The 56760-nt window shown below is 63.7% G+C and carries 55 protein-coding genes (2 of these 55 running past the window's edge); 17 read left to right on the top strand and 38 right to left on the bottom strand.

The window, feature by feature from the left end; genetic code table 11:
• The 16 genes from DU490_RS06370 to DU490_RS06295 all read right to left on the bottom strand — a co-directional run.
• On the bottom strand, positions 1–231 hold the beginning of the coding sequence (locus tag DU490_RS06370; RefSeq protein ID WP_114573493.1) for a TatD family hydrolase. The gene continues 630 nt to the left of window position 1, outside the view; 231 of the gene's 861 nt are visible here — the first part of the coding sequence; it begins with the start codon at positions 229–231; its stop codon lies off the left edge, out of view.
• Between the two features lie 74 nt (positions 232–305).
• Positions 306–641, bottom strand: a complete 336-nt coding sequence (locus DU490_RS06365; RefSeq protein WP_114573492.1) for a PilZ domain-containing protein — start codon at positions 639–641, stop codon at positions 306–308.
• A gap of 25 nt (positions 642–666) precedes the next feature.
• Positions 667–1683 carry a DNA polymerase III subunit delta' gene (locus DU490_RS06360; RefSeq protein WP_114573491.1) on the bottom strand — a complete coding sequence of 339 codons (1017 nt, stop codon included), beginning with the start codon at positions 1681–1683 and terminating at the stop codon, positions 667–669.
• The gene (gene tmk, locus DU490_RS06355) at positions 1674–2357 is read right to left on the bottom strand and encodes a dTMP kinase (protein ID WP_114573490.1); all 684 of its coding nucleotides are present in this window, start codon (positions 2355–2357) and stop codon (positions 1674–1676) included. Before tmk ends, DU490_RS06360 begins: the two co-directional genes overlap by 10 nt.
• Positions 2358–2368: 11 nt before the next feature.
• Positions 2369–3373: an endolytic transglycosylase MltG gene (gene mltG / locus DU490_RS06350; protein ID WP_114573489.1), complete on the bottom strand. Its 1005-nt coding sequence runs from the start codon at positions 3371–3373 to the stop codon at positions 2369–2371.
• 13 nt (positions 3374–3386) lie between these two features.
• Complete coding sequence (gene pabC, locus DU490_RS06345) at positions 3387–4214, bottom strand: aminodeoxychorismate lyase (protein ID WP_114573488.1); 828 nt, start codon at positions 4212–4214, stop codon at positions 3387–3389.
• Positions 4214–5452 carry a beta-ketoacyl-ACP synthase II gene (fabF, locus tag DU490_RS06340; RefSeq protein WP_404872835.1) on the bottom strand — a complete coding sequence of 413 codons (1239 nt, stop codon included), beginning with the start codon at positions 5450–5452 and terminating at the stop codon, positions 4214–4216. The genes pabC and fabF overlap by 1 nt, the downstream gene beginning before the upstream one ends.
• A 194-nt stretch (positions 5453–5646) precedes the next feature.
• Positions 5647–5880: an acyl carrier protein gene (gene acpP, locus DU490_RS06335; protein WP_008956801.1), complete on the bottom strand. Its 234-nt coding sequence runs from the start codon at positions 5878–5880 to the stop codon at positions 5647–5649.
• Positions 5881–6003: 123 nt separating this feature from the next.
• Complete coding sequence (fabG, locus tag DU490_RS06330; protein ID WP_114573486.1) at positions 6004–6747, bottom strand: 3-oxoacyl-ACP reductase FabG; 744 nt, start codon at positions 6745–6747, stop codon at positions 6004–6006.
• Positions 6748–6824: 77 nt separating this feature from the next.
• Entirely contained in the window at positions 6825–7778 is a 954-nt protein-coding gene (fabD, locus tag DU490_RS06325) for an ACP S-malonyltransferase (RefSeq protein WP_114573485.1), read from the bottom strand.
• An 18-nt stretch (positions 7779–7796) separates the two neighbouring features.
• Complete coding sequence (plsX, locus tag DU490_RS06320; protein ID WP_114573505.1) at positions 7797–8822, bottom strand: phosphate acyltransferase PlsX; 1026 nt, start codon at positions 8820–8822, stop codon at positions 7797–7799.
• A gap of 35 nt (positions 8823–8857) precedes the next feature.
• On the bottom strand, positions 8858–9028 hold the full coding sequence (gene rpmF, locus DU490_RS06315; protein ID WP_114479932.1) for a 50S ribosomal protein L32: 171 nt from the start codon (positions 9026–9028) through the stop codon (positions 8858–8860).
• A gap of 33 nt (positions 9029–9061) precedes the next feature.
• Positions 9062–9589: a YceD family protein gene (locus DU490_RS06310; RefSeq protein WP_114573484.1), complete on the bottom strand. Its 528-nt coding sequence runs from the start codon at positions 9587–9589 to the stop codon at positions 9062–9064.
• 204 nt (positions 9590–9793) lie between these two features.
• Positions 9794–10897: a signal peptide peptidase SppA gene (gene sppA / locus DU490_RS06305; RefSeq protein WP_114573483.1), complete on the bottom strand. Its 1104-nt coding sequence runs from the start codon at positions 10895–10897 to the stop codon at positions 9794–9796.
• Positions 10898–10919: 22 nt separating this feature from the next.
• Positions 10920–11570: an HAD family hydrolase gene (locus DU490_RS06300; RefSeq protein ID WP_114573482.1), complete on the bottom strand. Its 651-nt coding sequence runs from the start codon at positions 11568–11570 to the stop codon at positions 10920–10922.
• A 49-nt stretch (positions 11571–11619) separates the two neighbouring features.
• Positions 11620–12567 carry an RluA family pseudouridine synthase gene (locus DU490_RS06295; protein ID WP_114573481.1) on the bottom strand — a complete coding sequence of 316 codons (948 nt, stop codon included), beginning with the start codon at positions 12565–12567 and terminating at the stop codon, positions 11620–11622.
• A gap of 716 nt (positions 12568–13283) precedes the next feature.
• Between DU490_RS06295 and rne the strand changes: the two genes are divergently transcribed.
• Positions 13284–16466: a ribonuclease E gene (gene rne / locus DU490_RS06290; RefSeq protein WP_114573480.1), complete on the top strand. Its 3183-nt coding sequence runs from the start codon at positions 13284–13286 to the stop codon at positions 16464–16466.
• Positions 16467–16592: 126 nt separating this feature from the next.
• Here the strand turns inward: rne and murB are convergent, their stop codons facing one another.
• From murB to DU490_RS06245, 9 genes are read right to left on the bottom strand one after another with little or no spacing between them, the layout of a single operon-like run.
• Positions 16593–17603, bottom strand: a complete 1011-nt coding sequence (gene murB / locus DU490_RS06285; RefSeq protein WP_114573479.1) for a UDP-N-acetylmuramate dehydrogenase — start codon at positions 17601–17603, stop codon at positions 16593–16595.
• A complete protein-coding gene (locus tag DU490_RS06280) occupies positions 17600–18079 on the bottom strand; it encodes a low molecular weight protein-tyrosine-phosphatase (protein WP_114573478.1) in 480 nt (159 codons plus the stop codon). The genes murB and DU490_RS06280 overlap by 4 nt, the downstream gene beginning before the upstream one ends.
• 10 nt (positions 18080–18089) lie before the next feature.
• Positions 18090–18866, bottom strand: a complete 777-nt coding sequence (kdsB, locus tag DU490_RS06275) for a 3-deoxy-manno-octulosonate cytidylyltransferase (RefSeq protein ID WP_114573477.1) — start codon at positions 18864–18866, stop codon at positions 18090–18092.
• The gene (locus DU490_RS06270; RefSeq protein ID WP_114573476.1) at positions 18853–19074 is read right to left on the bottom strand and encodes a Trm112 family protein; all 222 of its coding nucleotides are present in this window, start codon (positions 19072–19074) and stop codon (positions 18853–18855) included. Before DU490_RS06270 ends, kdsB begins: the two co-directional genes overlap by 14 nt.
• Positions 19075–19134: 60 nt before the next feature.
• Entirely contained in the window at positions 19135–20136 is a 1002-nt protein-coding gene (gene lpxK, locus DU490_RS06265; protein WP_114573475.1) for a tetraacyldisaccharide 4'-kinase, read from the bottom strand.
• Positions 20133–21890, bottom strand: a complete 1758-nt coding sequence (gene msbA / locus DU490_RS06260; protein WP_114573474.1) for a lipid A export permease/ATP-binding protein MsbA — start codon at positions 21888–21890, stop codon at positions 20133–20135. The genes lpxK and msbA overlap by 4 nt, the downstream gene beginning before the upstream one ends.
• Positions 21887–22315: a biopolymer transporter ExbD gene (locus DU490_RS06255; RefSeq protein ID WP_114573473.1), complete on the bottom strand. Its 429-nt coding sequence runs from the start codon at positions 22313–22315 to the stop codon at positions 21887–21889. Before DU490_RS06255 ends, msbA begins: the two co-directional genes overlap by 4 nt.
• Positions 22312–22998 carry a MotA/TolQ/ExbB proton channel family protein gene (locus tag DU490_RS06250; RefSeq protein WP_181869983.1) on the bottom strand — a complete coding sequence of 229 codons (687 nt, stop codon included), beginning with the start codon at positions 22996–22998 and terminating at the stop codon, positions 22312–22314. Before DU490_RS06250 ends, DU490_RS06255 begins: the two co-directional genes overlap by 4 nt.
• Positions 22999–23033: 35 nt before the next feature.
• Entirely contained in the window at positions 23034–25313 is a 2280-nt protein-coding gene (locus DU490_RS06245) for a DNA internalization-related competence protein ComEC/Rec2 (protein WP_114573472.1), read from the bottom strand.
• A gap of 199 nt (positions 25314–25512) precedes the next feature.
• Between DU490_RS06245 and DU490_RS06240 the strand changes: the two genes are divergently transcribed.
• On the top strand, positions 25513–26052 hold the full coding sequence (locus DU490_RS06240; protein ID WP_114573471.1) for a DUF2062 domain-containing protein: 540 nt from the start codon (positions 25513–25515) through the stop codon (positions 26050–26052).
• A gap of 31 nt (positions 26053–26083) precedes the next feature.
• On the opposite strand, the gene DU490_RS06235 is transcribed toward DU490_RS06240, so the two are convergent.
• Together DU490_RS06235 and DU490_RS06230 are read right to left on the bottom strand one after the other, a co-directional pair.
• Positions 26084–26797, bottom strand: coding sequence for an ABC transporter ATP-binding protein (locus DU490_RS06235; protein ID WP_258801390.1), 714 nt, complete (start codon positions 26795–26797; stop codon positions 26084–26086).
• Positions 26798–26822: 25 nt separating this feature from the next.
• Entirely contained in the window at positions 26823–28064 is a 1242-nt protein-coding gene (locus DU490_RS06230) for a lipoprotein-releasing ABC transporter permease subunit (RefSeq protein ID WP_114573469.1), read from the bottom strand.
• A gap of 168 nt (positions 28065–28232) precedes the next feature.
• Here DU490_RS06230 and DU490_RS06225 point away from each other — a divergent pair, with 168 nt between their 5' ends.
• Positions 28233–29276: an agmatine/peptidylarginine deiminase gene (locus DU490_RS06225; RefSeq protein WP_114573468.1), complete on the top strand. Its 1044-nt coding sequence runs from the start codon at positions 28233–28235 to the stop codon at positions 29274–29276.
• 224 nt (positions 29277–29500) lie between these two features.
• Complete coding sequence (locus DU490_RS06220; RefSeq protein WP_114573467.1) at positions 29501–30403, top strand: carbon-nitrogen hydrolase; 903 nt, start codon at positions 29501–29503, stop codon at positions 30401–30403.
• 550 nt (positions 30404–30953) lie between these two features.
• Here DU490_RS06220 and DU490_RS06215 read toward each other — a convergent pair.
• The 4 genes from DU490_RS06215 to DU490_RS06200 form a co-directional block, all read right to left on the bottom strand.
• Complete coding sequence (locus DU490_RS06215) at positions 30954–31901, bottom strand: Nudix family hydrolase (RefSeq protein ID WP_114573466.1); 948 nt, start codon at positions 31899–31901, stop codon at positions 30954–30956.
• A gap of 76 nt (positions 31902–31977) precedes the next feature.
• Entirely contained in the window at positions 31978–33207 is a 1230-nt protein-coding gene (gene argJ / locus DU490_RS06210) for a bifunctional glutamate N-acetyltransferase/amino-acid acetyltransferase ArgJ (protein ID WP_114573465.1), read from the bottom strand.
• A 233-nt stretch (positions 33208–33440) separates the two neighbouring features.
• Positions 33441–36182 carry a preprotein translocase subunit SecA gene (gene secA, locus DU490_RS06205; protein WP_114573464.1) on the bottom strand — a complete coding sequence of 914 codons (2742 nt, stop codon included), beginning with the start codon at positions 36180–36182 and terminating at the stop codon, positions 33441–33443.
• 92 nt (positions 36183–36274) lie between these two features.
• Positions 36275–36652 (bottom strand): hypothetical protein, encoded by a 378-nt coding sequence (locus tag DU490_RS06200; RefSeq protein WP_258801382.1) that lies wholly within the window; start codon positions 36650–36652, stop codon positions 36275–36277.
• Positions 36653–36772: 120 nt separating this feature from the next.
• Here DU490_RS06200 and DU490_RS06195 point away from each other — a divergent pair, with 120 nt between their 5' ends.
• From DU490_RS06195 to DU490_RS06180, 4 genes are all read left to right on the top strand, one after another.
• A complete protein-coding gene (locus DU490_RS06195; RefSeq protein ID WP_181869981.1) occupies positions 36773–37234 on the top strand; it encodes a DUF721 domain-containing protein in 462 nt (153 codons plus the stop codon).
• Positions 37235–37512: 278 nt separating this feature from the next.
• Positions 37513–37815, top strand: coding sequence for a helix-turn-helix domain-containing protein (locus tag DU490_RS06190; RefSeq protein ID WP_114573462.1), 303 nt, complete (start codon positions 37513–37515; stop codon positions 37813–37815).
• A 5-nt stretch (positions 37816–37820) separates the two neighbouring features.
• Positions 37821–38873, top strand: a complete 1053-nt coding sequence (locus tag DU490_RS06185; protein ID WP_258801379.1) for an alpha/beta hydrolase — start codon at positions 37821–37823, stop codon at positions 38871–38873.
• A gap of 635 nt (positions 38874–39508) precedes the next feature.
• Entirely contained in the window at positions 39509–40756 is a 1248-nt protein-coding gene (locus tag DU490_RS06180; RefSeq protein ID WP_404872834.1) for an acetyl-CoA carboxylase biotin carboxylase subunit family protein, read from the top strand.
• Between the two features lie 177 nt (positions 40757–40933).
• On the opposite strand, the gene DU490_RS06175 is transcribed toward DU490_RS06180, so the two are convergent.
• From DU490_RS06175 to DU490_RS06155, 5 genes are all read right to left on the bottom strand, one after another.
• Complete coding sequence (locus DU490_RS06175) at positions 40934–42745, bottom strand: acyl-CoA dehydrogenase C-terminal domain-containing protein (RefSeq protein ID WP_114573460.1); 1812 nt, start codon at positions 42743–42745, stop codon at positions 40934–40936.
• Positions 42746–43036: 291 nt separating this feature from the next.
• Positions 43037–43489, bottom strand: coding sequence for a MarR family winged helix-turn-helix transcriptional regulator (locus tag DU490_RS06170; RefSeq protein ID WP_114573459.1), 453 nt, complete (start codon positions 43487–43489; stop codon positions 43037–43039).
• 90 nt (positions 43490–43579) lie between these two features.
• Positions 43580–44347 carry an SDR family NAD(P)-dependent oxidoreductase gene (locus tag DU490_RS06165; protein WP_114573458.1) on the bottom strand — a complete coding sequence of 256 codons (768 nt, stop codon included), beginning with the start codon at positions 44345–44347 and terminating at the stop codon, positions 43580–43582.
• Positions 44348–44530: 183 nt separating this feature from the next.
• Positions 44531–46189 (bottom strand): AMP-binding protein, encoded by a 1659-nt coding sequence (locus DU490_RS06160; RefSeq protein WP_114573457.1) that lies wholly within the window; start codon positions 46187–46189, stop codon positions 44531–44533.
• A 340-nt stretch (positions 46190–46529) separates the two neighbouring features.
• Complete coding sequence (locus tag DU490_RS06155; protein WP_114573456.1) at positions 46530–47135, bottom strand: TetR/AcrR family transcriptional regulator; 606 nt, start codon at positions 47133–47135, stop codon at positions 46530–46532.
• A gap of 146 nt (positions 47136–47281) precedes the next feature.
• On the opposite strand from DU490_RS06155, the gene DU490_RS06150 reads away from it, so the two are divergent.
• Positions 47282–48469 (top strand): acetyl-CoA C-acyltransferase, encoded by a 1188-nt coding sequence (locus DU490_RS06150; protein WP_114573455.1) that lies wholly within the window; start codon positions 47282–47284, stop codon positions 48467–48469.
• Between the two features lie 65 nt (positions 48470–48534).
• Here DU490_RS06150 and DU490_RS06145 read toward each other — a convergent pair whose 3' ends face one another.
• Complete coding sequence (locus DU490_RS06145; RefSeq protein WP_114573454.1) at positions 48535–49338, bottom strand: ABC transporter permease; 804 nt, start codon at positions 49336–49338, stop codon at positions 48535–48537.
• A complete protein-coding gene (locus DU490_RS06140) occupies positions 49329–49946 on the bottom strand; it encodes an ATP-binding cassette domain-containing protein (protein WP_258801377.1) in 618 nt (205 codons plus the stop codon). The genes DU490_RS06145 and DU490_RS06140 overlap by 10 nt, the downstream gene beginning before the upstream one ends.
• 92 nt (positions 49947–50038) lie before the next feature.
• Here DU490_RS06140 and DU490_RS06135 point away from each other — a divergent pair, with 92 nt between their 5' ends.
• The 8 genes from DU490_RS06135 to DU490_RS06100 form a co-directional block, all read left to right on the top strand.
• Positions 50039–50689: an NADPH-dependent FMN reductase gene (locus DU490_RS06135; RefSeq protein WP_114573452.1), complete on the top strand. Its 651-nt coding sequence runs from the start codon at positions 50039–50041 to the stop codon at positions 50687–50689.
• A gap of 159 nt (positions 50690–50848) precedes the next feature.
• A complete protein-coding gene (locus DU490_RS06130) occupies positions 50849–51343 on the top strand; it encodes an arsenate reductase ArsC (protein WP_114573451.1) in 495 nt (164 codons plus the stop codon).
• An 88-nt stretch (positions 51344–51431) separates the two neighbouring features.
• The gene (gene arsB, locus DU490_RS06125) at positions 51432–52532 is read left to right on the top strand and encodes an ACR3 family arsenite efflux transporter (RefSeq protein WP_114573450.1); all 1101 of its coding nucleotides are present in this window, start codon (positions 51432–51434) and stop codon (positions 52530–52532) included.
• 3 nt (positions 52533–52535) lie between these two features.
• A complete protein-coding gene (locus tag DU490_RS06120; protein ID WP_147270449.1) occupies positions 52536–52835 on the top strand; it encodes a CC/Se motif family (seleno)protein in 300 nt (99 codons plus the stop codon).
• Positions 52835–53194: an arsenite efflux transporter metallochaperone ArsD gene (gene arsD / locus DU490_RS06115; protein WP_114573448.1), complete on the top strand. Its 360-nt coding sequence runs from the start codon at positions 52835–52837 to the stop codon at positions 53192–53194. The genes DU490_RS06120 and arsD overlap by 1 nt, the downstream gene beginning before the upstream one ends.
• A 24-nt stretch (positions 53195–53218) precedes the next feature.
• The gene (arsA, locus tag DU490_RS06110; protein ID WP_114573447.1) at positions 53219–55045 is read left to right on the top strand and encodes an arsenical pump-driving ATPase; all 1827 of its coding nucleotides are present in this window, start codon (positions 53219–53221) and stop codon (positions 55043–55045) included.
• Between the two features lie 72 nt (positions 55046–55117).
• On the top strand, positions 55118–55915 hold the full coding sequence (locus DU490_RS06105; protein ID WP_114573446.1) for a universal stress protein: 798 nt from the start codon (positions 55118–55120) through the stop codon (positions 55913–55915).
• Positions 55916–56012: 97 nt separating this feature from the next.
• Positions 56013–56760 carry the 5' portion of an MFS transporter gene (locus DU490_RS06100; protein WP_114573445.1) on the top strand. 491 nt of this gene lie beyond the right edge of the window, so only the first 748 of its 1239 coding nucleotides appear in the window; it begins with the start codon at positions 56013–56015; the stop codon falls past the right edge of the window.

Raw genomic sequence — 56760 nt, 5'->3', positions numbered from 1 at the left:
GACATCGGGCTCGACCTCCACGCGATGCAGGGGATGGACACCGGCGGAGATCACCACGTCGGCATGCTCGCGACTGATCCTGGCCAGTTCGGGCACCCCTTCCAGCGTGACCGCGATGGCCAGGAACTGGCGCACATGGCGGGCACGGGCAGCGTCCAGGGTCGCGGCAATATCGCCCCCGTGTGTTCGGGGGTCGAGGCGATCAAGATGGCAATGGGAATCGACGAACATACAAAAAACGACTCATCTGGTGAGGGGCGACGGGATAGCAGCGGACGCTACCGCTCAGTGCGTAGGGCTACCGCTTAGAGGGTATAGGTCGGTGCACCCTTGTCGAGCTGGCCGGCAAGCAGGGTTTCGATCCGGTCCCGCACCGGTTGGTCTTCAGGACTGAAGTGGATGCCAATTCCCGGTACGCGGCGCCCGGCAACGCCATCCGGCGAGACCCAGACCACGTGGCCGGTCACCGGCATTCGTTCACTGTCGCCGGGCAGGGTCAGCAGCAAGTAGACCTCCTGTCCCAGTTCATAGCGCTCGCGGGTGGGCACGAAGATGCCGCCCCGCTCCAATAGCGGCATGTAGGCGGAAAGCAGCGTCTGCGTATCCTGAATGGCCAGCGAAAGGGCTTTCTGTGGTGCCATGCGATCTCCTCCCTTCACCCCGGCGTCAGGAACGCAGCAGGGCCGACCAGCGAACCAGCCAGGCCTCGAGAACCAGCTGGGGGTTGGGGTTGCCGCCGGCGGACAGCAGCCGGCGCTGTTCTCGAGCATAGTCCAGCAGCCGAAACCAGTCGCGAACCCGGGCATTCTTGACGGCTTGGCGATAGAGTGGCAGCAAGTCGGGATTGCGTATCTGGGCAGCATTCCCGGAAAGCCCTAGCCGAATCAGATCCTCGAGCCAGGCAATACCGTACCACAGGATCGACTCGGTGGACTGGCGGTCCAGGCGTGCGGCCTCAGCTACTGGCTCCGCTCCACGCACCAGCGCATCGAAGGTTTCGTGAAGCTGCTGCCGCAAGGCGCGTGCCGTAGGCGCCGCCAGCTCGAATGCCAGCAACGGCAACCCACCGGACACCTGCCACCAGAATGCCGCCTCCTCCTGGCCGCCGAGCTGTTCGGCCAGCCATGCCCGGCTCTGTTGCGCTTCGGGCACCGGCAGGCTCCAATGCTGACAGCGCGAGCGGATGGTGGCGAGCAGCCGCGAGGGAACATCGGAGAGCAGAATGAACTGGGTGCGCTGCCCCGGCTCCTCCAGGCTCTTGAGCAAGGCGTTGGAGGCCGCCACGTTCATCGCCTCGGCCGGGCTGAGGACAATGACGCGGTGGCCGCCTTGCTGGGCGGTCTGGGCGACGAAGCCGTTTACCTCGCGAATGGGATCGATGCGGATCTGTCGCTTGCCCTCTTCCGGTGAGACACGCAGCAGATCGGGGTGATAGCCCGAAGCCAGCATATGGCAACCATGGCACTGGCCACAGGCGGCCTCTCCCGACGTGACGCACAGCAGGCGGGCGATCAGCGCCTCGGCAAACTGCTGCTTTCCGACCCCGTGGGGGCCGGAAAGCAACAGCGCATGGGGCAGCCGCCCGCTCTCGTACTGCGACAGGAACTGCCGCCACCGCTCACTCTGCCAGGGCAGCGCCTGGGCAATACCCGCGGCATGCTCCGCCGCGTTGCCTATAGCCATGGTGTCACCCGGGCTTTCAGGCAGGCGGCGAGGCGCGCCTGCACGACCTCCAGGGGCGCATCGGCATCGATGACCGTCATGCGCTGTGGTGAGCCGGACGCGCGTTCCAGGTAGGCGCTGCGCACCGCTTCGAAAAAGGCGCTGCGCTCCTGCTCGAAGCGGTCGCGCACCTCTCCGCTGGCACTCAGGCGCCCCTGCAAGCGTCGCTGGGCCGAGGACACCGGCATGTCGAGCAGCAGCGTCAGGTCAGGCTGAAGATCGCGCTGGACGAATCGCTCGAGCTCGGCAATACGCGCCGCGGGGATGCCGCGCCCACCGCCTTGATAGGCAAAGGTGGCATCGGTGAAACGGTCGCACAGCACCCAGGCGCCCCGCTCGAGCGCCGGGCGAATCTGCTGCGCCAGGTGCTGGGCGCGAGCGGCGAAGACCAGCAGCAGTTCGGCATCCGCATCGAGGGGTTCGTCGCCGGAAGGGTCCAGCAGCAGTTCACGTATGGCCTCGGCCCGCGGGGTGCCGCCCGGCTCGCGGGTACGGACCACCTCGACGCCCCGTGCCGTCAGCCAGTGGGCCACCCAGGCGAGGTTGGTCGACTTGCCGACTCCTTCACCACCTTCAAGGGTGATAAAGCGACCTTTTCCTTGATTGCCATTCCGCTCGGGATCTTTATGGTACATGCCTGCTCCCGTCAGCGATTGCGGATATACCGATTCACGGCATTGTTGTGTTCGCGCAGGGTGCGCGAGAAGTGGTGCGTCCCATCACCCCGGGAGACGAAGTAGAGCGTCTCGCCGGGCAGGGGATCCACCGCCGCCTCCAGTGAGGCGCGCCCCGGCATGGCGATCGGCGTGGGCGGCATGCCGTCGATGACATAGGTATTGTAAGGGGTGGCCTCGCGCAGGTCGTCGCGGGTGATGCGTCCCTCATAGCGCTCCCCCATCCCGTAGATCACCGTCGGGTCGGTCTGCAGGCGCATCCCGGTCTCCATACGTCGCTTGAACACACCGGCAATCTCGCGCCGTTCCTCCGGAGCGCCGGTTTCACGCTCGATCAACGAGGCCATGATCAACGCTTCGTAGGGCGTCTCGATGGTCAGGTCATCACTGCGCCCTTCCCACACCTCGTCGAGCACCCGCTCCATGCGCAGCATCGCCTGACGCAGGATATCCAGATCGCTCATGCCCTTGTGGTAGCGATAGGTATCGGGGAAGAACCAGCCCTCAGGAAAGCGATCTTCACGCTCTAGCAGGGCCATGACCTCCTCATCGGAAAACCCTTCTATACGGCTCTCCAACTTGGGCGCCGCATCGAGATGAGCCCGCATCTGCCGGAAGGTCCAGCCCTCGGGAATCGTCAGCGGATAGGTCACCACCCGGTCGCTGCCCAGCAGCTCGATCAGGTCACGGCCGCTCATGCCCGGCTCGAGCATATACTCCCCGGCACGCAGCCGCGGAATTGCCTCGGGTTCGAGACGGGTCAACAGACGAAAGGCCCAGACGTCCTCGATCACGCCACGTTCCGCCAGATCCGACACCGCGCGATTGAAACCCGCCCCCCGCGGCACTTCGTAGAGGGTCTCCTCCTCCACCGCGATGGGTGCCTCGAGCCGGCTCTCCCAATAGCGATAGCCGGAAAAGGCCGCCAGGCCGGCCACAACCACCAGCACCACCAGAAACTTGACTAGACGCAACATCCGAATTCCTCGTTCACTCTGCAAAGCCCATCGGATAATCCAGCAGGTCGTGGGCCACGGCCTGGAGGTGCCGATGGGTACGGCCTATCGTCCAGCTCGCCAGCCTGGCACCCTCGGCGTCATCGAGCTGTGCTACTGGCCAGACACCCTGTACCGAGTTTGCCAGCCATACCGCTTCGGCTTCGGCCAAGACGTCCGGGGCGGCCTTCACCTCGCTGATGGGGAGCCTCTCCAGAAGGGCGGCTCGCAGGGTTCCGGCGACGCCGCTGTCGTCCAGCCGCGGCGTCTCCAGGCGCCCTTCCCGCTGCCAAAACAGGTTCATGCACGTCGCCTCCACCAGCCAGCCGTCGCTGTTGCACAGCACGCCTTCCGCCAGATCGGGATCCGTCCATTCGTCTCGAGCCAGCACGTTCTCCAGCCGATTGAGGTGCTTCAGTCCGGCCAGTAGCGGCTGAATGCCAAGCCTGAGCCGACAACGCCGGACTCGTACCCCATCCCGCCAGCGCGATGGCTGCGGTGAAAAGGCCATCGCCTGCCAACGCAGGCGAGGCAAGGAGGAGGCCGGCGGCAGGTAGCCCCGCCCACCACTACCCCGGGTGAGGATCAGCTTGAGCACCCGAAGCCCCGGCCCGGCCTGGTCTGGCAGGCGATCCAGCTCGTCTCGCGGCGGCAGCGGTATGCCCAGCACCTGGCAACCGCGGGCCAGGCGAGTCATGTGCTGGTCCCATAGCAACGGTGTGCCATCGCGAACCAGCACCGTCTCGAACAGGCCGTCACCATAGGCCAGGCCGCGATCATCCATTGGCACCCACGGATGTTCAGGCGCCTGGGGCATGCTCATCACACCTTGGCAAAGACAAGGGTACCGTTGGTGCCGCCGAAGCCGAAGGAGTTGGACAGCGCCACATCGATCTTCATCTCGCGGGCGGTATGCGGCACGTAGTCCAGGTCGCATCCCTCCTGGGGATTGTCCAGGTTGATGGTCGGCGGTGCCACCTGGTCGCGGATGGCCAGTATGCAGAACACCGCCTCGACGGCGCCGGCGGCACCCAGCAGGTGGCCGATCATCGACTTGGTGGAACTGACCGCCACCGAATTCGCCGCACTGCCCATGACCTTCTTCACGGCCCGGGTCTCGGCCAGATCACCGGCCGGGGTCGAGGTGCCGTGGGCATTGATGTAGTCGACCTCTGCAGGCTCGATGCCCGCATCACGAATGGCATTGCGCATGGAGAGCGCCGCGCCACTGCCATCTTCCGGCGGAGCCGTCATGTGGAAGGCGTCGTCGCTCATGCCGAATCCGGTCAGCTCGGCGTAGATCTTGGCCCCGCGCGCCTTGGCGTGCTCGTACTCTTCCAGCACCAGGATGCCGGCACCATCGGAGAGGACAAAACCGTCCCGGTCGCGGTCCCAGGGACGACTGGCTGCCGTGGGATCGTCGTTGCGGTTCGACAGCGCACGGGCGGCAGAGAAGCCGCCGAGGCCCAGCGGCGTGGTTGCCATCTCGGCACCACCACAGATCATCACGTCGGCATCACCATAGATGATGGTTCGGGCACTGTAGCCGATATTGTGGGTACCGGTGGTGCATGCGGTGGTGATGGCGATATTGGGGCCGCGAAACCCATGCTGGATCGCCAGATTGCCGGAGATCATGTTGATGATGGAACCCGGTACGAAGAATGGCGAGATGCGGCGAGCGCCACCCTTGTTCAGCGCGTTGTGGTTATGCTCGATCATCGGCAGCCCACCGATGCCGGAGCCCACCGCCACGCCAATCCGCTCGGCATTCTCCTCGGTGCACTCGAGCCCGGCATCGGCAATAGCCTGGGCACCAGCCGCAATTCCATACTGAATGAACAGATCCATCTTGCGGGCATCCTTGGGGTTGAGGTAAGGACTGATATCGAAGTCCTTGACCGACCCACCGAACCGGGTGTTGAAGCTGCTGGCATCGAAATGTTCGATAGGGGCGATGCCGCTCTTGCCGGCCAGGATGCTTTCCCAGCTCTCGTCAACGGTGTTGCCCACAGGTGTCACCAGACCCAGTCCGGTCACCACAACTCTACGAGCCATCAGTATTCCTCCCGACAACCTTGATGACACGGCCCATCCAAGGGGCCGTCAGTGGGCGCATTATACCGAACATGCCCCCTACTTGGGCAGCAAACAACCCGCCCCAACATAGCGAAAGCCGCCCTGGCGAACAGGACGGCTTTCGTGGGTCGCTCAAACAGACCCATTCACCTCAGCAAGCAGTTACGACCGCGGCCTTACTGGTGGGCGTTGACGTAATCGATGGCTTCCTGAACGGTAGTGATCTTTTCGGCTTCCTCATCGGGAATTTCGGTATCGAATTCCTCTTCGAGCGCCATGACCAGCTCGACGGTGTCCAGGGAATCAGCGCCCAGGTCTTCAGTGAAGGAGGAGCTGTTCTGGATGTCCTCTTCCTTGACGTTCAGGCGCTCGGCCACAACCTTCTTCACGCGCTCTTCGATGGTGCTCATTATGACGTACTCCAGTCGTTCAAGTTAGCCGTTCAGATGACCAGCCAGTTGATCCGCAACCTCAAGCTGCGGGGTAGTTTATAGACGCCCCCCCGTCGACGCAACCGCCGACCAGCGGGAGCCTCAACGCATGTTCATGCCACCGTTGACCTGCAAGGTCTCGCCGGTGATATAGCCCGCGTGCTCCCCGGTCAGGAAACCGACGGCGGCGGCAATCTCTGCAGGCTCGCCGAGCCGTGACAGAGGAATCTGATTGAGCAGCGCCTTGTGCTGCTCCTCGGGCAGGCCTTGGGTCATGTCGGTGGCGATGAAGCCGGGCGCCACGGCATTGACCGTAATCGCACGCGATGCCACTTCACGGGCCAGCGCACGAGTGAAGCCTTCCATGCCTGCCTTGGCGGCAGCATAGTTGGTCTGCCCCAGATTGCCCATGGTCGCTACCACGGAGCTGATACTGACGATCCGACCGAAACGCGCCCGGGTCATGCCGCGTAGACACGCCTTGGTTACCCGGTAGACGGATTTGAGATTGGTGTCGAGCACCGAATCCCACTCGTCTTCCTTCATCCGCATGAGGAGATTATCGCGGGTGATGCCGGCATTGTTGACCAGAATGGTGGGGGCACCGAATTCATCGGTAATCGACTTGACCAAGGCATCCACACTGGCCTGGTCGGTCACGTCGAGTGCGCGCCCAGCCCCTTCGATGCCGCTGGCGCGAAGGTCCTCGTCGATTTTCGCCGCACCTGACTCGGTCGTGGCCGTGCCGATCACCACTCGCCCCTGGCGGCCCAACTCATGGGCGATGGCCCGCCCTATGCCGCGGCTGGCCCCTGTTACCAGGGCGATTCTGCGTTCGCTCGTCATAACGGTTCCCGATCTGAATGCTGTTGAATCCGAGAGGCGTCGCCCCCCAACGACTTATCTCGCATCGGCTCGAGCCATCACTGCGAGACGGCCTCGCGAGCCAGCTCCAGAGCGGCTCCCAGGCTGTCGGGGTCGTTGACCGCCAGACCCTTGCTACCCTTGGCAATTCGCTTGCCAAGACCGGTCAAGACCTTGCCAGGCCCACACTCGATGAACACGCCGGCACCGCCATCCACCATGGCCTCGACACAGGATGTCCAACGCACCGGCTGATAGAGCTGCTCGATCAGGCGCGTGCGCAGCGTCTCGACATCAGCATGCGCCTGGGCATCGACATTCTGATAGACGGTATAACGCGGCGGACGCATGTCGAGCTCCGCCATGGCGACCTTCAACTCCTCGGCCGCCGGCCGCATCAGGGCACAGTGCGACGGCACCGATACCGGCAGCGGCATGGCGCGCTTGGCACCCGCCCCCTGGCACAGCGCGATGGCTCGCTCAACTGCCGCCTTGCTGCCGGCAATCACGACCTGTCCCGGGGCATTGTAGTTGACCGCCGCGACCACATCATTCTGCTCGGCTTCGGCACAGGCCTTTTCAACGGTAGCATCGTCGAGGCCAAGTATGGCCGCCATGCCCCCCTGGCCAACCGGCACGGCCTGCTGCATCGCTTCGCCGCGCAGCTTGACCAGGCGAACCCCATCGGCAAAACCGATGACACCGGCACAGACCATGGCACTGTACTCGCCCAGGCTGTGCCCCGCCATGGCTCCCGGCCGCGGACCTTCCAGCTCCTGCCAGACCCGCCAGATGGCGACACTGGCGGTCAACAGGGCCGGCTGGGTGCAGGCAGTGGCGTTGAGCGCCTCCTCGGGGCCCTCTTGTACCACCTTCCACAGGTCGTAGCCTAAAGAGTCGGCTGCTTCCTCGAAGGTCGTACGGACGACGCTATAGCGTTCGGCCAGCTCGCGCAGCATGCCAATCTGCTGGGAGCCCTGCCCGGGAAATACGAGGGCAAGAGGTTGGGTCATGTCGTTTCACCTTTGCTCTTATTGAGTCCGTTCATGCCGGCTGCCCAGCTCAAGTGCCAGCTGAGACGGGAGGCCTCGACTGACTTCTTGTACCGCGCGCAGCACGGCATAGGAGAAGCCAGTGGCATCGGCACCACCATGGCTCTTGATCACGATGCCGTCGAGCCCCAGCAGGCTGGCACCGTTGTAGCGCACCGGATCCAGGTCATTTTTCAATCGCCGCAGCGCCGGCCGGGCAAGCATCCCCACCAGACGACTGCCCCAATGCGCCTCGAAAGTCGCCTGCACGCGCTCGATGAGCATCCGTGCCAGGCCTTCACTTGCCTTGAGCACCGCATTGCCGACGAAGCCATCGCAAACGACCACATCGGCAGCGCCAGCGAAAATGCCGTCGCCCTCGACGAAGCCGCAATAGTTCAGCGACACCATACCGCTCAGCCAGATATCCGCCTCGCGCACGCTGGCGCTGCCCTTGGTACCCTCACTGCCCACGTTGAGCAGCGCCACCCGGGGTGATTCCAGCCCGTCTATGTGTCGCGCCATGACACTACCCATGCGGGCGAAGTCAACCAGCCGCTCAGCAGAGACATCGACATTGGCACCCAGGTCCAGCAGGTAGCAACGCCCCTCGCCTCGCGTGGGAATAGCCGTGCTGATGGCCGGCCGCGGAATATCAGCCACCGTCCCCAACTCACGCCGCGCCAACGCCATCAACGCACCGGTATTACCCGAACTGACCCCAGCCACCGCACCGCCACGGGACAGATGCGCCAGCATGAAAGCCATGCTGGTATCGCCACCCCGACGTAGTGCATCGGTGGGCCGTTGGCTCTGGCGGATCATGTCGGGGGCATGATGGACAGACAAATGTGAACCGGCCGCGGCGAGGTGCCGCGGCAGGTTCTCTAGCTCGATTTCCAGCAGGTCGCGAGGGCCAAACAGGTCGATCGACAGGCCTGGCCGGGCCAGCACCGCCGCTGCCGATCCCTGAACGGCAGCGCATGGGCCCGAATCCCCACCCATCGCATCGACGGCGACTCGCACGCTCAACGGCCGAACATCACTATCAAGGTGTCGACTCAGGCGTCGACGATCTTGCGGCCACGGTAGAAACCGTCGGGAGCAATGTGATGGCGCAGATGAGTCGTACCGGTTTCCTTGTCCTGGGACAGGGTCGGGCCGGTCAGGGCATCGTGGCTACGACGCATGCCACGCTTGGAACGGGTCTTACGGTTCTGTTGAACTGCCATGGGAAATCACTCCAGAGTGAATCGACAAATGAATCAGGGTTTGTCCTTGAGACGACGCAGCACCTCAAAGGGACTCGCGGGAGTCGGCTCGGGCGATTCGGCCTCCTCCCCGCTACTCAGCTGGTCGCGCGAGACCCGACACAGGGCCTCGTCGTGGTAAACCACCTGGGGCAGGCTGAGAATGAGTTCATCCTCGACCATCTCCAGCAGGTTCAGCTGTTCGTTTTCCACCAGCACCGGTTCGTGGGTGCTCGGCAGCTCCGCCGCCAGCGCGTCGCTCGTGACCATGCCCAGCAGGAATTCGCTTTCGACATGCTGTGACAGCGGCTCGAGGCAGCGACGGCAAGGCAGCTGCAACTCGGCCTCCAGGCGGCCGTGAATCACACGGCGCCCCTGGAGGTCGATGGCAAAGTCGAGCCATACCTGCACATCGCCGTCCTGCGCACCAACCTGCTCGGCGAGACGCTCGAACTGATCGAGCGCCACCAGACCTTCGAGGCGCTCGGCGCGGGCGGCGAGCTTGTAGGGCTCGACCCTATTGGGAAGTCGTGAGGTCAACATAGGCGCGCAATGATAGGCACTCCCCCGCCCCCTGTCAAAGACGCCTTCGCGCCGGGTTACAATGACACGCTTCCAGGCCGTAAGGCTCTGCATCCGACCCCACCCTACAGAAGACGCTCATGCCACGACGCATCCTCGCCTGCGTGATGGCCCGGCACCCCGAGGCCTGTGGCCAGAAAACGGCGACTCCAGACACTGGGCTATTCATGGTAGCTGGTAGCGTACCGGCGACTGGCTAGACGGCACGCCGGCCCACTCGGCGGCGACGCGACCGAACTGTCGAGACAAGCGCTCGAACGGGTCGAGACGCGGCGTATAATCATGGATGCGCAGCTCGTCGAATAGCTCGTGGGAAAGCGCATCCAGGCTACTGATGTCATCGACGAGCCCCAGCTCCAGCGCCTGTTCGCCATTCCAGATCAACCCACTGAAGAGCCTGTCATCGTCGGCCAGCCGGTCACCACGCCCCGTCTGGACGGCATCGATAAACTGTTGGTGCGTGGTATCCATGACCGTCTGCCAGAAGTCGCGATCTTCAGGCGCCACCGGCGAGAACGGATCGAGAAACCCCTTGTTCTCGCCACTGACATAGATGCGTCGCTCGATGCCCAGATGATCGATGGCTTCCTCGAAGCCAAAGCTGGCGAATATCACCCCGATCGACCCCACCAGGCTGGCCGGCGCCGCCACGATCTCGTCGGCCGCGGCGGCAATGTAGTAGGCACCACTGGCACCGATGTCCTCGATCACGGCAATGATCGGCTTGTCGCCTTGCTCACGCAGCCGCAGGATCTCGTTGAAAACGCGCTGAGACTGCACAGGGCTGCCGCCGGGGCTATCGATGTGCAGCACGACCGCAGCGGCGCTCTCCGCCTCCCAGGCCCGATTGAGCCCCCTGATGATGCGCTCGGCGCTGGCCGGCGACTCGCTGTCGATGACACCGTGAACCTTGACCACGCCCAGGTGCTGCCGCTCGGGCTCACGCGCACCCGGGTCAATGAAGAGGCCGTAGAGCGTAGCCGACAGCGACGCCAGTATCAGCGCGGCGAAAAAGAAGCGAAAGAAGAGCTTCCAGCGCCGGGTACGACGCTGCTCCACCAGCACGCCACCGATCCACCGATCCAGCATTTCCTGCTGAGCCAGCCGCTGACGCTCACGCAGGACCTCGGCACTCTCCGGTGGCGGGGGCGACGCGGCGGCCTGCGCCTCCCTCGCCCGCCGCGCCTCCTCGGGGCTCAACTCGGGCCCTTGGGTCCAGCGATCCTCCTGCCCCGCTTCCCGCTTGTCGTCCCGCTTGTCATCACTCATGGCTCGCGTTCCTTACAGCCGGTTATCGATTCAACCAGTCAAACAGCTCCGGCACCGCTTCAGCAGTGAACACGGGGCGGCTGGCCGCCAGTCGCTCGGGAGCATGCACCCCCCAGGTCACGGCGATCCGGTCCATGCCCAGCGCCCGAGCCATCTCCAGATCATATTCAGTGTCGCCAACCATCACCGCCTCCTCGACATCGACGCCCAGCTGGATGAGGAGCTCCTCCAGCATCTGCGGGTGCGGCTTGGAGCGCGTCTCGTCGGCGGTACGGCTGGCATGGAACCAGTCGCCGCTTCCGCTCTCGCGGAAGATGCGATCCAGGCCGCGCCGGCTCTTGCCGGTCGCTACCGCCAGGCGACGCTCGCTGATGCCACGCAGGCCCGCGACACCCGCCTGGACCCCGGGAAAGAAGCGCATGGGCGTGGTGTCGCCCTCGACAAAATGAAAGGCGTAGCGACTGCGCAGAAGCTCCGACCGCACGGGATCGATCCCCGGACAGAGCTGGTCGATGGCCTCGGGCAGCCCGAGTCCGATGATGTCGCGTATCGCATCATCGGTCAGCTCACTCCAGCCAGCATCCCGGGATGCCGCCTGCATGCAGGAAACGATACGGGCGGCAGAATCCATCAGGGTGCCGTCCCAGTCGAATATCACCAGTCGATAACGCATCGAGGCTCCGGTTAAGGCTATTGTAGGTAGCAGTTGTAGGTAGCAATGCTCAGGAAAACTTGCGGGCACGCTGCAACACGGCTTCCAGACCATTGGGCAACGGCGCTTTTATCTGCACCGGCCGCCCACTGGTCGGCTCGGGAAATGTCAATGCCGCCGCATGCAGGAACAGGCGCGACAAGCCCAGCTTGCGGGACAGCACCTCCCCCTCGCGGGTGCCATACTTGTCGTCGCCCAGCAGCGGGAAGCCGGCATGGGCCGCATGGACACGAATCTGATGGGTACGCCCGGTAACCGGCTCCGCCTCGATCAGGGTCGCCCTGGGGAAGGTCTCGCGTACGGCGAAACGCGTGCGCGAGACCTTGCCGTCGGCGCCGACCCTTACCCGCCGCTCGCCGTTGCCGGCATCGAAGCGCTCCAGGCGGGCGCTGACGAACTCACGCTTCACCGGCCAGCGGCCTGCCACCAGGGCGAGGTACTGCTTGTCCATCTTGTGCTGCTTGAGCGCATCGTTAAGGGTCAGCAGCGCCGGCCGCGACTTGGCGAGCAGCAGGCAACCAGAGGTATCGCGGTCCAGTCGATGCACCAGTTCCAGAAAGTCGAGATCCTCCCGCACCTGGCGGAACGCCTCGATCAAGCCGATCTTGACGCCACTGCCACCGTGCACGGCCAGGCCCGCTGGCTTGTTGATCACCAGCCAGTCACGCCCCTCTACCAACACGCTTCCTGCCAGCAGGTTGCGCAGGCTGTCGCTGACCTCTCTGACCGCCTCACGGGGCGTCAGGCGCAGCGGAGGGATGCGCACCAGATCGCCTATCACCAGGCGGTAATCGACCTTGACCCGCTTCTTGTTGACCCGCACCTCACCCTTGCGCACGATGCGATAAACAAGGGCACGCGGCACGCCCTTGAGGCGCGTCATAAGGAAGTTGTCGATTCGTTGACCAACCTGGCCATCGCCTACTTCCACCCACTGTACGTCGCGCCCTTCGGTCATGACACTCCCGCTCGAAACCTGTTGTGAGCCGGCATTCTAGCCTACTCGGCCACTCGCTGCGCCAATTGCCGCATATTACCATTGCTGCTATATTGCCAGCTCGCTCGGATGGATCCCTTCGGTCCCATAAGCGCCTGCCCGACAGACACGCAGGCCGGAGCGACGAAATCAGGCCGCGACGACCCGCTGATTCGGTCCCGCCGCCGACGAGTGACCCAGTGTTACCGATACGACAGCAAGACACCCAGACGTAACGAACGCAGCAGTAACGAGAACAGTAGCAAGCAAGACGTAGCGAAAGCCCCCGTCATGAGCGGAAGTGATACACGACGAAAGTCGCACGGCTGATCGCTACGGACACGCCGCTAACGATGGATAGCGACAAACAAGCAGTTACGCCACGCCCGGATCCCGGCCCGCCAGTTTGGCGGGCGGTGGCCACGGGAATCGTTCAACATCGTGCCGGTGGCCGGCGTTGGCGAATCGATGAATGCCAGGTGTCTGGCGGTGACCGCAGGGCCGGATGGGAATAGCCCACCGAGACATGTCCTGCCTCCGCCGAGTACTCAACATGATCATGTCGTGCTGGGCCCATCGTGGGTACCGGTACGATCGGGCGCCACTGTGCATCCGCGACATGCGCTGAGCACGAGCACGCAGCACCCAGAGGTTCGCCTTCTTCGATGCCCACCGGTGCGTCCAGTTTGCGAGACAATATGAAACGGATGCTCATTAATGCAACCCAGCCTGAAGAACTGCGGGTTGCTCTGGTAGACGGACAACGCCTTTACGACCTGGACATCGAATCCGGTGCCAGGGAACAGAAAAAAGCCAATATCTACCGCGGTAAGATTACCCGTGTAGAGCCCTCCCTCGAAGCCGCCTTCGTCGACTTCGGTGCCGATCGCCATGGCTTCCTTCCCCTCAAGGAAATTTCCCGGGAGTACTTCCTCAAGGAGACCTCGGGGCGCCCCAGCATCAAGGAGGTGCTCAAGGAGGGTCAGGAAGTCATCGTCCAGGTCGACAAGGAGGAGCGCGGAAACAAGGGCGCAGCACTCACCACCTTCATCAGCCTGGCCGGCCGCTTTCTGGTACTGATGCCCAATAACCCTCGCGCCGGCGGCATCTCGCGCCGAATAGAGGGCGACGAGCGCAGCCAGCTCAAGGAGGCCATGGGCGAACTCACCGTGCCGGACAGGATGGGCGTGATCGTACGCACCGCCGGCATTGGCCGCTCCCCCGAGGAGCTTCAGTGGGATCTCGACTACCTGGTACAGGTCTGGGAATCAATCACCGAGGAAGCCGTCAAGCGACCGGCTCCGTTCCTGATCTATCGCGAATCGAACGTCATCATTCGCGCCATGCGCGACTATCTGCGCCAGGATATCGGCGAGGTACTGATCGACAGCCCGGTCGTACATCAGGAAGCGCTGACCTTCATTCGCCAGGTCATGCCCTCCTACCAGCAGAAGATCAAGCTCTACGCCGATGAGGTCCCGCTGTTCTCGCGCTTCCAGATCGAATCGCAGATCGAGACCGCCTACGAGCGTGAAGTGAAGCTGCCCTCCGGCGGTTCCATCGTCATCGACCACACCGAGGCGCTGGTCTCCATCGATATCAACTCGGCCCGCGCCACCCGCGGCAGCGATATCGAAGAGACCGCCCTGCAGACAAACTCCGAGGCCGCCGACGAGATCGCCCGCCAGCTGCGCCTTCGCGATATCGGCGGCCTGGTGGTGATCGACTTCATCGACATGAGCCCCGCACGCAACCAGCGGGAAGTCGAGAACCGCATGCGCGACGCGCTCAAGCTGGACCGCGCCCGGGTGCAGATCGGCCGCATCTCCCGCTTCGGCCTGATGGAAATGTCACGCCAGCGCCTGCGCCCGTCCCTGGGCGAAACCAGCGGCGTGGTCTGCCCGCGCTGCAACGGCCAGGGCACCATCCGTGACGTGCGCTCCCTGTCGCTCTCAATCATGCGCCTGATCGAAGAAGAGGCCATGAAGGAGCGCAGCGCACAGATCCGCGCCATCCTGCCTGTACCGGTCGCCACCTACCTGCTCAACGAGAAGCGCGCCGTGCTGGCCGATATCGAGAGCCGCCAGGACGTGCGTGTGCTGGTGTTGCCCAACCCCGACATGGATACGCCTCATTACGACGTTCAGCGCCTGCGCGATGACCACGTTGATGAAGATAACGAGCAGGAGAAGTCCAGCTACGAGCTCTCGGTCGACACCGAGGTGGGCAAGGAGCCGGACGCCAGCATCGCCAAGCCGGTTTTACGCACCGAAGCGGCGGTGAAGACGGTCATCCATAACGAACCCGCTCCGACGTCGCTGCAGCATCAGCAACCGTCGCAGGAAAGTGCTCCCCAGTCGGCCCCACCTGCGCTGCCGAGCAGCCCCGGCGTGCTGGGTCGTCTTGTGAAAGGCATGACCAAGTGGCTGGGCACCACTGACACCACCGAGACCGAAAGCGAAACGACCCGCAAGCCCGCCGCAGCAGCCGAGCCGCAGTCCCGCGGTGACGAGCGTGGCGAGCGCAATGGCCGCAGTCGCCAGCGCCGTCCGCGCAACGAACGGACCGAGGGGCGTGATGATACCCGCGGCCAGCGCGGCCAGGGTCGCCAGCAGGAAAGTGGACGCGGCGATCGCCAAACCAGTGAGCGTCAGGCCAGTGATCGTCAAGAAAGCCCTGCCGGTTCCGGTCGTGGCGACGCGCGGGGCAACCGTGGCGGTCGCGGCCAGGGCCGGCAAGAGAGGCCTCAGCAGCAAGACCGGCAGGAAAAGCCTCAGCAGCAGGAAGAGAATCGCCAGGAAAGCCGGCAACCCTCGCGTGGCCGTGACGACTCAGCCCGACGTCAGAAACCAGATAGCGCTGACAAGCCGCTGGAAAAAGTCGCGGAAAAACCGGCTGGAAGCGCCAAGCCGGCCGAAGCCGACAAGGTGGATGATGGCAAGCCGAAGCGGACGCGCAATAATCCGCGCAACCGCACACGCAAGCATGCCATCAGCCCCCAGTCGGAAGCCGAGCAACAGCGTCTGCAGGCCGAAGCCGCCAAGGCGGGTGACGACCAGGCCCAGCCCGAGCCGTCAGCAGCCGAGCAGCCCAAGCCGGTAGAGAAAGGTACCGATGCGTCCAAGCCGGTCGAAAAAGCTGACGACGCACCCAAGGCAGAAGTTAAGCCCGAGCAGCCGAAAGCCGAGCCGTCCACGCCGGCCGAGAAAGCGGCCGATGCGCCCAAGCCGGCCGAGAAAGCTGCCGACGCACCCAAGGCAGAAGTTAAGCCCGAGCAGCCCAAGCCTGCGCAGCCGAAAGCCGAGCCGTCCACGCCGGTCGAGAAAGCTGCCGATGCGCCCACGCCGGTCGAGAAAGCTGCCGATGCATCCAAGCCGGCCGAGAAATCTGACGACGCACCCAAGGCGGAAGCCAAGCCCGAGCAGCCGAAAGCCGATGCGCCCAAGCCGGCCGAGAAAGCTGACGACGCACCCAAGGCGGAAGCCAAGCCCGAGCAGCCGAAAGCCGATGCGCCCAAGCCGGCCGAGAAAGCTGACGACGCACCCAAGGCGGAAGCCAAGCCCGAGCAGCCGAAAGCCGAGCAGCCCACGCCGGTCGAAAAGCCAGTCGAGGCCCCAAAGGCGGAGGCCAAGGCCGAGCAGCCGAAAGCCGAGCAGCCCACGCCGGTCGAAAAGCCAGTCGAGGCCCCAAAGGCGGAGGCCAAGCCCAAGAAGCCGGCTGAAAAGGCTGCTGACACGCCCAGTGAGGCCGTGGCGGATGCGGATGCTCCCAAGGACGAAACGCCGGCACAGCGCCGTCGTCGCCATCGCGCTCACAACGATCCACGGGAGATCCGCCGTCGTGAGCAGGAAGCCAAGGCCCAGGATGGCAAGCAGGGCTGACGCCCGGCCCGCCGTAAAGGAAACGCCCGCGCATTTGCGCGGGCGTTTTCGTTTCGGTGGCTGTCTTTCGGCGACGGACTGTCTATGACGGACTGTCTATAACGGACTATGGAGGGTCAGTGGCAATCAGCCAGCCAGACGTGGCTCGCGTTCGAGTTCGACACCGAAACGCTCGGCCACCTGGCCGGCCACCGCTGCGGCAAAGTCCAGCAGCTCGGCGGCGCTACCGCCACCGAAGTGGACCAGCACCAGGGCCTGGCGATCGTGTACGCCGAAGTGGCCTTGCCGCCAGCCCTTGAGGCCACAGCGTTCGATCAGCCAGCCGGCCGCCAGCTTGATACGACCATCCGGCTGGGTGAAGTGCGGCAATTCCGGATAGGCCGTCAGCAGTCGATCGGCTGCCTCCCGGCTCACCAGGGGGTTCTTGAAGAAGCTGCCGGCGTTTCCGAGCAGTGCCGGATCGGGCAGCTTCTCGCGGCGTACCGCGCAGACGGCCTCTGCCACCTGCAGAGCCGTCGGAGCGTCGCCGACCCGGCTGGCCAGGTCGCCATACTCGAGCCGCGGGCGCGGCGTTCGGGAGAGTCGGAGCACCAGGCGAGTGATCACCACCCTACCCGCGAGCTCATGCTTGAAGATGCTGTCGCGATATCCGAAGGCGCACTCCCCTGGCGTCAACACCTGTTCACGAGCGTCGTCCATATGGATCAGGTGCACGGCCTCCAGCACATCGCAGAGCTCCACGCCATAGGCGCCGATATTCTGGATCGGTGCGGCGCCACAGTGCCCCGGGATCAGCGCCAGGTTCTCGATGCCCCATAGCCCATCAGCGGCCAGGGCCATGACCAGCGCATGCCAGTTGACCCCGGCCCCGGCGTGCACCAGCACCTGGTCCGGCGTCTCCTCCAGCCACCAGTCATCCAGGGCCGGCTGCAACACCAGCCCGGGCAGCCGCTCCGGCAGGATCAGATTGCTGCCACCGCCCAGTAACGTCACCGGCGCGTCCTGCTGCGCGGCCTGTATCAGGAGCTCCTGCAGCGCATGAACGCGGTGCGGTGCCGCGAAGGCTTCGGCGACACAGGGCAGCCCCAGGGTGTTGACGCGACTCAGGTCATGGTCGGTCAGGATCTCACCGCTCAAGACGGCTGCGCCTCGAGTCGCTGGCGAATCTCCTCGATCAGCCCCCTGGAAGCCGCATCGACCAGGTCCAGCACCTCCTCGAAGCCCTGCTCGCCCCCGTAGTAGGGATCGGGCACCTCGCGCCCGGCATGGCCGGCGAAGTCAAGAAACAGCCCCACATGGGCCCGGCAGTCGGCGGGGCGCTGCTCGTGCAGCGCCGACAGGTTGGCCCGGTCCATGGCCAGCAGGTAGTCGCAGCGAAGGAAGTCGCCTGCCGCAAGCTGGCGAGCCCGCAGGCTGCCCAGGTCGACGCCCCGCTGCATGGCGGCTTCATGCGCCCGGGGATCGGGGGCCTTGCCCACGTGCCAGGCAGCGATGCCGCAGGAGTCGACCTCGACCCGTTCGGACAGGCCGGCGGCTTCCAACTGCTGGCGAAAGACGCCTTCGGCGGTGGGGGAACGGCAGATATTGCCAAGGCAGACAAACAGTACGCGCATGGTGGTCTCCTCAGTGACTGCGGGCCAGTAGCGCCCTGACACGCTCAAGGTCCTCGACGGTGTCCACGCCGGGAGGATTGGGCAACGCCGCCAGGGCGACCTGGATGGCATGGCCGTGATGCAGCGCCCTCAGTTGCTCGAGCTGCTCGAGCTGCTCCAGGGGAGACGGCGTCCAGTCACCGTACTGTGCCAGGAAACCGGCACGATAGGCGTACAGGCCGATATGGCGTAGCCAACCGTCGGTCTCGAGCCAGTCGGGGCGCGACGCGAACGCCTGGCGATCCCAGGGGATGGGCGCCCGGGAGAAGTAGAGTGCCCGCCCGGAGAGGGCTCGCACCACCTTGACCACATTGGGATTGAACAGCGACTCCACATCGGCAATCGGCTCCGCCAGGGTCGCAATGGAGGCCTCGGGGTCGTCGAAGAGCCGCGCCGCCACCTGGTCGATCAGCTGTGGCGGGATTAGCGGCTCGTCGCCCTGGACGTTGACCAGTACCGCCTCGTCGGCAAGGCCCAGCCGCTCGGCCACCTCTGCGAGCCGGTCGGTGCCGGAGGGGTGGTCGACCCGCGTCATCACAACCTCGGCACCGAAGGGAACCAAGGCTTCGCGGATACGTGCATCGTCTGTCGCCACGACCACCCGCTGGGCGGCACTCTCACAGGCACGGCGCCAGACGTGCACGACCATGGGCTCCCCGGCGATGTCGAGCAGTGGCTTGCCCGGCAGGCGCGACGCACCGAAGCGGGCCGGGATCACGACAATGAACGCATTATCAGCGCCCCCCATCAGCGCCTCCCATGCGCCCGGGTGATGTTGGCAGCTTCTCGTCGGCGTCCATATGGCGCGCCTCTTCGGGCAGCATGACCGGGATACCATCGCGAATCGGATAGGCCAGGCCATCATAGAGACAGCGCAGCTCCTGGGCGTCACGATAGTACTTGAGCTTGCCCTTGCACAACGGGCAGACCAGCATCGCCAGCAGTTCCTTGTCCATCTTGCACCTCCGCAGTGATCGGTGACCGCCGCCAGACAGTGGCCACGGTGTTGTATAAGGTTATCGCAGCGCTTCCAGCCGGGAGTCCAGCCATGCTGCGAATCCAGCGTCGGGTTGCGCTTCCACGTCCAGCACCCAGCTATCGGCCGACGCTAGCCCCTGGCATTTCTCGGCATCCTTGGCCGTCATCACCACCGGTAGCCCGTCGTCGAAGGCAAGATCCCCGGCGGTGAAGTGGTGATGGTCGGCTAGGGCATGAGGCCGGGCCTCTATCCCCATCTCAGCCAGGGTAGCGAAGAACCGGTTCGGATTGCCGATACCCGCCACCGCATGGACCGGTCCCGAGAATGGCAGCGGCAGGAGCGGAAAGCATGAGCCATCCTGCAGTGCACGCCATTGCAGGGGCGCCAGCCGAAAGGTCCAACCTCTCCCGGGCATATCAAAGGATGGGGGACCGTTTACCAGCACCGCATCCACCTCATGCAGTCGGGCCAGCGGCTCGCGCAGCGGGCCGGCAGGCAGGCAGCGCCCGTTGCCGAAGCCACGCCGGCCATCGACGACGACCAGCTCCAGGTCGCGACCCAGCGCCAGGTGCTGCAAGCCATCGTCACTGATCAGGATATCGCACCCCGCCTCAATCAGCGCCCTGGCGCCACGCGGACGATCGGGATCCACGACCACGGGCAGCCCGGTCTGGCGGGCCAGCATGCGCGGCTCGTCCCCGCAGCGTTCGACCGGTGTCGTCTCAGTCACGCGCAGCGGGTAGTCGGTGGCGCTGCCACCATAGCCCCGCGAGACAATTCCCGGGCGCCAGCCCCGCTCGGCCAGGTGCCGCCCCAGCCAGGCCACCATCGGCGACTTGCCGGTACCGCCCAGGGTCAGATTGCCGACCACGATCACCGGCACCCCGGCCCTCCATATCCCTCGCCTTCCACTACGATAGGCGGCAACCCGGCGCGCCACTACCAGACGGTAGAGGTATTCCAGCGGCCGCAGCAGGCGGAGCCAGGCGGAGCCCCCATAGGCGGCGTTCAGCCAGCGCCCTGCCAGCCCACCCTTCATGGAACCGTGGACTCCTGGAACTGCAGTCGATGAAGGGCCGCATAGGCACCGTCACGGGCCAGCAGCTCGGCGTGGGAACCCTGCTCGACGATGCGGCCCTGTTCCATGACCAGAATTCGATCGGCCCGCTCGATGGTGGAGAGCCGATGAGCGATGACCAGGGTGGTCCGGCCGCGGCATACCGTTTCCAGTGCCTGCTGGATATAGCGCTCCGACTCGGTGTCCAGCGCCGACGTGGCTTCGTCGAGAATCAGCAGAGGGGCATCCTTGAAGATCGCCCGGGCGATAGCCAGTCGCTGACGCTGCCCGCCGGAGAGCATGACGCCGTTGTCGCCCACCACGGTGTCATAACCCTGCGACAGCGGTTCGATGAATTCATGGGCATGGGCCGCCCGAGCGGCGGCCTCGATGGCGGCCGGGTCGGCATCCGCCACGCCATAGGCGATATTGTCGGCGATGCTGGCATTGAACAGGGTGACCTGCTGAGACACCAGGGCGATCTGGCGGCGCAGTGGCGCCAGGCGGTATTCGTCGATGGGCACGCCGTCGATCAGCACGCGTCCCGCAGAGGGACGATAGAAGCGCGGCAATAGCCCCACCAGGGTCGACTTACCGCTTCCGGAGCGCCCCACGATGGCGATCATCTCACCAGCCTGGACCGTCACATCGATGCCCTTGAGCACCTCGGGCTCATCGTCACCATAACGGAAGTGCACATCCTGCAGTTCCACCCGACCCTCGAGCCGGCCCGGCTCACGGGTGCCTTCATCGCGTTCGACGGGCACTTCGAGCAGCCCGAACAGTTCAGCCGCGGCAGCGATGCCCTTCTGGATCTCGCTGTTGACCTCGGTGAGCTGTCGAACCGGCTTGGCCATCAGCGAAGCGGCGGTGATGAAGGCGACGAACTCGCCGGGTGTCATGTCGTCGAGCAGCGCCGGCGACATCGCTAGCCAAACCAGTACCGCCAGCGACAGGGCCACCAACAGCTGGATGATCGGGGTACTGATGGCCTTGGTCAACGCCTCCTTCATGCTCTGCTGGCGGTTGTAATCGCTGGCCTCGGCGAAGCGGGCCTTCTCGTACTCCTCGGCACCGTGGGTTCGCACCACGCGATAGCCGGACAGGGCCTCAGAGGCCACATGGGTGACATCGCCCATGGAGTGTTGGATACGCTGTGAAATGCGCCGGAAGCGCTTGCTGGCATAGCTGACAACCCCCGCGATCAGGGGGGTGACCGTCAGGAAGAGCAGCGTCAGCATCCAGTTGGTCCACATCAGGTAGCTCACCAGGCCGATGACGAACAGGCCTTCGCGCAGAACTATGGTAACAGCCTTGGTCGCCGCGCCGGTGACCTGCTCGACGTGATAGGTGACCCGGGATATGAGATGGCCACTAGAGTGAGAATCGAAGAAGCGGCCCGGCAGATGCAGCATGTGATTGAAGACGTCGCAGCGCAGTGCGTGCACCACGTTGCGCGCCACGTTGCTCATGAAATAGGTGCCGAGGAAGGTGCCCAGCCCCCGGGCAGCGAACATGCCGACCACGAACAGCGGCAGGAATAGGCGAAAGGCGGCGTCTGGGCTCTGGATGCCATCGATCAGGCGCTTCATCATCTCCGCCAGGGCGGTACTGGACGCAGCGTAAATCGTATAACCGACGATGGCCAGGGCAAAGGAAACCCAATGGGGTTTCACATAGCCCAGCAGGCGCTTGTAGAGCGTCCAGCCCGAATGTTGGGTACCGGGTCGAGTCACGGTGTCTCCGCTTGGGTAGATGTAGCCTGTGGCTCACGGGTCGCTATTCGCACCTGACGGATGCCCAGCATGCCCGCCTGGTCCAATGCCCGCACCACGTCCGCGTGCACGGCCCTTGCGTCGGCTTCCAGCACCATGCCGTGTAGGCGTGCCTGCTCCGCTTCGGCGGCCAGCGCCTCGCCTAGCTCAGAGGCACTCAATTCGCGTTCTCCCAGCCGATAGCGCCCCTGCTCGGTGACGACCAGAGTTACCGGCGACATCTCCAGGTCGACGCCTGCCACGCTCTCGGGTAGCTCAAGCTCCAGTGCCTGGCGGGTTTCGAAGGTCGTGGAGACCATGAAAAAGATCAGCAGCAGAAACACGACGTCTATCAGCGGGGTGAGGTTGACCTCCACTGGGTCACGGCGACGGCGCGCAAATCTCACGACCGCTTGACCTCCGGCGCGAGACGACCATCGGCCTCGACACGCTCGCCCTCACCGCCATCGGCCAGGCTCACGTTGCCCTGGTAGTGGGCGATGAATTCGACCACCTGGCTGGCCTGCTCTTCCATGCGCACCGTAATATCCTCGACCCGACGCTGAAAGTAGCGATGAAACATCAGCGCAGGAATGGCCACGGTGAGGCCCGCCGCCGTGGTCACCAGGGCGCGGGAGATACCGCCGGCCAGATCGGCGGTTCGGCTTGCCCCGTCACCGGCAACGATGACCGAAAATACCTCGATCATGCCCACCACGGTGCCAAGCAGGCCAATCAAGGGCGTGATGGCGGCAATGGTCCCGAGAGGACTGAGGAAGCGCTCCATGTCATGAATCACGGCGGTAGCGGCCTCCTGAAGGCGGGCACGCACCTGTTCATGACCCAGGCGGGCATTGCGCAACCCGGCGGCCAGCACCCCCCCCAGCGGCGAGTGCCCCTCGAGCCAGTAGAGGTTGACCTGGCCACGGGACACCAGGGAGCAAACCTCCTGCCCCAGACCATAGGGCGCAATGCGTTTGGCGCGCAGGGTCCACAGGCGCTCGATGATGATCACCGTTGCCAGCAGCGAACAGCCCAGCAGCGGAATCATCAACCAGCCCCCGGCGACAAGCGCATCCATCATGTTCATCCAACCCCCTCCTTACTCGGCCACGACGGCAGCGGTCAGTGGGGCGATTCTACCGCATGGCACCCACCTTCGACACCGCTGCGGCGCCAAGGCATGATGCGGGCAGGTCGAAAGCGGGATTGCTCAGCGTTTCCGAGCCACAGGGTCACGGCGCCATCCAGGGCGGTACTCCACTGGCAGCTACCCGCTCGTCGAAAGCGTCGCACCACGTCATCGTGAGGGTGACCAAAGGCGTTATGACGACCGGCACTGTAGATCACGTGCTGAGGCACCAGGGTCTGGACCAGTTGCGGGCCGGAACTGGTTTGGCTGCCGTGATGCCCCGCCACCAATGCCGTGACCGGACCCGACACATCGAGCAGGAAAGCGCGTTCTACCTCGCGACCGACATCCCCGGTGATCAATAGCCGCTGTTGTCCGACCATCACCTCCAGCACACAGGAGCGATCGTTGCTGGAAAGCTCGACGGTGTCTTCGGGCGGCCAAAGCACCCGGTACGTCACGCCATCGCGCTGCCAACTCTGTCCCCTGAGACAAGGAGTGAAGGGAACGCCGACCGACTCACCCGGCGGCGCAAGAAACTCTGCCACATGGTGCTCCTCCGCCAGAAATGACACCCCGCCGGCATGGTCGATATCGTCATGGCTAACCATGACGATATCGAAGCCTTGCCCCGGGGGCCACAGCGCGGCCAGCGGTACGAAGCCGGATGCAAAACGCGGCCCGGCATCATACAGCATGCGGTAGTTGGCGCTGCGCAGCTCAACCAGCTGGCCTTGGCCCACATCCTGCACACGCACCCGCAGTGTGCCGGGCTCCTGGCTTGGCTCGGTCAGCCCCAGCATCGCCGGCACCAGCAGCAGGCTGCCGCCGATACGCAGCGTCGCTGCCAGCCCCGGGAGTGCCCATAACAGGGCGATCAGTCCCAGCATGAGTGCCAATGGAACGGTCAGCGCAGGCGGAGGCCACCATAGCGGCAGCCAAGCCACCGCGAGCTCCAGCAGGGCGATCAGTGCCAGGGCAATGCGCTCGAAGAGCCACCAGCAGAGCTGGGAGAGCGCCGGTACCGGGGTGAGCAGCCAGCCCAGCAGTCCCAGCGGGACAAGCAGAGAACTGACGAGCGGCACCGCTACCAGGTTAACCAGCGGAGTGGCGGGGGCCAGCCGGGCGAAGGCGAGTAGTACCGCTGCCGCCATCAGCGGCGCCAGCAGCAGTTGGGTGCGCAGTAGTGCCCAAGCCCAGTCCCGGGTGCCTGAAGGCCGAACCCGCCCTTGCCAGATCACGATCAGCAGCGCCACGGCGACGAACGACAGCCATAACCCGGGGCGCCATACCGATAGCGGGTCGACCAGCACGACCAGGCCCAGGGCCAGCCACCAGGCCTGCCACGGCCCCGGCGCATGCCGGCCGCTCGCCACCCAGAGCCCGATCAGGGTCATGATCATGGCCCGCATGGCAGGCGGTTGAAGCCCTGCCAGCCAGGCGTAGCCGATGGCCACCATGCCGGCCAACCACCAGGGCCAGACCGCCAGCCGCCAGCTACCGGGAGCGACCAGCCGCGCGAGCCCCCGCGCCATCAGCAGAGTAAAGGTGGCTACGAGGCCCACATGCAGCCCCGAAATCACCATCAGGTGGGTAGTACCGCTGGCATTGAGCAGATCCCAATCGTCCCGGGTCAGCTGTTCACCGGCACCCAACGTCAACGCAGCCAGCCAGCGCGTCGTCAGGGGAGGCAGCTGCTGTGCTTCGAGATGAGCCAGCGCCAGTCGCCGTGGAGAGGCACCCGCTGGCTCCAGGCGCTCAGCCGGCGGCTCGCTGCGTACGTAGCCGGTGGCCTGAATTCCCTCGCGCCACAGCCAGCCCTGGTAGTCGAACGTGCCGGGGTTGGCAAAACCGCCGGGCGGGCGCAGCCGAACGGTCAGTGCCCAACGCTCGCCCGGTGCCATGTCGGGGGCCTGGAAATGGCTGAGGCGCACGCGGCGCAAGCGGTCACAGGGCAGGCTTTTCGCCACCAGGGGCCGACAGTCGTCGACACGCACCAACAGCCGCGTCAGCCGGCCGTCATCCTCGACAGACTCGAGCCGTCCCTCCACCATCAGGTCAACACGCAGCAGGCCCGCGGGCAGCTCTGCCGCCCTGGCGGACAGTACCTGTGCCGCCGTCATCGCGACAATCAGAACCAGCCCTACTCCTAGCAAGCTGCCTCTGTTCAGCAGCAACAGTAGCGCCAAGCTCCAGAGTTCAAACAGGCCCGCAGGCGCCCACCACCCCAGTCCAACGCCGGTTATGGCTGCCGCGGCAGCCGGTAACGCCATTCCGACTCGCATTCCCTTGCCCCTGTCCACACTGGTCAATCTCCGTCCACACTACCCAGTCCCAGCCCCTGTGCCACGCCGCGCGACTTGCCCTGGACCGCTCCCGGCCGGCCATCCTCCCAATTCACACCCACAGCATGGCGAGGCAGCACCCATCCATGGATAATAGCCGGGTCCCGAAGCAGCGAGCCAACCCGTCATGCCGCGCCGATTCCTGCAGCGCTACATGCCTCACCCCGAAACGCTCCGACGCCAGCGCTCGCTGCGTTTCGTGAGCCATATCATCGGCGACCCCGCCCTCTGGGCGCTGTCGCGTCGCAGCGTGGCCAATGCCTTCTCCGTGGGGCTGTTCAGTGCCATGCTGCCGATCCCCTTCCAGATGATGGTAGCGGCGTTCGGTGCTTGGGTGCTGCGCTGCAACCTGCCGCTCTCGGTAGGGCTCGTATGGATTACCAATCCCCTGACCATGCCGTTGATTTTTTACGGAAACTATAGGCTGGGCGCCTGGTTGATGAACTCCCCTGTCCGTGAGGCACCGACGCGCATTTCGACGCGCTGGATCGCCGAACGCATGGCCGACATTTTGCCGGCCCTGGCGCTGGGCTCGCTGGTGTCCGCCATCGTCTTCGCCATCGTGGGCAATGTGCTCATCCGACTGGTCTGGCGCTGGCAGATTTCACGCAGCTGGAAACAGCGCGCCTTGCGGCGCCGACAGGCGCGTCTGGACCGGGAGGATTGAGTCCCGGCCATGGCCGGGACCCGGGTCAGTATCAGATGGGCTCGAGCTGCTCCGTGAGACGTCCGTCATCGAGCTTGAGCACGCGATCCTGGTGCGCAGCCATCGAGGGGTCGTGGGTCACGATGACGAAAGCGCAGGCCGTGGTACGGGCCAGCTCGTCCATCAGTGCGAGGATACTGGCGGCAGTGGTCTGGTCCAGGTTCCCGGTGGGCTCGTCCATCAGAACCAGGCTAGGATCGGTAACCAACGCCCGGGCAATGGCGACCCGCTGACGCTCGCCACCAGAAAGCTCACCCGGCTTGTGGTCGGCTCGCTCGGCGATGCCTACCCTTATCAGCAGTTCCCTGGCCCGCGACTCGGCCGCCTTCTTGCTCTGGCCTCGCACGATCAACGGCAGTGCGGCATTCTCAAGGGCGGTGAATTCTGCCAGCAGGTGATGGAACTGGTAGACGAAGCCGATGTGCCGATTGCGGAAGCGCCCCAGTGCCGTCTCGCCCAGGTCGAGCAGTGATTCATCGGCGATGAGCACTTCTCCCCGGGTCGGGCGGTCCAGGCCGCCCAGCAGGTTGAGCAGCGTCGTCTTGCCGGAGCCGGAGCTGCCCACGATGGCGACCCGCTCCCCCGCCCGCACCTCCAGCTCAAGACCCTCCAGCACGGTGACATCCTGGGGTCCTTCGCGATAGATGCGGGTCAGATCATGGCATGCCAGCATTATCCTGCCCTTGGCGTTCGCCGCCTGGCTCATGTCGCCCTCCTTCACGGTAGCCGGATCATTCATAGCGCAGCACCTCAGCAGGCTGGACACGCGCCGCGCGCCAGGCCGGGTAGATCGTCGACAGGAAAGTCAGCCCGAATGCGGCGGCGATGATGTTGCGCACGTCGGACCAGTGCAGCCGTGACGGCAGGTCGCTGATAAAGTAGACACCGGCGTCGAGGAACTGAATGCCCAGGGCTGACTCGACCCAGCCGATTAGATCCGAGATGGTCAGCGCCAGCAGTACACCCAGCCCTACTCCAACGGCAATGCCGATGACCCCTATCGCCATGCCCTGCACCATAAAGATTCCCATTATCGAGCGGGGCGTGGCCCCGATAGTCCGCAGGATGGCGATATCGGCATGCTTGTCGGTGACCACCATCACCAGGGTCGAGACGATATTGAAAGCCGCCACCGCGATGATCACGGTCAGCAGCAGCGCGATCATGCGCTTCTCCATCTGGATCGCCTGGAACAAGTTGCCGTGGGAAAAGGTCCAGTCGGTACCGCGGTAACCCGTGCCGAGCTGGTTGACGATGGCGCGGGTCTCGCTGGCAGCGGCAAAGAGATCGTCCAGCTCCAACCGCAGCCCTCCTACCGCATCGCCCAGGCGGGCAAGCGTCTGCATGTCCTCGATATTGGCATAGGCCAGGTTGGCGTCCAGGTCGGCGCCGACGCTGAAGATACCGCTCACCGTGAAGCGCTTGAGGCGTGGAAAGACCCCCGCCGGGGTGATCGAGGCCTCCGGTACCAGCAGCGTGACCCGATCGCCCACGCCGACACCGAGATGCCGGGCCAGCAGGGAGCCTAGCACCACATTCCACTCACCGGGCGCCAGGTCATCAAGGCTGCCCTGCTGCATATGCCGGCCGATGATCGACACCCGATCCTCCCATTCGGGATGGATGCCGTTGACCATGGCCCCCTCGTTGCGGCCGGCCGATGAGAACATCCCCTGCTGCTCCACGAAGGGTGCCGCACCGATCACCCGCTCGCGCTGCATCAGCTCTTCGGCCAGGGCTTCCCACTCGACCAGGCCGGCGCGCGACTCGATCTTGGCATGGGGCACCATGCCCAGAATACGGGTGCGCAACTCGTGGTCGAAGCCGTTCATCACCGACAGCACGAGTATCAACACCGCCACGCCGAGCATGAGGCCCAGCATGGAGGTCAACGATATGAAGGAGATGAAGTGGTTGCGGCGCTTGGCGCGTACATAGCGCAACCCGATCAACAGTGGCAAGCGGTCGAGCATGATGAGCGTTCCTTGTCAGCGGGGTGACATGGTACGGTTTTTTGCCGTTCACTGCACCGGGCAGGGTGGCGTTTCCCCTATGCTTGCAACATTATCCGCCGGGGCCTACATTTCGCCGACTCGGCGATAGGACGCCGAACGACGAGACGCAACCCAGAGGCTCCCACCATGGCCAACCGCCTGCTTCCCGAATGGCACCCCCAGGACGCCATCCAGCTCACCTGGCCCAGCCCCACCAGTGATTGGGCACCGATGCTCGAGCGCATCGAGGCCACCATGGAGACCATCGTGGTGGCGGTGGCGCGCTACCAGTCCGTAGTGATCAGCGTGCCCTCGACCGCAACGCGCCACCATCTGCAGCGCCGCTTCGCCTACTTCGGCGTTCCCGCCGAGCGATTGCACCTGGTTGTCGCCCAGGCCGACGACACCTGGGCACGGGACCATGGCCCCATCGGCACCCTCCGCGACGGTGAACTCCATTTGCTGGACTTTGTCTTTACCGGCTGGGGCGGCAAGTTCGAGGCGGCCCGGGACAACACCCTGACCCGGCGGCTAGCGGAGACCGGCCTCTTCGCCTGCCCGGTGGAGCCGCGCGAACTGGTGCTGGAAGGCGGCGCCATCGAGAGCGATGGGGAAGGCACCCTGTTAACCACCGAAGCCTGCCTGCTCAACCCCAATCGCAACCCGCAGCTCGACCGCAGCGCGATGGAGGCCGAGCTCAAGGAGGCGTTCGGGGTCGCACGGGTGCTGTGGCTGACCAGCGGCCATCTGCAGGGAGACGACACAGACAGTCATGTGGATACACTGGCACGCTTTTGCGACAGCGAGACCATTGCCTACGTCAGGTGCGACGATCCGACTGACCCTCACTACGCCACCTTCGGCGCAATGGAGAATGAACTGGCCGCTTTCCGTCGTGCCGATGGCCGACCCTACCGGCTGATTCCGCTGCCATGGCCGCAACCCTGCTTCGACCCGGTGGATGGCCATCGACTACCGGCCACCTATGCCAATTTCGTGATCATCAACGGCGCGGTGCTGGTACCCACCTACGGTGATGCCGCCGACAGCCAGGCACTCACGGCACTTGGCTCGGCCTTTCCTGACCATGACATCGTACCGATCGACTGCCTGAGCGTGATTCGCCAGCATGGCAGCCTGCACTGCCTGACCATGCAGCTGCCTAAGGGCAGCCTGGCGACACATACCTAAATCAAAGGCGATGATCTGGCCTTGTCGCATAGTCACGAAGCGAGGGGTGCCGGAGTCAAGTCGTAGAGGAGGTCCTACGCCATGGAAGGCGTCGGTAGCGTACAGGGAAGTATTCACAGCGCCTCCTCGAAGACTTGACGCAAGGCCAACCCGAGCGGTGGTCGCCACCTGCGATAGCCTTGAAGTTAAGCCCAGAGCGTTGACACACGAGGAGAGTTTTCATCATGTCCCGTCATCTCAAGGTCGGCCTGGTCCAGCAGCCCGCCTGGCCCGACAAACAACGCAGCCTCGCCGAGAGCGAGGCCGGCGTGCGTGAACTGGCCGCGGCCGGCGCCGAGCTGGTCATGCTCCAGGAGCTGCATGCCACGCATTACTTCTGCCAGTACGAAGATACGGCGCTGTTCGACCTGGCAGAGCCGCTGGATGGCCCCACCGGCACTCACCTGGCCGCACTCGCCGCCGAGCTCGATATCGTGCTGGTGGGCTCGCTGTTCGAACGCCGCGCTCCCGGGCTCTACCACAACACGGCCGTGGTCTACGATCGCGGCCGCGGCCAGGTCGGCTATTACCGCAAGATGCACATTCCCGATGATCCCGGCTTCTACGAAAAATTCTATTTCGCACCGGGCGACGTGGACGACAGCCGCAAGCAGGGTTTCCAGCCCATCGACACCTCGGTGGGTCGGCTCGGCCTGCTGGTCTGCTGGGACCAGTGGTATCCGGAAGCGGCGAGGCTGATGGCACTGGCCGGGGCGGAGCTGCTGCTCTATCCCACCGCCATCGGCTGGAGCCCGCCCGACGACGACGCAGAAAAGGCCCGCCAGAAAGAGGCCTGGACGCTGATCCAGCGCAGCCACGGCGTGGCCAACGGCCTGCCGGTGGTGGTCGCCAATCGCGTCGGCCACGAGCCGGACCATTCAGGGGTGAGTCCCGGCATCGACTTCTGGGGGGGAAGCTTCATCTGTGGCCCGCAAGGTGAGCTGCTCGCCCATGCCGGCACCGAGGCCGAGCGTATGCTGATCACGCTCGACATGAGCCGCGGCGAAGACGTGCGGCGCATCTGGCCCTACCTGCGCGATCGCCGCATCGACGCCTATGGCGACCTGACCCGGCGCTATCGGGACTAACAACAATGCATGCGGCGCATCTGGCCTTTCTCTACCCAGGACCCAGGCGCGATCGCCGCATCGACGCCTATGGCGACCTGACCCGGCGCTATCGGGACTAACAACAATGCACGCGGCGCATCTGGCCTCTCTCTACCCAGGACCCAGGCGCGACCGCCGCATCGACGCCTATGGCGACCTGACGCGGCGGTATCGGGACTGAGTGAAGCACTGCGGCTGATCCGGCGACAGGTCGCCGCGGAGGCGCTGTGAACCCTTCCCTGGGCGCTACATTCGCCATCCATGGCGAATGACCTCCGCTATGACCTGCCCCCGGCGCCGCTCGTGTTGCCGCCATGGTCAGGCGCGACCGCCGCATCGACGCCTATGGCGACCTGACGCGGCGGTATCGCGATTGAACGAAGCACTGCGGCTGATCCGGCGACAGCAGGGGTACTAGCAAGGAGGCGATGCTTTAGCACCTATGGGCTCAGCCGGGCGCCTGACGGCGCCAGTCGTGATGCGGAGCATTCCTCCTACAGCGTTATTCTCAATTGAAGGTAGCTGACTGTCACTTCCAGAAGTCACGAATCGAGGCGATGCCCTGGGCGCCCACAGCACGCGCGTGGTTGGCGTCGAAGCGGGTCATGCCGCCCAACGCAAAGACCGGCATGGCGGCACGCTCGACCAGCTGCTGGAAGTCGTGCCAGCCCATCGGCGGCACTTCGGGGTGGGAGGGTGTCGTACGTAGCGGCGACAGGGTGACGAAGTCGCTGCCGATGCGCGAAGCCTGGGTCAGCTGCTTCTGGTCGTGCGTCGAGGCCGCCAGCCACTTGGCCTCCGAGATCGGACGCCGCTCCAGTGACATCAAGCGCTCACTGGTGAGGTGGATGCCATCGGCATCGACCTGATTCAGCAACGCGGGATCAGCGTTGAGGAGTAGCCTGGCGCCATGCTCACGGCACAGCGTCAGGGCACGTTCGGCACGAGCCAGGTAGGCCGCTTCATCCAGCGACTTGGCGCGCAGTTGCACCAGCCGCACGCCGTCCTCGACCAGTGCCCGAGCCAGGCGAGCCTCGAAGATCTCCTCGTCTTCTTCCTCCGCCGTGATGAAATACTCGGTGGGCAGCATCACGGCCTGAAGAATCGGCAAATTGGCCGCCGGGAACGGGTAGTTGACCAGCTCCTGCAACGGCACCCAGCGCACCGCCTGACCTTCGCGACCAAACGGCTCGCCGCTGAACTCATGTACCTGCCACACGTCCAGCAGGATGTGCTTGTCGGGGTATTCATGATGAATGCGGATCAGCGGCTGGGCACGCTTGATCTCGACACCCAATTCCTCGTGGAGCTCACGCTTGAGCCCTTCCAGGCCCGTCTCGTATGGCGCCAGCTTTCCGCCGGGAAATTCCCAAAGGCCGCCATGGTCGACATTGGACGGACGGCGGGCGATCAGCGCCTTGTCGCCATCGCCGCTGACGATGGCGGCGGCTGCCACATGCACCCTTCTCTTCACCATTACATTCATTAACCCTTTACCCGCTTGACCCATGCCGTCCACCCGGCACAGGGTTGTTCGTCTGCCAAGCTCGCCCTCAGCTGCGGTACTCGGCGTTGATGCTGACATAGTCATGGGAGAGGTCGGAAGTCCAGACCGTTGCGCTCTCCTGGCCACGGCCCAGGGTGATCCGTATCACGATCTCCTCCTGGCTCATCACCTGACTGCCAGCTTCCTCGGTATACCCTGCCGCCCGCCCCCCGTATTCGACCAGACGAATATTGCCCAGATCAATGGTCACTCGCGTCACGTCGAAATCCTCCACCGGAGCACGTCCAACCGCAGCCAAGATGCGCCCCCAGTTGGCATCGGAAGCAAACAGTGCCGTCTTAACCAAGGGCGAATGGGCAACGGTGAAGGCGACGTCCAGCGCTTCTTCCCGGCTCGACGCCTCGTTGACCTGCAAGGTCACGAACTTGGTCGCCCCCTCGCCGTCTCGAATGATCGCCTGGGCCAGCTCGGTCATCACCCGCTGTAGACCATTGCGGAACACGGCGATCTGTTCGTCGCTGGCCACCTCGGCGCCCCGCCCGGTAGCGATCAACATGCAGGCGTCGTTGGTGGAGGTGTCCCCGTCGACGGTGATGCAGTTGAACGAGCGGTCCACCGTCTCACGCAGAAGCGAATCCAGCAGTGGCTGAGCAAGGGCGGCATCGGTCGCTACGAAGGCCAGCATGGTGGCCATGTTGGGCTTTATCATGCCCGACCCCTTGCAGATGCCGTTGATGACCACCGTATGCTCGCCCATTTCCAGGCTCACGCTGGCGCCCTTGGGCCGGGTGTCGGTGGTGAGGATGCCCTCGCCGGCCTGCCGCCATGCCTCGGCGCCCTCGTCCAGGGATGCCAGCACCGCCGGGAGTCCGCCCAGCAGCCGCTCCATGGGCAGAGGTTCGCCGATCACCCCGGTGGAGAAAGGCAGTACGGCATCCTCGCTTACCCCGGCCAGCTTTGCCAGCTCGGCACAGGTGGCCTGGGCATCGCGCAACCCCACCTCGCCGGTGCCGGCATTGGCGTTACCGGTATTGACCACCAGCAAACGAGCACCTTCTCCCCGTACCTGGCATGCGGCCAGATTCGCCTTGGCCACAGTGACGGGGGCGGCACAGAAGGCATTGCGCGTGAAACTTCCCGCCACCCTGGCTCCCGCAGGAATCTCGATGACCACCAAATCTCGACGTCCCGGCTTCTTGATGCCCGCCATGGCGGACCCCAGGCGCAGCCCGTCAACCGCCGGCATTGCCGGAAAGTGCGTTTCACCCACAGCCATGGAACGTTTACTCCTTCGTCAGTTAGAGCGATCAAATTGCCGAGCGAGATGAAGCGCTAGGCGCACGGAGCACAGAACCGAGCGAAGCGACAAGCATCCGCAGGATGGCCCCGAAGGAGCGAGAAGCCGGAGGCTTCGAGTCAACCGGAGCCTATGGGGTATAGGTGAGGATCCCGATGGTCCGGCGCTTCGGCACCGCGTAACGCAGCGATTCGCTCGCGCAGGCATTTGATTCAGTTGAGCTGACCGCAGCACTGTTTATACTTCTTCCCCGAACCACAAGGGCAAGGATCATTGCGCCCCACCTTGGGCCCTTCGCGGCGAACCGGGCGACCATCGGCTCCTGGTGCCACGGCTGCCTGAGCACTCTGGTCGCCACCTTCAAGCGCAGGGGCGTCATGACGGCTATTGGCCGCAGCCTTCTCACGCTCTAGCGCCTCACGCCGCTGGCGCTCCAGCTCGTCGACCTCCTCGGGCTTACGCACGTGTACGTGGCTGGTAACGCGGGTGATGTCGGCCTTGATATTGGTCAGCAGCGTCTGAAACAACTCAAAGGACTCACGCTTGTACTCCTGCTTGGGGTTCTTCTGAGCATAGCCACGCAGGTGAATACCGCGGCGCAGGTGATCCATCGACTGCAGATGTTCCTTCCAACGGGTGTCGAGAATCTGCAGCATGATCTGCTTCTCGAAGCGGCGAATCAATTCCGCCCCGGCCGCTTCGACCTTCTCTTGGTACGACTTGCGATGCATCTCCTGGAGCCGCTCGCGCAGCTGCTCCTCATGGAAGCGGTCATCCTGCTCGGCCCACTCCACTACCGGCGCAGTGAGGTTGAACTCGCTCCTCAGGTGCTCCTGCAGCCCTGGTAAATCCCACTGCTCCTGCAGGCTCTGGGGCGGCACGAAGTCGCTGATGGTCTGGTCGAGAACTTCGTCGCGAATGCCCAGTACATTTTGGGAGACGTCGTCGGAGGAGAGGATCTCGTTACGCTGCTCGTAGATCACCCGGCGCTGGTCGTTGGCTACGTCATCATATTCGAGCAGCTGCTTGCGGATATCGAAGTTGCGGCTTTCGACCTTCTTCTGGGCCCGCTCCACGGCATTGGAGACCATCTTGTGTTCGATGGCCTCACCACGCTCGAGACCCAGCGCTTTCATCATGCGCTGCACCCGGTCGGAGCCGAACAGGCGCATCAGGCTGTCTTCCATGGACAGGAAGAAGCGAGTTGAGCCTGGGTCGCCCTGGCGACCGGCGCGACCACGGAGCTGGTTGTCGATGCGTCGCGATTCGTGGCGCTCGGAACCTACCACATGCAGGCCGCCAGCGGCCAGCACTGCCTCATGGCGGACCCGCCACTCCTCCTTGATCTGCTCAACCTGCTCGTCAGTGGGGTTCTCAAGCTTGGCCACATCCGCTTCCCAGTTGCCGCCTAGCACGATATCGGTACCACGACCAGCCATGTTGGTGGCGATGGTAACGGCGCCGGGTCGACCGGCCTGGGCGATGATCTCGGCTTCGCTCTGGTGCTGCTTGGCGTTGAGCACGTTGAAGGCGAGGCCTTCCTCCTTCATCAGGTTGGCCAGGTATTCCGAGGTCTCGATGGATGCCGTGCCCACCAGTACGGGGCGCCCTGCTTTGGTCTCGGCCTTGACGTCCTTGATGATCGCCTCGAATTTCTCCTCAGCGGAGAGGTAGACCAGGTCATTCAGGTCCTTGCGGATCAGCGGCCGGTTGGTGGGAATCACCACCACATCCAGCCCATAGATCTGCCGGAATTCGAAGGCTTCGGTATCGGCGGTGCCGGTCATGCCGGCGAGCTTCTCGTAGAGGCGGAAATAGTTCTGGAAGGTGGTCGACGCCAGCGTCTGGCTCTCGCGCTGCACGGGCACCCCCTCCTTGGCCTCCACCGCCTGGTGAAGGCCCTCGGACCAGCGACGACCCGGCATGGTCCGCCCGGTGTGCTCGTCAACGATCACCACCTGATTCTCGGCGACGATATAGTCGACATCACGCTGGTAGAGATGGCGTGCGCGCAGCGCCGAATGCATGTGCTGCAGCAGGTTGAGGTTCTGGGCGGCATAGAGGGAATCATGCTCGCCCAGCAGCCCCTCCTCGCGCATCAGATCCTCGACCTTGTTGTGGCCCGATTCGGTGATCTCCACCTGCTTCTGCTTTTCCTCGATCAGGAAGTCGCCGCTGACCGGAACGTCCGGGTCCTCCGACACCTCGCCCTTGACCAGGTGCTTCGCCAGCCGGTCCACCACCTGATAGAGCTCGGTATTCTCGTCAACCGCACCCGAGATGATCAGCGGCGTTCGCGCCTCGTCAATGAGGATGGAGTCCACCTCATCGATGATGGCGTAGTGCAGGCCACGCTGGACCTTGTCCTCCAGCGAGAACGCCATGTTGTCGCGCAGGTAGTCGAAGCCGTACTCGTTGTTGGTGCCGTAGGTGATGTCGCAGGCATAGGCCGCCCGCTTCTCCTCGGAGGTCTGGCCAGCGTAGATGGTACCCACGGACAGCCCCAGGAACTCATACAGTGGGCGCATCCACTCCGCATCACGGCGGGCCAGGTAGTCGTTCACCGTAACCACATGCACGCCCTTGTCCGGCAAGGCATTGAGATAGACCGCCAGGGTGGCGACCAGGGTCTTGCCCTCACCGGTCTTCATCTCGGCGATGCGTCCACCGTGCAGGGTCAGGCCACCGACCAGCTGCACATCGAAATGGCGCATGCCCATCACCCGCTTGCTCGCCTCGCGTACCGTGGCGAAGGCCTCGGGTATCAGCGCGTTGAGGGTTTCACCGGCGCCAAGGCGTTCGCGGAACTCGCCGGTACGCGCCCGGAGCGCGGCATCGTCGAGTGTCTCGAACTGCGGCTCGAGGGCGGTCGCCTGGGAGGCCTGGCGGTGCATTCGCTTGACTTCACGGTCGTTCTTGGAGCCGACGACCTTGCGTAAAAGAGAGTTGATCATGAAACGTCCAATATCAGCATATGACAATCGGCCAGTGGTAAAAGCGGGCATTACATACCGTAAGCGCCCCCCACCGGCAGGAAACGATGGCTTCAGAGTGGGTGTCGCGCGTCGGGTGGACCGCGGCGCGTCAGGACGTCATGAGCGGCGGGCCAGCACCGCCAGGGTGGCATCTGCCGCGGAGGATGGATACGACATGCCATAACCCGTGGCTTGCGCAGTTGCCAATGGGGCAGCGCCCGGCGGCGTGCCACGTAGCGGCAGCGGGCACGCATCAGCGTCGGGGCCAGGATGCAGGTCTGGACCACGCGTTCCGCCAGACGCAGCGTATCCGCCTGGCTCAGCCCGGCGGGCAGCAGGCAGCTCACCAACAGGCCGGCCAGCCACCAGCGCGAGCGCTGTCGACGGCGCACCGCCGTCCCGGGGTTCGGAGCGGCGCTGGTAGGGCCTTGTGGCTGGTCGGTGGTCATGCTGTAGCGTATCTCCCGAGCGTGCTAGGCTTTGCCGTAACCACGGGCGTTGGACACAGGACAGCGGCCAAGGTCGCTATCGGCAACCTGGAGAAGGCATCTGCCCCCGAGATTAAGCCAATGAGTATAAAGGTTAAGGGTTCACGCGCCCAGCCCATGTCTCGCCTGCTGGGCGGCGGAGGCGAATTGGCGCCGCTGATGCGCACGGCAAAGCTGATCGCCCGCGCCCAGCAGCACCTGCGTGACCACTTGCCGGATGAAGTAGGCGAACACGTACATGTCGGTGGCTTTCGCGAAGGCAAACTGACGATAATCACCGACCGCGCCGTCTGGCTAACCTGGCTGCGCTACGAACAGCAGCGCCTGCTCACACTGCTGCATCAATTACCCGAGTTCGCCGCAGTCACGGGGTTCACGCTCAAGGTGAGGCCGGTGCGCCCGCTCAAGGTGCCCGCACGCCAGGTGCGCCAACTGCCGGCACCCGCCGCCGCCGAGATCGCCGCCTGCGCTGCCGATACCGAGGACCCCCGCCTCAAACGCGCCCTGGAGCGGCTAGCCTCCCATGCCCAGCCTCTAGACTAGTCCTCTTCGCAGGGTCAGGTCCGCACCGGCAGGTTCATAATCGATACCGCTCATTCCAGTCGGTAGGTATCGACCTCGACTTACTTGATGTAGGCGAAAGAAACCATTACGCCCTGGATATCACCGGACTCCCCGTCGTGCTCCACCACCACGCGCTCACCGAACATGCAGCCCCCTGTCCCGGACGCTATCCTTTACCGACTCTTGGCCGTTCGCTCACGTCTCGGCTCACCGTTGGCAAAGACTCCCCAGGAAACCGACCAGTCCAGGTAATCAACATGGCACTCAGCAAGACCCGCACCAGCTTCTACCGCCGCCTCTACGTGGCCCACCTGATCAGGACCGGAAACGCCAGCGTGCCGGCCCTCATCGAAGCCACCGGCATGCCCAGGCGTACCGCCCAGGACACCATCACGGCCTTGGAGGAGCTCGATATCCGCTGTGAGTTCGAGCCCGACGCCGGTGGCAGGCACAATATTGGACGCTACGTGATACGCGACTGGGGCCCTATTTCCCCTGAATGGATTTCGGCCCATGCCGACCGGCTACGCCAAGCGCTCGGCTACCCTGCCTTACCATGAGCCATATGCGCTCCACCTTGCCGCTACCGATGCAACAGCGCCTGGTCAGGGCCGCACTGATAGTCGTACTGCTGACAGTGGGGGGCTGTGAAAGTAACGCAACGTTGCAGTCACCCGGCCCGGGCCCCGTGGAGCCTCGGCTTACGACGCATCAGGTCGTTGCCGACGATGGCTACCTGCTTCCGCTACGCCATTGGCACGCCCAGGGAGACATCGGCAGCGTGGTGCTGGCGGTGCACGGCTTCAACGACCATGCCGGGAGTTTCGAGTTCCTGGCCGATGCCCTGACCCGCCAGGGCGTGGAAGTCTATGCCCATGATCAGCGTGGTTTCGGCACAACCAACCAGCGCCGCCTGTGGCCGGGGCATCAGCGACTGAGCGGTGATGTCGCTCTGCTCGTAGACTTGTTGCGTGAACGCCACCCCGATACTCCCCTCTACCTGATTGGCAAGAGCATGGGGGCGGCTATCGTGATACTTGCCATGACCGACGACACACCACCTTCCGTGGATGGAAGCGTATTGATCGCCCCCGCCGTGTGGGGTCGAGAAGCGATGCCGTGGTATCAGCGGCTAGGTCTGTGGCTCGGGGTTCGCCTGATACCGCAGGTGTCCTTCTCGGTACGCACCGCACGGCGCCTGGGAATCGAGCCCACAGATGACGAAACGATCAAGCGCCAACTGGCACGGGATCCGCTGATCCTGCGTAGCGCCCGTGTGGATACCCTGCACGGAGTGACCGACACCATGGATCGGGCGCTGCATGCCGCCCAGGACCTGCCCGGCCCCGCCCTGATCCTGTACGGCGACGAAGACCAGGTCATTCCCGCCGAAGCATTTTGCGCCCTGCTCGAACGACTCACCGCCACACCGGAAACACAAACCGAGCTGTCCTGGCGCCTGGCACTATATCCCGATGGTTACCATATGCTGACCCGCTATACCCAGCGTGAACGCACCGAGCAGGATATCGTTGCCTGGCTGACCACTCCGGCCGCCCCCCTGCCCTCCGGCCACGAGACGAGCCACGACCAGGCCCGCGAGACGCTTTGCCACTGAGGTGGCCGCCGTGGCAATTGACGCTGCAAGCTGCAAAATTCTGTGAAATTGGCCACTGAAAATGCGGTTGACATGTCACGAGCTAAAGCAGAATGTAGTTAAATGAGCGTTGATAGGCACGGAACCGCCCACCATGACAACGGCTCCTCAGATGAGCCTGTCAAGCAGTTCAACGCCGCCATCGAGCGGTTTTCCGCCGCGAATGCATTGCAGCAGCCTCTCCCATATTTCAGGTTATCGGTGCGGTACGCCTTGGCATTCTGCACCTTCAATCCCGATAACGACAGTGAGCTAGAGTGGAGACAGGGAATCGTCACGTCGACCCAAGGCAATGGCGAACTCTTCGGTGAAGCCTCACTACCGTTTGCCCAACACGCGGCTATGCTTCTTTCACTGCGGCCCGCTCGAAAAGGGCGGTCCTGCCGATATTCCAACCGAAAATGTAGATCGGGCCAAGGGTCTGGCCCAAGATAGCTGGGCATCTGTGAACTAGCCGCAGATGCCTGGCAGTCAAGCTCGACAAAACCACTCGAGATCGAGCGTCAATTCTGCTCAGGGCAGAAGGAGAGCAACACATGTCGATTGCATCAGAAACCCCGGCCTCCAAGGACGTTTCAAGCTGGACCGACCCGACAATGGATTCGGTCAAAGGCACCGAAACGCCCAAGGACCCCAACAAGGGGTATATCGCGCTGCTTGGCTGGAGCGTCAATGCCATCAAGGCGGCACAGAAGTTTGATCGCCGATACGTGGTGGTGGCGCCCGATTGGGCCGCCGATTTCTGCGAAGCCAACAATATCCCGTATATTCAATGGGACTTCCTGCGCCTGAATGATCGATCCCTGGAAATTGCGGAGACCCTCAAGACAGAAGGCGTTGATGTGGCCATACCATTGTTCGAAGAAACCGTCGAATGGTCCGGCGCTATCAACTCCGTCCTCATGGACAGTCCCCGCATGTACGGGCAATCCATCCTGTTCAGGGACAAGGCACTGATGAAGCGCCGCGCCCAGCTTGGCGGTATTCGCGTGGGGATCTTCGAGGAAGCCCACGAGAAAGATGACATCATCCGCTTCATGAAACGGGTCAACCAAACGCTACTCAAGCTCGACGGTGACCCGGATGACCCGATCCACGTCAAGGCCTTTGACAAGGCCGGCTGTCTCGGACACCGCATGATTCGCAAGATAGATGAGATCGACAGCATACCGGCCGAAGAGTATCCCTTGCTGATGGAAAGTCACCTTGATGGCTGGGAGTTTGCCGTCGAGGCCTGGATCCATGATGGTAAGATCAAGTTCCTCAACATCTCCGAGTACGTGACACTGGGCTATTCAGTGTTCGTTCCCGCCACACGGGAACTCGAAAGCTGGCGCAACGCCATTACCAAGCAGATCGAGAAGCTGATCAAGACGTTCGACATCCAGTTCGGCCTGATTCATCCCGAGTACTTCGTGGCGGCGGACGGCGAGATGTACTTCGGTGAGGTAGCCTATCGCCCGCCGGGCTTCAAGGCCTTTGAGCTCATCGAGCGCGCCTACGGATTCAGTGCCTATCAAGCGTCGATACTGGTCTTCGACCCCAAGAGCACCAAGGAGGAGGTCGATGCCTTCTTCCCCCGCGAGGTGGTCGACGCGAAAGGTTATGCGGGTTGCTTTGGGGTCTACCCGAGGCGTCGTGTCGTCAGCAAGCTCGAGATGCCCAAGGAAACCATCGAGCATCCATACTTCGAGTCTCACGAGCTGGTAGAGCCGGCCGAAGAGACGGTGCCAGACCGGTCGGCTTTCGGTACGCACTGGGGTCTATTGTTCTTCTTCGGTGACGACCCGATCAAGATGCGGGACCTGCTCAAGGCTCAAGAGGACCTAGATTTCTACGTCTAGCAACTCATTCGGCGCCGACTCGCATCCCGGCTGATGACCAGGGGCAGGGCTTAGGCCCTGCCCTTTTCATGCAAGCTGATTCTTCAGTTCTCGTAACGCCCTGGCCGTGGTGCTGGTGCGCTCCGATGGCACATCGCCGGGCATGCTCGGGCGAATTGGGCGAGATGCCTGGTTGAATCAGATTTCGAAGCCGCGACCGAAATCCTCGGATGAGAGAGCCATCAGCGGCTCCGCCCCGGCCTGCACCATGGCGGCATGCGCTCGGGTGCGCGGCAACAGGCGAGCGAAGTAGAAGCGCGCCGTGTTGATCTTGGCTTCGTAGAAGCCCGCATCGTCGCTGCCGGCGGTGAGTGCCATCCTGGCCTGCTTAGCCGCCCGGGCGAAGAGATAGGCCAGAGTCACGTAGCCGGAATACATCAGGTAATCGACACTGGCGGCGCCCACTTCTTCACGATCGACCATGGCCTTCATGCCGATGCCCATGGTCAACTCGCCCCACTCGGCGTTGAGCTTGCTCAGCGGCACGGTGAATTCAGCCATCTCGGCGCTATCGGCCTCCGCCTGGCAGAACTTGTGAATCTGCTTGGTGAAAACCTTGAGTGTTTCGCCCTGGCTCATCAATACCTTACGGCCGAGAAGGTCGAGGGCCTGAATGCCCGTCGTGCCTTCATAGAGTCGGGTGATACGCGCATCGCGCACCAACTGCTCCATCCCCCATTCCTGGATGAAACCGTGGCCACCGAACACCTGCACTCCTTCATTGGTGGCTTCGAAGCCCACCTCGGTAAGGAATGCCTTGACGATGGGCGTCAGCAGGCCCAGCAGTGCCTCGGCCTGCTCGCGCTCGGCGGCATCCTGGCCATGCTCGACGATATCCAGCATCTGGGCGGTATAAAGCACCAGCATGCGGCCACCTTCGGCGAAGGCCTTCTGGGTCAGCAGCATGCGACGCACGTCCGGATGGACGATGATCGGGTCGGCAGGTTTCTCAGGCGCATGGGGGCCGGAGAGCGCACGCATCTGCAGACGATCGCGGGCGTAAGCCAGGGCATTCTGGAAGCTCGCCTCGGCCAAGCCCAGGCCCTGGATACCCACGCCCAGGCGCGCCGCGTTCATCATGGTGAACATGCAGGCCAGCCCCTTGTTGGGCGGCCCCACCAAGTAACCGCGGGAACCATCGAAGTTCATCACGCAGGTGGCGTTGCCGTGGATGCCCATCTTGTGCTCGAGCGAACCGCAGAAGACACCGTTGCGCACGCCGGGGTTGCCGTCGGTATCCGGTAAAAACTTGGGCACCACGAACAGCGAGATGCCCTTGGAACCCTCAGGGGCGTCCGGCAGCTTGGCCAGTACCAGATGGATGATGTTCTCGGCCATGTCATGGTCACCGGCGGAGATGAATATCTTGGTACCGGTAATATCGTAACCGCCATCGTCGGCGGGGACTGCACGGGTCTTGATCAGGCCCAGGTCGGTACCGCAGTGAGGCTCTGTCAGGCACATGGTACCGGTCCAGACGCCTTCCACCAGCTTGGTCAGGTAGGTAGCCTGCTGCTCTTCGGTACCGTGGTGGCGGAGAGCATCGGCGGCACCGTGGGAAAGTCCCGGGTACATGCCCCAGGCCAGGTTGGTCGAGCAGACCATCTCGTTGAGCACCATGGCCAGCGAATGGGGCAGCCCTTGACCGCCGTGCGCAGGCGACGCTGCCAGGCTCGGCCAGCCACCTTCTACATATTGCTCGTAAGCCGCCTTGAAGCCCTTGGGGGCCTTGACCTCGCCGCCCTCCAGCAAACACCCCTCCTGGTCCCCCGTCTGGTTCAACGGCAGCAACACCTCGCGGGCAAAGCGGGCGCCCTCCTCGAGGATGGCGGCGACCACGTCGGGAGAGGCATCCTCACCGCCCGGCAGGCGAGCATAGTGAGCGGGGTAGTCCAGCATTTCGTCCATTACGAAGCGCAGATCGCGCAGGGGGGCCTGATAGTCGGGCATCTCAACTCTCCACAAATGTGCGCCACAAAAGGTCGCCACTAAACATCGCCACAATCAACGACATCGCCACAATCAACGACATCGCCACAATCAACGACATCGCCACAATCAACGCCTGAAGCCAGGCAAGCGAGGGTGGTCGACACTTTCAAACATACGTTTGAAATTAGCCTGCAACAACTGGAGAGTCAAGCGCTTGTTTGTGACATTTTTCGACCATGGCCAAAGGCGTGTTCCACGCTGGACGGCACTCACCTACTGACCTTGCCTATCGAGGGGTATGGCGGCGTGTCAGGGCATCGCCTCCTGGAGCCGCTCACGCAGGATCTCCAACCGTGTCTTGAGGGCATTGAGGTCATCGAAGGATTCTCCACTGGCCATCACCACGCAGTCGGGGATCTCCTCGGCGCGCGAGCGCAGCGCCCTGCCCTCGTCGGTGAGGAACAGTTCGACGACCCGCTCATCATGGGTGCTGCGTACCCGCCTGAGCAGACCATCGGCTTCCAGACGCTTGAAAATGGGAGTCAACGAGCCGGTATCGGTCATCAGTCGCCGACTGATGGTGCCCGCGCTGAGGCCGTCCTCTTCCCACAGCGTCATCAAGATCAGGTACTGCGGATAGGTGAGACCCAGCGCCTGGAGCAGGGGCTTGTAGAACTTGGTCATCAAGAGAGAGGTGGAGTAGAGGGCAAAACAGAGCTGATGGTCGAGTTGAAGCGTGGAACAGGTATCATTCTGGGGCATGGCTGGCGCTCCGGCTTATTGATCGCACAATAATCTAGCGCGCCAGCCAATTGATGCCAAGCTCTTATTACAACTGCTTATCGAACGGGACTACTGCATACGAATCCCGCCATCGAGGCGGATGACTTCACCGTTGAGCATGGCATTGCCGATGATCTGTTCAGCCAGGCGGGCAAACTCATCGGGCTTGCCCAGCCGCTTGGGGAACGGCACCGAGGCAGCCAGCGCCTTGGCCGCCTCGTCGGGAATCTCGCTCATCATCGGCGTCTGGAACACCCCAGGTGCAATGGCCATGACACGAATACCATGCCGCGAGAGCTCACGGGCCGCCGGCAGGCTCATACCCACAACCCCTGCCTTGGAGGCGCTGTAGGCGCACTGTCCCACCTGGCCATCGAAGGCGGCTACCGATGCGGTATTGATGATCACGCCGCGTTCTCCGTCTTCCCCCGGAACGTTGCCGGCCATGGCGGCGGCGGCCAGGCGCATGACATTGAAGGTGCCCACCAGGTTGATCTGCACGGTGCGCGCATAGGCGTCGAGGTCGGCGGGGTTGCCCTCACGGTCGACCAGCTTGGCAACATTGACGACGCCGGCACAGTGCACCACCCCAGCCATGCCCTTTTCGCCTCCCAGCGCCACGGCTGCATCGACCGCAGCCTGCATGTCGGCGGCAGATGTCACATCGCCACGACACGACCTGGCCGACGGACCCAGACGTTCGGCGTGTGCTTGCACACTGTCGTTGAGATCGCACAGCACCACCTGTCCCCCGGCGGCAACAATGCGCTCCGCAGTAGCCGCCCCCAGGCCGGAGGCGGCACCGGTGATAAGAAAGGTATTGTCCTTGACTTGCATATCAGGTTCCTAAGTTTAGATGGCAGAGGCTGAAAGTTTTCGAGTCTATTCCATCCACCGGGCTACGAGGGGGCGCCGTGAACCCATCCCCAGGCGCTACCGATGCCATCCCTGGCATAGCCCCCTCTACGCTTCGCCCCCGGCACCTCTCGCTTCAGCCATCCGCAAATGTCATTTCGCTGCTCACGACTTCGCCTGCTCAGCCGCATCGGCGCGCAGCTTGAAGCGTTGAATCTTGCCGCTGGGCGTCTTGGGTAGTGTATCGACGAATTCGATCACACGGGGGAAAGCGTGAGTGGAAAGCCGCTCGCGCACCTGTTGACGAATCTCGTCGGCCAGTGCATCGCTTGCCTCGAAGCCGTCACGCAGCACGATATAGGACTTGATGATCTCACCACGTATCTCATCCGGCTGCCCCACGGCTGCGGATTCCGCCACCGCCGGATGGGTCATCACCGTGTTCTCGACATCGGTGGGGCCAACCCGGTAGCCGGCAGTGGTGATGATGTCGTCGTCGCGGCCGGCGAACTGGAAGGTGCCGTCTTCGTTGCGGATCACTACGTCACCAGTCAGGTAGTAGCCCTTGGCGAAGGGGTGCTTCTCCTGCCAGGTATAGCCGGCAAAAAAATGCGCCGGAGACCTCTCGACATCTACCGCCAGCACGCCCGGCTCGCCCGGAGGCAGTTCGTTGAACTCGGCATCCAGAATTGCCAGCCGGTAGCCCGGCATCGGCACACCCATTGCACCGACGTGCTTGGGATGCTCCAAAGCATGATGGTTGCAGCAGGTCATGCCGGTCTCGGTCTGGCCGTAGTGGTCCATTACCGGGCAGCCCAGCGAACGCTCGACCCAGGTCACCACTTCGGTATTGAGCGGCTCGCCGGCGGAGCTGGCCACCCGTAGCTCGAGAGTCTCATGGGCACTGTCGAACAGCCCCGAAGCCTTCATCAGTCGATAGGCGGTGGGAGCGGCGGCGAAGTTGGTGATGCGATGGCGCTTCATGAAGGCCAGGGCCCCCTCGGCGCTGAAGCCAGCCTCGCAGAAATGGGTGGTGACACCCAGCAGCAACGGCCCGGCGATGGCGTAATAGAGGCCATAGGCCCAGCCCGGATCGGCCATGTTCCAGAAACGGTCGTCCTCGCGCAGGTCGATGGCCAGCTCCATGTAAAGGGCGAAGGCCGGCATGCCGGAAAGCGGCACCGCCACGCCCTTGGGCTTACCCACGGTGCCAGAGGTGAACATCTGCAGGAAGGGAGCATCCGGTGCCAGGCGCGGCGGCTGAGTTTCGATGGGAGAATGCGCGATGGCCTCGCGCCAGTCCAGGTCATCACCATGCTCGGCACTGGGACCGCCCACGGCGAGCACCGCCGGACACTGGCTCAGGCCATCGAACTTGAAGCGGTTGTCATGATCGGTAATCACCAGGCGGGTATCGGCACGCCCCAGGCGATAGTCCACGGCATCCGGGCCGAAGGCCGTGAACAGCGGCTGGTAGACCGCCCCGATGCGCCAGGTCGCCAGCACCGCCACCAGCAATTGCGGGGAGCGGGGCAGCATGCAGGCGATACGATCGCCCACCCCCAGGCCCCGTTCGGCGAGCCAGCCGGCCAGCCTGGCACTTTCGGCCTCTAGCTCGGCGTAGGTCATCTGGTTGACGTTACCGCTGGCATCCTCGTGCACCAGAGCCAAGACATCGCCACGACCCGAGCGCAGGTGCTGGCCACAGCAGGATTCGAAGGCATTGAACTTGCCGTCACGATGGTCATCGAGTCGGGCAATGACCTCATCAATGGAAAAACGCTCGAGAAAGGCGGAATACTCGGGAAGGGAATGGGTGCTCATTTACTGCCCTCTTGTGCTCGGAAACCGGTTCGTCGCTGTGCCTCGCTGACCGGCTGGTATGGCCCGGCTGCGCACGACGTGCACCGTTTGCTCCTTTGTGTTTGTTGTTGGCGGTCAAGCATTCGCCGCGCTAGGGGCGCCTTCGTGCCAGCCTGCAGCACGTTAGTTGACTTGAAATTTCTCACTAGCATGCTTCTGCCCTGCATGCTTCTGCCCTGCATGCTTCTTACTCGCATACATCTGGATAGATGCAGTTAACGTAAGCGTCAACCTAGCAAGCGCTAGGTACAAGCTAGAAGCAAAGCGGTCGCAGGGCAACCCCTGCGACGACTCTGTAAGCCTATACCTTGGTCGACCCTACCTGGGCGGACTGTGTTGAAGGGGCGATCATGGCAATCAGTTCATGGGCCAGGTCCTCAGGCTTGCGGGGGCCCTCGGGGTCGTACCAGCGTACCGTCCAGTTCAGCGCTCCCATGACGAAGCGCGATACCAGGAAGCGATCACCATGAATCAAGCCGCCATCCAGGGCTTCGTCAATTACCGCTTCCCACAGCGCCTCGTAGGCGTCGCGAAGGTGGCTGAGGTGTGCCCGGGCCTGGCTATCCAGGCGACGCCACTCATACAGCGCTACCACATGGGCATTTCGGTCGGTCAGCAGGGTTTGAAGATGCGCTCGCGCCATTGCGTGCAACCGCTCCTCGGCGGAGTCGCCGCACTGCTCGAGCGCATGGCGCGCCAGTGTAAGGGCATTCTGAGTCCCCTCCTCGATCACCGCGGCAAGGATCTCCTGCTTGTCGCGAAAGTGATGGAACAGGCTGCCGGACTTGATGCCCATCTCCTGGGCCAGCATGCGTACCGTCGTCCGGTCGAAGCCCTCCTGCACGAACAATTGGGCGGCCAGACGGGTCAATTCCTTGCGACGGGGGGACTCGTTAACGACATTCATCGGGTTTACACTAGCGCTTGCTTGGTTGATCTTGAGAAAAACACAGCCCCGCCGACAGGTCAATCCACCCGACAGTCCGGCGCTGATACCGAATCCTATACTGACAACATACGCCACAACATCCGCCACTCTCCGGAGAACACGCCATGAGCAGCCCCACCGATATCGTCTTCCTTTCCGCGGCTCGTACCCCCATGGGGGGCATGCTGGGCAGCCTTTCCAGCATGACCGCGCCCGAACTCGCCGCATCCGCCATTCGCGCCGCCATCGAACGTGCCGGCATCGAGGCATCCGCCATCGACGAGGGGATCATGGGCTGCGTGCTGCCGGGAGGCGTCAAGCAGGGCCCGGCCCGCCAGGCCATGCGCCAGGCCGGCATTCCCGACGGCATCGGCGCCACTACCATCAACAAGCTGTGCGGCTCGGGCATGAAGGCGGCCATGCTGGCCCACGACGTGATCCGTGCCGGTAGCGGCGAGATCCTGCTGGCCGGCGGCATGGAGTCGATGTCCAATGCCCCCCATGTGCTGACCAAGGCACGTACCGGTTACCGCCTGGGTCATGGCGAACTTAAGGACCACATGTTTCTCGACGGCCTCGAGGATGCCGAGACCGGCAAGCTGATGGGGGTCTTCGCGCAGGACGTCGCCAGTTCGCGAGACTACAGCCGCGAGCGACTGGACGACTTCGCCATCACCTCGCTCGAGCGGGCCATGGAAGCCACCAACGCCGGCCACCTGAATGCCGAGATGGCTCCGGTCACCGTTACCAGCCGCAAGGGCGAAACCGTGGTAGAACATGACGAGCAGCCCTTCCAGGCCCGGCTCGACAAGATCCGCGAACTCCGGCCAGCCTTCGCCAAGGATGGGACCATCACCGCCGCCAACTCCAGCTCCATCTCCGACGGCGCCTCGGCCCTGATACTGGCCAGCCAGGCAGCGGCAGACAAGTACGGCGTCAAGCCGCTGGCGCGCATGCTGGGGCACAGCACCCACTCCCAGCATCCCAGCGAATTCACCATCGCCCCGGTCGGCGCCATCGACAAGCTGTTGAAGAAGCTGGACTGGAGCGTGGCCGACGTCGATCTGTTCGAGATCAACGAAGCCTTCGCCGTGGTCACCCTGTTGGCCATGGACGGGCTCAACATTCCCCACGACAAGGTCAATGTCTACGGTGGCGCCTGTGCCCAGGGCCACCCAATCGGCTCCACCGGCTCGCGGATCATCGCCACCCTGATCCACGCCCTGCGCACCAGGGGCGGCAAGCGCGGCATCGCCAGCCTGTGCATCGGCGGCGGCGAGGCCACCGCCGTGGCGGTCGAACTGATCGACTGATCGAGTCACTGCCTGGACGACGCCCGCCTTCTATTGCAGGATGCGGGCGCTTGCATGTTCAGTGGCTATTTACGTGGGGCCGAGAGTCGGTCTAGCCGAAGCCGCTCGCGAGAATCAAACAGCCGGCGGCTGCCCGCCGACACCGCCGCCAGGGTGCCGAAGCCGGTCCCCAGGGTGATGGTAAACATCACCAGGATCTGATACTTAACCGCCAGGGCCGGTGAGGTACCGGCCAGGATCTGACCGGTCATCATGCCCGGCAGACTGACCACCCCGGCGGCGGTCATGGCGTTGATCATCGGCATCAAGCCGCTACGCATCGCCTCGCGACGAATGTCACCGATTGCCTCCTGCCAGGGCTGGCCCAGCATCAGCCGGTTTTCGATCACGGCCCGCTGCTGCCAGGCGGTATCGGTGAGACGGTCAAGCGCCAGAGCGACCCCGGTCATTGTATTGCCGAGCATCATGCCCAGCAGTGGAATGGCATACTGTGGCCGGTACCAGGGATCAGGGCCGATGATCACCGTCAGCGTCAACACGGTGACAGTGAACGACGACAGGAACATCGACAGGGTCCCGATGCCGAAGGCCCAACCGCCCTTCAAGCGGCGTTTCTGCCGTGCCATCACCTCGCGACCGGCGATCAGCAGCATGGCCAGCGCCATCAGGGCGACCCAGACCAAGCGCTCGGCGGCGAACAGCGCTTCCAGCACAAGTCCGATCAGGGTCAGTTGAACGACAGTCCGTAGCGCCGCGATCAGCAGGCTACGGCTCATGCCCAGCCGCATCGCGGCCGTGCAGCCGGCAAGGACGACGACCATCACGGCCGCAAGAGCCAGCTGCCACCAGGTAAGTTCTATTACGTCCACGCGTCCACCACTTCTTTCAGCCGACGCCGCTCAACCCGCCAATGGCGATCAGCCACTCGGGCGATCTGCTCCAGGTTATGAGCCACCCAGAGCGTTGGCCAGCCACGCGATTCAATCCACGACGTCAGCCAGTTTTCCACCCGGTCTCGGGTCGCGTCATCCAAGTTGGCAGTAGGCTCGTCGAGCAGCAACGCACGAGGTTCGCGGCTGACGGCACGCAGTAGACCCAGGCGCTGCTTCTCACCGGTGGAGAGCCGGCCTACTTGCCACTCCAGAGCATCGAGCTCGAACCCCAGTGCCACAAGCTCGGTCTCTTCAGGCTTGTTGACGAAGTGTTCACCTACCGTTTCCGCCCACCAGTGGCTCTCGGCCGGCACCAACATCACCTGGCGTCGCCAAGCGTGGCCGGCAACCTGAGACTGTGCCTGCTTTCCCAGCCAGACCTCGCCCTCATGGGGCTCGAGATCGGCAACGGCGCGCAGCAGGCGACTCTTGCCCGAACCGCTGGCGCCTGACAGGCAAACCACCTCGCCGGGCGCAACAGCAAGGCTGACCTCGGCAAGTTCGCCAACGGCAACACGGTCAAGACTCAAGCGTTCGAGGGACAAGTCATACTCCCTGGAGGGTAAAAATGTGAATACAGTGGCGCGAACCCGACAGGCTGGCAAGCTCATGTCATGAATAATACAAGGAGATTCGAATGTCCCACTTCCTGGTCTTCCTGGGTTCCGCTCGCGACAGTACCCCACCCTCGCCCGCCAGGCTTGGCCTACGCGTGGCCCGCGCCTGCGTAGCACTGCTACGCGTCGGTGGCCATACGGTGGAGCTGATCGACCCGCTAGACATCGAGCTACCGCAGATCTTCAAACCACATTTCGCCTATGGCAAGGCCAGCGTGCCGCAGCCACTGGATGATCTGGCGGGCAAGATCGAACAAGCAGACGGCTATGTCATGGTGAGCCCCGAATACAACCACTCAATGGGCCCGGCACTGTCTCACTTGCTGAACCACTTCGGTAGCTCGCTGTTCGCCTTCAAGCCCAGCGCCATCGTTACCTACTCCGCCGGGCAGTGGGGCGGCGTGCGGGCGGCCGTATCGATGCGCACCTTCCTCTCCGAGCTCGGCTGTTTGCCCGTCTCGGCCATGGTCCACGTCCCCCATGCCCAGGACGTACTCGATGCAGACGGTGAGTTCCTCGACGACGCCGACCGTTGGGCAGGCTATTTCGGACGCACCCTGGGCCAACTCGAATGGTGGAGCGAGGCCGCCGCCCGCCAGCGCGAAGAGCAGGACCCAAATCGGGTCTCACCGGCTTTCCAGCGCGCCCCGGATCAGCGCAATGCGCCCTGAAGTGGACCACCTGCTTCATATCAAACCGATTTGCCGCCATCGGGCGTGGTGACGATCATGTCCGAGGATAACATTGAGCATATATGCTTTTCCATATATGCTAGATGGCAACACATCGTCATTCCCTGACCCCGACTCTCTCGTCTCTATGGAGACACCATGAACGTCCTCTTTCTATGTACCGGGAACTCCTGCCGCTCCATCTACGCCGAGGCCGTGTTCAACTACCTAACCGAGACTCGGCACCATGCCTGGAGCGCAGGCAGCCATCCGGCCGGCGAGGTCAACCCGCTGACACTTATTTGGCTGGAAAAGGAAGGCATTCCCACGTGGGGGCTGTCTAGCAAATCCTGGGATGATCTCGACGTGAGGCCAGATGTGGTGATCACCGTCTGCGATGACGCCGCCGGCGAGGCATGCCCGCTCTTTCTCGGCAAGGCCGTGCGCGCCCACTGGGGCGTGCCCGACCCTTCCCGCGTCGAGGGCAGCAAAGCAAATATCGAGGCAGCTTTTTCACACAGCTTCGATGCCCTACGTCAGCGGATCGAGGCCATGCTGACCCTGCCGCTCGATGACCTTCCTCCTGAGGCCCTTGGGGATGCCCTGCAGGCCATCCACCAGACATTTTCCCAGAACGGAGGAGAATCAACATGATTCGGAAATCCCTCCTGGACATGTTCGGCTTCGAACCGACACTACCCGTCATCACTACTCGACACACTAGCGGCAAGGAGGCAAGAGCATGACCATACGTCAGGAATCCCAGGCACCCAGCGTCTCCGAGGGCATGGGGCTGTTTGAACGCTTCCTTTCGCTCTGGGTGGCGCTGGCCATCGTCGCTGGCATCCTGCTCGGCCAATTCGCCCCGGCGGTCCCCGAGGCCCTGTCCCGCTTCGAATATGCCCAGGTCTCCATTCCAGTGGCGATCCTGATCTGGGCAATGATCTTTCCCATGATGCTTCAGATCGACTTCACCTCGATCCTCGGCGTGCGCCGCCAGCCCAAGGGGCTGATCATCACCACCTCGGTGAACTGGCTGATCAAGCCATTCACCATGTTCGCCATCGCCTGGTTCTTCCTGATGGTGGTATTCGCCCCGCTGATACCCGCAGACCGCGCTAGTGAATACCTGGCCGGGGCCATCCTGCTGGGCGCCGCGCCCTGTACCGCCATGGTCTTCGTCTGGAGCTACCTGACCCGCGGCGACGCCGCCTATACATTGGTGCAGGTGGCAGTCAACGACCTGATCATGCTGTTCGCCTTCGCGCCCATCGTGGTCTTCCTGCTCGGCGTGTCGAACATCCAGGTGCCCTGGGACACGGTCATCCTGTCGGTGGTGCTCTACATCGTCATCCCGCTTGGCGCCGGCTACCTAACCCGACAAGCCGTCATCAAGCGGCGCGGCATCGAGTGGTTCGACAATGTCTTCATGAAGCGCCTGGCGCCGGTCACCCCGATCGGGCTGATCATCACCCTGATACTGCTGTTTGCCTTCCAGGGAGACGTGATCATCGCCAACCCGCTTCATATCGTGCTGATCGCCATCCCGCTGATCATCCAGACGGTGCTGATCTTCTTCATCGCCTACGGCTGGGCCAAGGCGTGGAAGGTACCCCACAACGTCGCGGCCCCTGGGGCGATGATCGGCGCCAGCAACTTCTTCGAGCTGGCCGTGGCCGCCGCCATCGCCTTGTTCGGCCTGCAGTCCGGCGCCGCTCTGGCCACGGTGGTGGGGGTGCTGGTTGAGGTGCCGCTGATGCTCGCCTTGGTACGCATCGCCAACAAGACCCGGCATCACTTCCCAACGGCGGACGCTCCGGCTGCCGCCGAGGCTAAAGGCTGAACCATGACCATCGAGGTCACAGCCCGAGCTCGTGAGTGGCTGCACAGGAAAGGGGATGTGGCCACGGTGCGACTATCACCCCGCTACGGCTGCTGCGGTGGTGGCGCAGACATTGTCGTTGCAGAGGCGCGCCGGCCCGATGAACCGTCGATCTATACGAAGATCGAGACGGGGAAAGTGGTGTTGTATGTCGAGCCGACACTGGTCGACGAGACACTCATCCTCGATGTCGAGGGTTTCCTGGGCTTCAGATCGCTGTTCGTCGATGGCGCCTCGCCTACTCGCTTCAAGGAGTCAAAGTGATGAAGAATATTCAAGTTTTCGATCCCAGTCTGTGCTGCAGCTCCGGCGTGTGCGGCGTGGATGTCGATCAGGCCCTGGTCGCTTTTTCCGCCGACATGGAGTGGGCCAAACATAACGGGATACCCATCAAACGCTTCAACCTGGCCAGGGACCCCATGGCATTTGCGAGCCATGTCGTGGTGAAAGATTTTCTCGCCCGTTCGGGACAGGAGGCACTGCCGCTGATCCTGGTCGATGGTCAAATCGCCCTGGCGGGACGCTACCCGAATCGGGGCGAACTGAGTCGATGGGCAGGGGTTACCGAGTCTTCAGAGCAGCCGGCGACCAACCCAGGCTGCTGTGCGGGAAATCGCTGCTAGCTTACCCCGGAGGATCGATCCATCATGCTATTTCTGGAACAGCCACCTCGCTTCTTTTTCTTCACCGGCAAGGGCGGCGTGGGCAAGACATCCCTCGCCTGCGCCGCGGCCATTCGGCTTGCCGACGAAGGCCAGCGCGTCCTTCTGGTCAGTACCGATCCCGCCTCCAACGTCGGCCACGTGTTCGGAGCCACCATCGGCAATCGGTTCACAGCGATTCCTGACGTGCCCCGCCTGTCTGCGCTGGAGATTGACCCCCAGGCTGCCGCCCAGGCCTACCGCGACCGCCTGGTCGAACCGGTACGCGGGGTGTTGCCTGACGACGTTGTGAAAGGCATCGAGGAGTCGCTCTCGGGGGCCTGTACCACCGAAATTGCCGCCTTCGACGAATTCACCGCCCTGTTGACCGATGCGCCTCTAACGGGAGATTTTGACCATGTCCTCTTCGATACGGCGCCCACCGGGCACACCATTCGTCTGCTGCAGCTCCCCGGTGCCTGGAGCGGTTTCCTGGAAGCCGGCAAGGGTGACGCCTCCTGTCTCGGGCCGTTGGCCGGCCTGGAAAAACAGCGCAACCAGTACAAGGCCGCCGTCGACGCCCTGGCCAATCCACAGCGCACGCGGCTGGTACTCGTTGCCCGGCCGCAACAATCGACCCTACGTGAAGTCGCTCGTACCCAGGAAGAGTTCGCGACCCTGGGCCTGTCACAGCAATACCTGGTCATCAATGGCCTTTTGCCGGAATATGAGGCACAGCAGGACCCGCTGGCGGCCGCCATCCATGAACGCGAAACCGCCGCGCTGGCCGGCATACCTGGCGTGCTGGAAGCCCTGCCCTGCGACCAACTGCCCCTCAAGCCCTTCAATCTGGTCGGACTCGATGCCCTGCGCAAAATGCTGTCCGATAGCCCAGCCGAGGCCCAGCAGTCGCTTAGTCCCGAGGAGGCATTGCTCGAGGTCGCACCGGCACCCCTTTCCCGCCTAGTGGATAAGATCGCCGCAGATGGCCATGGGCTGGTAATGCTGATGGGCAAGGGGGGCGTGGGCAAAACGACCCTCGCGGCAGCCGTTGCCGTCGAATTGGCCCAGCGCGGCCTACCAGTTCATCTGACAACCTCCGATCCCGCCGCCCATCTGACCGAAACCCTGGATGGCGCCCTACCTAACCTGTCGGTTGGCCGGATCGACCCCCACGCCGAAACCGAGCGCTATCGCCAGCACGTTCTTGCCACCAAGGGCGCAGGGCTGGATGAGGAGGGTCTGGCTTTACTGGAGGAAGATCTGCGCTCCCCCTGCACCGAGGAGATCGCCGTTTTCCAGGCGTTCTCTCGCACCATTCGCGAGGCGAGCAAGAAGTTCGTAGTTATGGATACGGCGCCCACGGGTCACACCCTGCTGCTGCTCGACGCCACAGGCGCCTACCATCGCGAGATCGCGCGCCAGCTGGGCAATAGCGGCATGCACTTCTCCACGCCGATGATGCAGCTTCAGGACCCCAAGCAGACCAAGGTATTGCTGGTCACGCTGGCCGAGACGACACCGGTACTCGAAGCGGCCAACCTTCAGAATGACCTGCGGCGTGCCAACATCGAGCCCTGGGCCTGGGTCATCAATAACAGCGTCGCTGCCAGCCGTCCTGGATCTCCCTTGCTGTTACAACGTGCCCGCCATGAGCTCAATCAGATCAAGCAGGTCGCCACGCGTCACGCCAAACGCTATGCGCTCGTTCCCCTGCTCAGGGAGGAACCCGTAGGCCCCGAACGGCTGATGGCGCTGGCAGGCCACGTAGCCTCGCGTGCCCAGAATGCACAGGCAACCACCGAGAAAGCCGCTACAGGCTCCACCGAATGATTCACCTCGAGTCGTACCGCTGATCGATCGTTGACGATTGGTGACACCCCACAGACAAGAAAGGAAGCCGCCATGTTCAAGCACATCCTGGTCGCCGTGGACTTCTCCCCCGCCTGGCCGCTGCTGCAAGAGCGGTTGAAGGCACTGACCGCCTGGGGCACCGAGCGGGTGACGCTGGTATACGTGCTCAGCTCGCGCTATCCCGCCACTCCCGAGGAGACTCATCGCCCCCACTACCAGGCGAAGCTTTCAGAGCTTGCCGCCGAGCTCGCCGCCCCGGGTCTGACCATCGACACAGAGGTGCGCAGCGGCGAGCCCGGTGCCGTATTGACCGAGGCCGCCGACGAACTGGGCGCCGACCTGCTGCTGATGGGCTGTCGCGGCCACAACCGCCTGCACGAGTTCTTCCTCGGCAGCACGGCCCTGGATGCCGCCCGCCTGACCCGGCAGCCGCTGTGGCTGGAGCCGGTGGCAGACTCGCTGGTTGGCGCCGACTCCCGCCTGCTGATGCTGGCCACCGACGGCTCAGACGCAGTGGGCGGTGCCGAGGCCCTGGCCGTGACAATCGCTCCGCGATTCCAGCGCCGTATGGCGGTGACCGCAAGCTGTGCCTCCGAGGGCTGCTGCGAGCGGGAAATCGCCGATGCCCAGCGCCACCTGGACAGCATCGCCGAACGTATCGAGGGGCTCGAGACTCGAGTACTGGACGGTGACCCACGGCGTGCCATCGCCGAGGAGGCCAAGCGCGAAAAAGCCGACTTGATCGTGATCGGCAAGCGCGGGCGCAACCGAATCCAGGAGTTCCTGCTCGGCAGCACCGCCGAGGCCATTGCCCGGGGTGCTAACTGCCCGGTTCTTCTCGTGCCATGAGAATTGCAGCAAGTGGGCAACACACCTTGAGCGTGCCAAAGAGCTGAGAACATCGTAGTCACTTGCCTTATCGCCCCACCGGGGTGACGATCAGGCAATGAATAACAACAGCCTCTGGCAGCGCCATCCGCTGGCCATCATCGTGCTGGCCCAACTCTGCGGCACCTCGCTGTGGTTCAGCGTCAACGGCGTTGGCCTTTCGCTATCCCGCGATCTGGGTTTCTCCGAGGTCGACCTGGGCCGCCTCACCCTTGCCGTACAGGCGGGCTTCATCTGCGGCACGCTGTTCATTGCCACCACCGGCCTGGCCGACCGCTTCCGCGCCAGCCGTATCTTTGCTGTCTCCTGCCTGGCAGGGGCACTGGTCAATGCCGGCTTCGTACTGGTCGCAGCGCAGTTCCCGTTGGCAGTCTTATTACGCTTCGCCACCGGGTTGTGTCTGGCCGGCATCTACCCGCTGGGCATGAAGCTAGTGATCGGCTGGACGCCCAAGCACACTGGAGCGGCACTCGCCTGGCTGGTGGGCATGCTCACCCTGGGTACCGCCCTGCCCCACCTGCTGCGTGGAAGCACCCTGGGTATGCCGTGGGAGTGGCCGCTGCTGGGCGCCTCGTTGTTGGCGCTACTCGGCGGCGCCATGATTCATGCACTGGGCGACGGCCCTCACCTGCCGCCGCCCACCGGCAAGGTGAGCCTGGCTGAAGGCCTGACCACACTGAGCCAAAGGCGCTTTCGTGCCGTGGCCGGTGGGTATTTCGGGCACTGCTGGGAGCTATATGCCTTCTGGATGCTCACGCCTTTCCTTGTCTATCGGGAAATAGGGCGACTGTCGGCCTCTACTGATC

The sequence above is a fragment of the Halomonas sp. DQ26W genome (assembly GCF_003339685.1).
Lineage (GTDB): Bacteria > Pseudomonadota > Gammaproteobacteria > Pseudomonadales > Halomonadaceae > Halomonas.
The sequence above is the reverse complement of the archived record's forward strand: the minus strand, read 5'-3'. Positions and strand labels throughout refer to the sequence as shown.

Excerpts from the sequence above, each read along its gene's own strand:
- DU490_RS06235 (WP_258801390.1), bottom strand. The coding sequence starts at position 26,797 with ATGAGCCAGGCGGCGAACGCCAAGGGCAGGATAATGCTGGCATGCCAT.
- rne (WP_114573480.1), top strand. The coding sequence starts at position 13,284 with ATGAAACGGATGCTCATTAATGCAACCCAGCCTGAAGAACTGCGGGTT.
- DU490_RS06120 (WP_147270449.1), top strand. The coding sequence starts at position 52,536 with ATGACCATCGAGGTCACAGCCCGAGCTCGTGAGTGGCTGCACAGGAAA.
- DU490_RS06215 (WP_114573466.1), bottom strand. The coding sequence starts at position 31,901 with ATGGTGAAGAGAAGGGTGCATGTGGCAGCCGCCGCCATCGTCAGCGGC.
- pabC (WP_114573488.1), bottom strand. The coding sequence starts at position 4,214 with ATGAGCATGCCCCAGGCGCCTGAACATCCGTGGGTGCCAATGGATGAT.
- lpxK (WP_114573475.1), bottom strand. The coding sequence starts at position 20,136 with ATGAAGGGTGGGCTGGCAGGGCGCTGGCTGAACGCCGCCTATGGGGGC.
- arsD (WP_114573448.1), top strand. The coding sequence starts at position 52,835 with ATGAAGAATATTCAAGTTTTCGATCCCAGTCTGTGCTGCAGCTCCGGC.
- DU490_RS06130 (WP_114573451.1), top strand. The coding sequence starts at position 50,849 with ATGAACGTCCTCTTTCTATGTACCGGGAACTCCTGCCGCTCCATCTAC.
- DU490_RS06245 (WP_114573472.1), bottom strand. The coding sequence starts at position 25,313 with ATGGCGTTACCGGCTGCCGCGGCAGCCATAACCGGCGTTGGACTGGGG.
- mltG (WP_114573489.1), bottom strand. The coding sequence starts at position 3,373 with ATGTTGCGTCTAGTCAAGTTTCTGGTGGTGCTGGTGGTTGTGGCCGGC.
- DU490_RS06105 (WP_114573446.1), top strand. The coding sequence starts at position 55,118 with ATGTTCAAGCACATCCTGGTCGCCGTGGACTTCTCCCCCGCCTGGCCG.
- DU490_RS06240 (WP_114573471.1), top strand. The coding sequence starts at position 25,513 with ATGCCGCGCCGATTCCTGCAGCGCTACATGCCTCACCCCGAAACGCTC.
- DU490_RS06220 (WP_114573467.1), top strand. The coding sequence starts at position 29,501 with ATGTCCCGTCATCTCAAGGTCGGCCTGGTCCAGCAGCCCGCCTGGCCC.
- arsA (WP_114573447.1), top strand. The coding sequence starts at position 53,219 with ATGCTATTTCTGGAACAGCCACCTCGCTTCTTTTTCTTCACCGGCAAG.
- DU490_RS06135 (WP_114573452.1), top strand. The coding sequence starts at position 50,039 with ATGTCCCACTTCCTGGTCTTCCTGGGTTCCGCTCGCGACAGTACCCCA.
- secA (WP_114573464.1), bottom strand. The coding sequence starts at position 36,182 with ATGATCAACTCTCTTTTACGCAAGGTCGTCGGCTCCAAGAACGACCGT.
- DU490_RS06170 (WP_114573459.1), bottom strand. The coding sequence starts at position 43,489 with ATGCCCCAGAATGATACCTGTTCCACGCTTCAACTCGACCATCAGCTC.
- DU490_RS06295 (WP_114573481.1), bottom strand. The coding sequence starts at position 12,567 with ATGACCGAAGGGCGCGACGTACAGTGGGTGGAAGTAGGCGATGGCCAG.
- tmk (WP_114573490.1), bottom strand. The coding sequence starts at position 2,357 with ATGTACCATAAAGATCCCGAGCGGAATGGCAATCAAGGAAAAGGTCGC.
- DU490_RS06185 (WP_258801379.1), top strand. The coding sequence starts at position 37,821 with ATGCGCTCCACCTTGCCGCTACCGATGCAACAGCGCCTGGTCAGGGCC.
- DU490_RS06230 (WP_114573469.1), bottom strand. The coding sequence starts at position 28,064 with ATGCTCGACCGCTTGCCACTGTTGATCGGGTTGCGCTATGTACGCGCC.
- DU490_RS06310 (WP_114573484.1), bottom strand. The coding sequence starts at position 9,589 with ATGTTGACCTCACGACTTCCCAATAGGGTCGAGCCCTACAAGCTCGCC.
- sppA (WP_114573483.1), bottom strand. The coding sequence starts at position 10,897 with ATGAGTGATGACAAGCGGGACGACAAGCGGGAAGCGGGGCAGGAGGAT.
- DU490_RS06270 (WP_114573476.1), bottom strand. The coding sequence starts at position 19,074 with ATGGACAAGGAACTGCTGGCGATGCTGGTCTGCCCGTTGTGCAAGGGC.
- arsB (WP_114573450.1), top strand. The coding sequence starts at position 51,432 with ATGACCATACGTCAGGAATCCCAGGCACCCAGCGTCTCCGAGGGCATG.
- DU490_RS06225 (WP_114573468.1), top strand. The coding sequence starts at position 28,233 with ATGGCCAACCGCCTGCTTCCCGAATGGCACCCCCAGGACGCCATCCAG.
- kdsB (WP_114573477.1), bottom strand. The coding sequence starts at position 18,866 with ATGGGGGGCGCTGATAATGCGTTCATTGTCGTGATCCCGGCCCGCTTC.
- DU490_RS06175 (WP_114573460.1), bottom strand. The coding sequence starts at position 42,745 with ATGCCCGACTATCAGGCCCCCCTGCGCGATCTGCGCTTCGTAATGGAC.
- DU490_RS06150 (WP_114573455.1), top strand. The coding sequence starts at position 47,282 with ATGAGCAGCCCCACCGATATCGTCTTCCTTTCCGCGGCTCGTACCCCC.
- DU490_RS06190 (WP_114573462.1), top strand. The coding sequence starts at position 37,513 with ATGGCACTCAGCAAGACCCGCACCAGCTTCTACCGCCGCCTCTACGTG.
- DU490_RS06200 (WP_258801382.1), bottom strand. The coding sequence starts at position 36,652 with ATGACCACCGACCAGCCACAAGGCCCTACCAGCGCCGCTCCGAACCCC.
- DU490_RS06365 (WP_114573492.1), bottom strand. The coding sequence starts at position 641 with ATGGCACCACAGAAAGCCCTTTCGCTGGCCATTCAGGATACGCAGACG.
- DU490_RS06250 (WP_181869983.1), bottom strand. The coding sequence starts at position 22,998 with ATGAACATGATGGATGCGCTTGTCGCCGGGGGCTGGTTGATGATTCCG.
- acpP (WP_008956801.1), bottom strand. The coding sequence starts at position 5,880 with ATGAGCACCATCGAAGAGCGCGTGAAGAAGGTTGTGGCCGAGCGCCTG.
- fabD (WP_114573485.1), bottom strand. The coding sequence starts at position 7,778 with ATGACCCAACCTCTTGCCCTCGTATTTCCCGGGCAGGGCTCCCAGCAG.
- DU490_RS06160 (WP_114573457.1), bottom strand. The coding sequence starts at position 46,189 with ATGAGCACCCATTCCCTTCCCGAGTATTCCGCCTTTCTCGAGCGTTTT.
- fabG (WP_114573486.1), bottom strand. The coding sequence starts at position 6,747 with ATGACGAGCGAACGCAGAATCGCCCTGGTAACAGGGGCCAGCCGCGGC.
- DU490_RS06195 (WP_181869981.1), top strand. The coding sequence starts at position 36,773 with ATGAGTATAAAGGTTAAGGGTTCACGCGCCCAGCCCATGTCTCGCCTG.
- DU490_RS06360 (WP_114573491.1), bottom strand. The coding sequence starts at position 1,683 with ATGGCTATAGGCAACGCGGCGGAGCATGCCGCGGGTATTGCCCAGGCG.
- DU490_RS06300 (WP_114573482.1), bottom strand. The coding sequence starts at position 11,570 with ATGCGTTATCGACTGGTGATATTCGACTGGGACGGCACCCTGATGGAT.
- DU490_RS06165 (WP_114573458.1), bottom strand. The coding sequence starts at position 44,347 with ATGCAAGTCAAGGACAATACCTTTCTTATCACCGGTGCCGCCTCCGGC.
- rpmF (WP_114479932.1), bottom strand. The coding sequence starts at position 9,028 with ATGGCAGTTCAACAGAACCGTAAGACCCGTTCCAAGCGTGGCATGCGT.
- argJ (WP_114573465.1), bottom strand. The coding sequence starts at position 33,207 with ATGGCTGTGGGTGAAACGCACTTTCCGGCAATGCCGGCGGTTGACGGG.
- DU490_RS06180 (WP_404872834.1), top strand. The coding sequence starts at position 39,509 with ATGGATTCGGTCAAAGGCACCGAAACGCCCAAGGACCCCAACAAGGGG.
- DU490_RS06280 (WP_114573478.1), bottom strand. The coding sequence starts at position 18,079 with ATGCGCGTACTGTTTGTCTGCCTTGGCAATATCTGCCGTTCCCCCACC.
- DU490_RS06155 (WP_114573456.1), bottom strand. The coding sequence starts at position 47,135 with ATGAATGTCGTTAACGAGTCCCCCCGTCGCAAGGAATTGACCCGTCTG.